Consider the following 54,306-nt stretch of genomic DNA (forward strand, 5'->3'; position numbering starts at 1 on the left):
GTGCGCTGCTTCGCAGCGAAGCGCACGCCCTGCTGGGCGCCGCCGCCGACATGGGCGGCGCCTTGCAATTGGCGCAGCTGCTAGGCTGGCTGCGCCTCACGGGCGCTGTCGCCGCCGAGAGCACCCGGCGGCGGCGCGAGTGCCGCTGCAGGCGATGCGGCAGCGGCGAAGCGCACATGCACCGCACGGCTTGCGCTGCGTGCGGGCGCATGTGCGCCTATTGCTCGGCATGCCTCACCATGGGGCGCAGCCGCGAATGCGAGCTGCTGGTGCTTGGCATGCCAACACCGCCAATAGCGGCCGGCACGACCAACCCGGCCGCATTACATAAGTGGCAGCTAAGCCCCGCGCAAGCTGCCGCCACAACAGAAGCGCTTCGGTTCATCGAAGCGCCTAACCATCCCAACCAGCCCCAGAAACAATTCCTCCTCTGGGCCGTCACCGGCGCCGGCAAGACGGAGATGATATTCCCGCTAGTCGAATCTATCTTGCAGCGCGGGGGGAGGGCGCTGATCGCCACGCCGCGGCGGGATGTCGTGATTGAGCTGGATCCTCGGATCCGGAGAGCTTTTCCGAGCGCGAGTGTCGTTACTTTGTATGGAGGAAGCGAGCAACGCTGGGAAGCGGGAGATATCACCCTTGCTACGACGCATCAGCTGATGCGGTTTTCGGAAGCTTTTGACCTCGTTATCATTGACGAACTTGATGCTTTTCCTTACCACGGCGATCCGATTCTGCATTATGCCGCCGACAATAGCCGCGCGCCGCATGCGCCCAAGCTGCTCCTGTCCGCAACGCCTCCAATCGACCTTCAGCGCAAAGCCCGGAGCGGGCAGCTGCCTCATGCAAGAGTACCGGTACGGTATCATCGGCATCCGCTGCCTGTACCGAAGCTGCTGCGAACGCCGCCCGTCGCCAAACTTCTTCAAAGCAAAAAAATACCCAAACTATTGCTGGCGGCTCTCAACCACTCCCTTAACAGAGGCGCTCAACTATTTATTTTTGTTCAGCGCATTTCGCAGGTTGAGCCAATGGCCAAACTCCTGGGCACGGTACTCAAGCAACCTGCGGTAGAAGGCACCTCATCCCAAGATCCGCTTCGGGCCGACAAAGTAAGCCGGTTCCGCAGCAGCGATATTCGGGTCCTTGTTACCACAACAATCTTGGAGCGGGGAGTAACCATACCGCGAAGCGATGTTTATATTCTTGATGTAGACGGACGGTTGTTCGACGAAGCATCGCTTGTACAGATGGCGGGGAGGGCGGGACGTTCGGGCGAAGATCCTAACGGTTTTGTTTATTTTTGCGGGAGAGAGCGCACCAGGTCCCAACTCTCCGCTGTGCGCCAAATTCGCGGGATGAACCGAATTGCCCGCGCGAGGGGATACCTGCTGCCAGAGGTGAACCACGCCCCATGGTGGGACCGATGGATGAGGCGATAAATCGATCGCCGCATGATTTTATAACCCTTCAAAAGGAGGTGCCGAGCCACATGCGACCATTCATTAAGCAACTCCTAAAGCGCTCCGGGGAGCTGCGCCACACGATACAATTTTTAAACCCTAACGCGAGAGAATGCCCTTTTTGCGGAAAAAGCTTAAAAAATTCACAGTCACTCCCACCTCAATCTTCCGAAGGGCAAGCGCAAAAAGCTTACCTTTCCTATTTACCGCCAACGTTTCCCCGTTCCGTCTGCTCCTCCTGCTTTGCCGCCATACCATGGCTCACGCCGATCCAATGTGGCAAATGCGGAAGGGGAATCCCTTGCCCGGATTGTATCCGGTGGACGGATGCCAAGTTTATGGCGAACCGAAGCGCCGTTCAATACAGCAGCGAGATGAGAGAGTGGCTCGCCCAATACAAATACCGCGGGAACGAGAAGCTAGAGCCGCTGCTTGCCCAAATGATGTTCCCTGCCTTTGCCGCCATTACTAAGGAGGCCGCCTCCCGAACCGCGTCGAATTCGCCGGCTACTACGGCTAGCATCGTTACTCCAGCATCTGTATGGGATGCCATCGCCTTCGTACCGGTTAGCGCGGAGCGGGCGGAAGAACGCGGATTTAACCAGGCGGAGCGGTTTGCGGCTATTTTGGCCAAGCAGAATCACATTCCGATATTTGATCTGTTGTTCCGGGAACGGCATACCGAGAAACAAAGTTTCAAGTCCCGCTCGGAACGAATGAAGGATACAAGGCGGTTATTTCAAGCAAAGCCGGATCTATTGTCCTTGTTACAGACACCAGCACAAGGCCGTCCCATTCGCCTTCTGCTCATTGACGATATCTACACAACGGGCAGTACAATTCAAGCCTGTTCAACCGCTCTGCACCAACAGAGCCAAGCTCCGCTCGCCATCTACGCGCTAACTTGGGCAAGATCCTAGCAATGGCTTATAAAGCCTTTACAAGATTACTAGTGCGAAAAATCCCATTTTCCGTTAAAATAACCCTAACTACTTTTTGATTGCTGGAATGGGGAATCGATGATGAATGTAGATAATTGTCCTCGGTGCGGTAAGCTTTATGCCAAAAACTTTCGAGACGTTTGTCCTGCGTGTATCCGGGAAATTGATAATGAATACGAATTATGCTCCAATTACCTGCGCAAGAATAAAGGTGCTATTATAACCGAGCTGCATGATGAGACGGGCGTTTCGATCAAGCAGATTACGAAGTTTATCAAAGAGGGCCGGATTTCGCTCCTGAACGCCCCGAATTTAATGTATCCGTGCGAAGTTTGTGGTACGCTGATTCGTGAAAACAACATCTGCGGCACATGCCGTGCCCGCCTGCTGAAAGATACGCAGCATATGAATGAAGATGACGCTCGCAACGCGGCTCTTCGCGCGCCGGAGAAGATTTCTTACAAAGGTTTGGACCAGTATAAAAACCGGTAAAATTAATCTTTTGACCCATAACTTGGCCTATTCATTTTCAAACTAGCCGAACCGATAATACTGTTACAAGGTTATCGGTTTTTTTCTATTTGCAAACTAAAGGGGTGATTATCCATGAAGATAAATGAAACGAATCGGATCGGCGCATATAACTACTACCAGAAGCAGATGGAGCAACGGGTTGACGCTGCGAATAAGAAGAAGCAGAAGGATAGCGTACAGATTTCCGCGGAGGCCAAGGAAATGCTCTCGACCAGCCAAACGAACAGTCCGGAGCGCCAGAAGCGCCTAGAAGAACTGAAGCAATCCATTTCCGCCGGTACATACAAGGTTGACGCCGGCAAACTCGCAGACAAGCTGCTCCCGTACTTGAAGGGTGATGAATAGATGAACGAGCATATCCGTCAGATATTGCTTACTTTACAAGAACTGCTGGGTGCCCACAAGGAACTGATCCAGCATGCCAACGAGAAGACGCAAGCCATTCGCGCGGAGAATGTGGAAGCGGTATCGCTTATTACGAGCCGCGAGAAGAAAAGCGTGCAGCGCATCGTGGAGCTGGAACAAACCCGTCTGCTCCAGGTCGGAAGATTTACGGTGGAGCAGGGGCTTCGCAATATGCGTTCCCTGAAAATGGAGAAGCTGATTCAGATGGTATACCATGCGGAGCAAAAGCTGGAGCTTCAGCACATGTGGCGGCAGCTGTCCGCTGCGATTAAAGAGCTTCAAGACGTAAATACGTTCAATCAGCAGCTGGTTCGGATGAATCTGGATTACCTGCAATTTACGCAGGATCTGCTGCTTGGTGCCCCGGAAGACGAGGTTACCTATCACCGCGCCGTGCAAGGCATGAATGTGCAGCGTGCTAGTCGTTACAATCTCAAGACTTAGGAAGAGAGAGGACAAATTGCGATGACATCCACATTTCATGGTCTGGAGACGGCCAAACGCAGTATTTTCACGACGCAGACGGCGCTTAACACTACCGGCCATAACATTTCGAACGCAAATACGGCCGGCTACTCCCGTCAGCGGGTTAACTTTTCGGCAGCTCGTCCGATCGAGGCTTATGGCTTTACGCATTCCACGGCAGCCGGCCAATTGGGTACGGGCGTTGAGGCTACTTCCATTACGCGCGTAAGGGACAAGTTCCTCGACAACCAGTTTTACAGCGAGTACAAATGGCTTGGAAACTATACGGTTCAGTCCGATACGCTCGATAAACTCGAGACCATCGTTAACGAACCTAGCGACACGGGTTTGCAGACCGTAATCTCGAACTTCTGGAACAGTTGGTCGGACCTAAGCAAGACGCCGGAAAGCTCCGACGGACGCGCCGTACTGGTTGAGCAGACGAAGGCTATGATGGACGCTTTTAACTATACCTCGAAGCAACTCACTGACTTAAAATCCGACTTGACGGAAAATGCGCAAATTAACCTCGATAATCTGAAGTCGATAGCGAGCACTATTGCGAACTTGAATGGACAAATTCAGCGTATCGAAGGAATCGGCGACGATGCCAATGACCTTCGTGACCAACGCGATGCTCTTGTCGACGAATTGTCCGGACTTGCCAACATCAAGGTGTCTGATTTATCTGACGGTTACACCATAACCATGGGCAATATGACGCTAGTTGCAGGTAAATCCGCAGACGGGTCAAAAGATTTGACGCTTAGCGATATGGAAACCGCGATGACAAACGGGGATTTGAATAACGGCGCCATTTACGGGACCCTTCAATCCCGCGACAAATACGTGCAAGGCTACATGGACCAATTGGATCAAATGGCTAACACGATCGCCAACGGCGATATTCAAGTGACGATTCCGAAAGGTTCCGTTCTTCCGGAAGGTACGGTATTGAACGGTGTGACCTATACAGGGGCTAATCGTACATTAACGGAAGATTTGAGCGTTACGGTGCAAGGCCTTAACGGTTTGCATCAGCTCGGCTACACGATGAATGGCGAGCAAGGCGAGCCGCTCTTCACCGATGCAAATGGCAATACGGATAACTTGACGGCTGCCAACATCCAGCTCAATCCGAAGATTGCGGCAGATCCTACTTTGCTTGCAACTTCGATGAAAGTGACCATGAACGCCGATGGTACAGAGACGGTTGTTTCGGGGAACAATTCGATGGCCGTTCTCATGTCGCAAGCACGGGATACGAAGTTCGCTTTTGATGCTTCGGACAAAAATACGATCGGCGGATTTTTCCGGGCTGTCGTCGGACAATTAGGCGTTCAATCGAAGGAATTGCAACGTTTGCAGACTAACCAGCAAGCCATCGTTGACCAAGTAGACTCCCGCCGTATGTCGGTCAGCGGTGTATCCCTCGACGAAGAAATGTCCGATCTCGTGAAATTCCAACACGCTTATAACGCGTCGGCACGTGTAATGACCGTAATCGACGAAACATTAGACCGCATCATCAACAGCATGGGCCGCGTCGGCCTGTAATCTATTAGATCAAGCCGGAGGTGCAGCCACATGGCATTGCGCGTAACGCAGACAATGATGTCTTCCCAAATGCTCAGCAACATCAATCACAACTTAAACGGTATGAACAAGCTGCAAAATCAGCTCTCCACGGGCAAAGCAATCAACAAACCTTCCGATGACCCGGTAGGTATCACTTTCGCTTTGCGCTATCGCGGCGAGATTTCATCCAATGACCAGTATACCGACAATGCCGATGCAGCTATGTCTTCCCTAGAGTACATGGATACGACAATCGGACAAGCAACCGACATCGTTCAACGGTTCCGCGAGCTGATTGTAAAAGGTGCAAACGGTACATTAGAGCAAACGAGCCTAGACGCTATTAAGACAGAAGTATCACAGCTCTATAACCAGATGGTCGAGATTGGTAATGGCCAATTCAACGGAAAGCAAATGTTTAATGGTGAACAGACAGGCGTTAAGCCATATTCCGCTATTGGTTTGGATCAAGCAATTGATCCACTCGCGGTGCCACCACAAACAAAAGCATCCAGCAACCAGACAGACAACGGAAGCATTAATTATGAATTATCTCCAGGTATGACTATGGAAGTGAACATGACTGGTAATGAAGTGTTTGGTGAACCGGTGACCGATCCCAACGATACTAGTAGTGATAATTTGTTCCAACTTATGCAGCGTGCTTACGACATGTTAGGTTCAGGTGATCAAACAGGATTAAGCGGTTTGCTCGGCCAGATTGATACACGTATGGATTCTATGCTAACTGCAAGGGCACAAATAGGTGCACGTGTTAATCGTGTGGAAATTATCCAAGGTAGACTTTCCGATGTAGATACCAATCTTCAGTCGATGCAACAAAAAGTAGAAGATGTTGACATGGCTCAGGCTATTACAAATATGACAACATTAGAAAACGTGTATCAAGCCTCTTTATCAGCAGGGGCAAAAATTATTCAGCCAAGTCTCGTAGACTTCCTCAGATAGGGTTGGTTCGATGAGCATAGGACAGATTCAAATTCATCAGCAACAAGCTTTGATTGGCATTCAAGTAAGACCGGCTGAACAACGAATTGAACAACCTCAAGCAACCATGGATATGCGCCAGATTCCTGCGACGCTTTCTATCCAGCAGCCAATGGGCGTTCTTGAAATCAATCAAGAGAGAGCATGGGATGGACTTGGACTTGCGAACAATCTTGAAGTTATGAGCCGAATCTATTCTCAGGCAAAGGAAATTGCATTACAAGGGATTTCTAGACGTATGCAGGAAGGGCGACAACTTGGTGATATTGCACATGCAAAAAGCAATCCAATACCCGAGATGGCGAAAAACTGGCGTAAAGAAGGGCCAGAACTGCCTGTAGCAGGACCTGCATCCATTGATAACGTGGATGTTAGTTACACACCGGGCCAAGTGCAAATTTCTGTAGAACAAGGCGGTGTAGATTTGCGTGTTACGCCAAACCGTCCAATTCATGAATACACGCCTGGTAAGGCAGAAATTTATATGCGCCAGTATGGCTCCGTACAGATTACACCACCAAGTATTGATACTGTTTTATAATAGAGGTTTTACAAGTTTCATAGAATTAGGTTTAATAACTATAGGCGCTTATGTATATTTGCATATACGAGGCCTGTAGTTTTCTTTTTATACTGAAGTGAAGAGGGGATTCGATTGACTACCTACCAGTTCGATAACGGAATACCTGGTTTTGAGCATCTGCGTCAATTTGTATTGTCTGAAGTTGATGGGGGAATGCCCGTAAGACTGATGCAATCCGTTGAGGATGAGAATATAACGTTTCTTATTGCCAGCCCCTTTTACTTTTATAAGGACTATGAATGGGATTTGCCGGATTCCGTCGTACAAGAGTTGAAGCTTCGGGGCGAGCAAGATGTTGAAATCTGGTCCGTCATTACATTAAATAAAGATTCAAATAAATCAACGATTAATTTGTTGGCGCCAATCGTCTTGAATACAGCGACGAATACGGGCAAGCAGCATATTATTCATGACAATGTTTATAGCTCAAGAGCGCCGCTATATCAAGCCTAAGGAGGAGCGTTATGCTCGTATTATCCCGTAAGACTGACGAATCGATTATGATTGGCGGCAATATTGAGATTATCGTGCTTGGTGTCGAGGGCGAGACGGTAAAGCTGGGTATTCGCGCTCCCAAGGATATTGAAATATTCAGGAAAGAATTGTATATGAACATTCAAGCTTCCAATCGGGATGCAGTGAGTAGTTTACTGGATCTAAATGATGTTGTTCGGTTGTTGAAACGTTGAAACAAAATCGTTCTGACCAATAAAAAAAATAGAAATTTTTGTTTTTCCTCTATAAAATTCCACGAATGCTGTCGATATAAATAATAAGCGCGGGGGAGGGGCGGCCGACCCTTTCACCGTAAGCTTCCGCAAGGATGCGGAACTAACAGACATTCAGGGAGGAAATAACAAATGCGTATTAATCACAACATTGCAGCTCTTAACACTCTGAGCTCGCTGAACAACGCTTCTAGCGCTCAATCCAAATCGATGGAAAAACTGTCTTCCGGTCTTCGTATCAACCGTGCAGGTGACGATGCAGCTGGTTTGGCAATTTCCGAAAAAATGCGCGGTCAAATCCGCGGTCTGGACATGGCTTCCAAAAACTCGCAAGACGCTATCTCGTTGATTCAAACTGCTGAGGGCGCATTGAACGAAACTCACAGCATTCTGCAACGTATGCGTGAACTTGCAGTTCAATCTTCTTCCGACACAAACACTGTTGAAGATCGCAAAAACCTGCAAGAGGAAACGAATCAATTGGTTCAAGAAATTGATCGTATTTCCACTACAACAGAGTTCAATACACAAAAACTTCTGAATGGCGGTTTCAAAGGTACGTTCCAAATCGGTGCTAACGAAAGCCAAACTTTGAATTTGTCTATTGGCAAACTTGATTCTGCTGCATTGGGACTGACTGGCACTTCCACTTTGGAATCTGGAGTTGCGGTTACTGCTAACACTCTTAAAGATGGTACTTATACTGTAAGCGGAACAAACCTTCTGGACGCAGACGGTAATACGGTTGGAACGATTGCTGCTGCTGGCGTTGTGAAAGATGCAGCTGGTAATACAGCTATTGACTTTACTAACGACGTAGCTGACAAAGCAGTTATTCAAATCAGTGGCGGTAAAGCTGAATTGAAACAACAATTGACCGCTAACGGTGCAAAATTAGCAGCTGGCAATTATGAAATTGCTGGTACTAATGTACTGAAAGATGGCCAAATTGCTGGAACATTTGCTGCTGGTAATATTACAATTAATAATCCAGATGGAACAACAACGAATGTTGCAGCTGCTGACATCGGACAGACAGCAGCCCTTGCTTCTGGTAATAAATTCACTATCAATGGTTCGGACATCTCGACTAGAGCTTCTGCGTCCGGCAGCATTACATCCATTGATAAAGCAATTAACCAAGTTTCGGCTGAACGTTCGAAGCTAGGTGCAGTTCAAAACCGCTTGGAGCACACGATCACTAACCTGAACACGTCTTCCGAGAACCTGACTGCTGCTGAATCCCGTATCCGTGACGTTGATATGGCGAAAGAAATGATGGAGCAAACGAAGAACTCGATCCTTGCACAAGCTGCTCAAGCAATGCTTGCTCAAGCTAACCAACAGCCGCAAGGCGTACTTCAACTTCTCCGTTAATCTTTATCATAACGGAATAAAAAGAGACCTTAGGCAACTAAGGTCTCTTTTTTATAGGGTTTACATGTGAGGTGCCTATAATATTCGTAATTTATTTTGCCGATATAATAGGTAACATTAATCTGGCAGGAGGAAAATTCGTATGAGTTCAAATCTTTCTATCTCAGGTTCGAATTTTCCATCGGAACGAATTCCAGCATCAGAAGCACCTAAAAACACACCAAGTAAAGAAGCGTATGCGGAATCCTCGGTACAGATGGAAGCAGTTAATCCAGGAACTCGTAATTACACCAGCTTTGCAGATGTAAAGGTGGCTGAGTTACAGGGAGAAAAGATTAGCGTTGGAGAACAGCAATTATTTAAGAATATCGAGCAAGCTGTTAAGGCAATGCGAGGCAGACCAACAGAACTGCAGTTTGATGTGCACAAACAAACTCACCTTGTCGCAGTAAAAGTGAAGGATAAAGAAACGGGGGAAGTATTAAGAGAGATCCCACCGGAGAAATCTCTGGACTTTATCGCAAAACTTTGGGAAATGGCAGGCTTAATTGTAGACGAGAAAAGGTAATAATCAGGAGGGATTAAAGTGAGTACTTTACGTGTAACCGGATTAGCATCGGGTATGGATTATGAGAGCATGATAAAGCAATTAATGGATGCCCAACGTGTGCCATTAGATAAGCTCAATCAGAAGAAACAGATTAATCAGTGGAAGCAGGACGATTATCGGGCGATTAACAACAAGATCCTGGATTTCAAAAATACTGCATTTGATATGAAGCTGCAATCCGGTTACTTGACGAAAACGACTTCTTCCTCTAATACAAATGTCGCTACTGTAACTGGTACAGCTGTTGCGATCGAAGGATCGTATACCTTGCAAGTTGATCAGTTGGCCAAAGCGGCAACATTGAAGAGCGGTACTTTATCGGGATCAACAGTTGGCAAGGATACAACTATTACCCTAAATGGCGTTAATATTGAGGTTAAGAGTTCAGATACCTACCAGAATCTTGCTGATAAGATTAACATGGAGTCTTTGAAAACGGGTGTAAAAGTAGCTTATGATTCTACTTTAAAGACGATGTTCTTCTCTACTTCTAAAACAGGTGCGGCTTCAGACATCGATCTGAGAGGTGCGGATGTAGGAACGATTCTAGGTCTGACTACTAGCACAACGGCTGCTACTACAACAGGGAGTGTGCAACTGGCAACGGATACTTCATTAACTTCCTTTGCAGGCAAAACATTCTCTATGAAAATTGGTGGTCAAGAGTACAAGGTAGACCTTTCCGCTACTTCAACTGTTGGAGATCTGGTTTCAAAGATGAATGATTCGCTTAAGAACACAGGTGTTTCTTTGTCTTTGAACTCCACTGGCAACCTGGTTATTGATAATCCGGATAAAAGTAAAACAATTGATTTCACTACAGGTTCTGACGTTGGTGTACTAGGTGCATTGGGATTGGATGCTGCTGCGCCTGTTGATGCAGCGCCTTCTATATACAAACAGGGTCAAAATGCAAAGGTGTTGTTTAATGGCGTAGCCGGTGAATATGATTCAAATACCTTCACAATCGCTGGTCTTAATATTACGGCGAAGGCTGAAGGATCCGATGTAACAAATATTGGCGTTACGCAGGACGTTGACTCTGTATTCGACAAGATTAAATCCTTCGTCGATAAGTACAATGATCTGATTAGCTCAATTAACTCGGAGTTATCTGAAGAGAAGTATCGCGATTATACTCCACTGACAGACGCTCAGAAGAAAGAAATGACGGACGATCAGATTAAACAATGGGAAGATAAAGCTAAAAGTGGCATGCTTGCTAACGATTCGGTACTAACAAGCAGCCTATATTCAATGAGACAAGCTCTATCTTCCTCAGTTAGCGGCTTGGCAACCGGACAATTAAAGAGCTTGTCCGATATCGGAATTTCGAGCTCGCTAATAAGTGGGGGTACAGTCAGCGGTAGCTACTTGGATAAAGGTAAGTTGTACATTGACGAAACAAAACTAAAACAAATGATTTCGGAGAAGCCGGATGAAGTAATGGCTTTGTTTAACGCAGATGATAAGGATAGTAAGTCTTCTGCTGGAGATGGTATTGCAACACGGCTTTATAATCAAGCAACTGATATTTTTAATCAAATTGTTGATAAAGCGGGTAAAAGTACATCCGTAAAAAATACGTATGTATTAGGCAAAGAATCGCTCGAATATGACAAGCAAATTTCAGCTCTCCAAACTCGTCTCGACGATATGGAGACACGCTATTACAATCAGTTCACTGCAATGGAGAAATACATCAGTCAAATGAACTCGCGCAGCTCAAGCTTGGCTTCGCTGCTTGGTTCCTAGGAGGCTAAACCCATGCAATACCAACCGCGCAACCCATACATGCAGACATCGGTTCAGACCGCTAACCCGGCTGCTTTGCTTATCATGCTTTATGACGGCGCGATTCGTTTCTGCCGCCAGGGCATTGAGGCAATTAATGAGCAACGGAATGCGGATGCGCATACGAGTCTCATGAAGACACAGGACATTATTAGTGAGTTCATCATTACGCTCGATCGCTCGAACCCGGTATCCGAGAGCTTGCTGCTGCTCTACGAATACTTCAAACAAAGACTGATTGAAGCCAATACCCGTAAAGAAACCGAACCGGCCGAAGAAGTGCTTGGGCACCTCCTCGACCTGAAGGCAACCTGGGTGGAAGCGGCCAAACAAGTCAATCAAATGGCGGGACAAGCTAATGGAAGCTCTTTTACAGCGACTCATTCAACTGTCGTCTAATTTGGTTGAGCGGTTGGACAACGCCGATCTGGAACAGATCGACAACTACATGCAGCAGCGAGAAGAACTGTTCCGGGAGCTGGAGCAGCTGGTCGTCCCGGCGGAGCAAATGGCCGTGCTCCGCCAGGAGGCCGACCGGTTAATTTCCATAGAGTCCGTCATCGTTGCTAGAATGGTAACTTTGCGGGACGAAGCGAAGCAACAATGGGAGAAAATCCAGCAGGGACGCCGTTCCCAGGCCCGTTATGACTCGGCATACGGCGGCGGAGATAGCCTCTTTTTTGACGCAAGAAGGTAGACTTTTAGGGCGTAAAAAAATAATGTATTCGCTTACAAGGAAATATTGACAATAGTGTGTCAGTGATGGTATATTCGACTTGTGGGCCATAACATAACTTAGACGCCTCACAGTATTTGAAGATGAAGGGACTGTTTATGTATGCAAGGTAAAGTTAAATGGTTTAACGCAGAGAAGGGTTACGGATTTATCGAGACTGAACAAGGCGGCGACGTATTCGTTCATTTCTCCGCAATCCAAGCTGAAGGCTTCAAAACACTCGAAGAAGGCCAAGCGGTTGAATTCGACATCGTAGAAGGCGCTCGCGGTCCACAAGCTGCAAACGTAGTCAAACTGTAATCATTCAGGCTGACTCATTCAGCCACATTATATGGTTCGATTGACAAGTGCCTATTCTAAGCTCCGGGAAACCGGGGCTTTTCATTTTTTATATAGGTTTCATTTATTCCCTGCAGGGTACATATTAATGAAGAAACAGATTTTATATCGATCGGCCGATTATATTATCTGAAAATTCATAATAAATAAAAAACTATTTTGAATTAGGCATCCGCATATGTTATAATAAGAATACGTAAAGGAGGAATGCCCCATGAAATACATCATTCGAGGTCATCGTTTTCAAGTGACAGAAGCTTTACGAGAGTATGCTGTGAAGAAGATTAGTCGATTGGAAAAGTATTTTGAAGCACCAACCTCCGAAACAACCGTAACCTTGTCCGTAACGAAAGGACAACACGCGGTTGAAGTAACCATCCCGCTAGTGGGCGTCATGCTCAGGGCGGAAGACAAAAGCGAGGATATGTACTCCTCCATCGATGTCGTGGTGGACAAACTGGAACGTCAGATCCGCAAGCACAAGACGAAGCTGAACCGCAAGTTCAGGCATGAGAGCGGCGTCAAGACTCTGTTCAAGGAAAGCATGAGCCAGACGGCCGTGTCCGTATTGGACGAGGAAGAGGAGCTGGAAGTCGTTCGGACGAAGCAGTTCTTGCTGAAGCCGATGGACGTGGAAGAAGCGATTTTGCAAATGAACATGGTTGGACATAATTTCTTCGTATTTTCCAATATTGATAACAAGGAAGTGAATGTTGTTTATAAACGAAGCGACGGGAAATATGGTCTAATCGAGCAAGTCTAACATACTGAAAACAGCCATTTTTACTACAATCATACATTAACGATGCCAACGAAGGCCTTTTCTCTGAACAGGGAAAAGGCCTTTTATGTGAAAGTATACATGCTTATTGCTGGAAATGAACGCGATGCGTTGCGGGCGTCTCTACAAACTGTTACAATTTAAGGCAAACAGGCGTATTAACGAAAGGGGAAGACCATGCTCGGACTAGTGAAAAAAATATTCGGTGATGCGAACGAGCGCGAGGTCAAGCGTCTCACGCGTACGGTAGAAGAAATTAACGGACTGGAGTCCAAGATCTCTCCGTTGTCGGACGAAGAGCTGCGTAATAAAACGGAAGAATTCAAGGCTCGTCTTGAGAAAGGCGAAGACATTGATTCGATCCTGCCGGAAGCATTTGCGGTTGTGCGCGAAGCGTCGAAGCGTACGCTTGGCATGCGCCATTTCGACGTACAGCTGATGGGCGGTATGGTGCTTCACGAAGGCAAGATCGCAGAGATGAGAACCGGTGAAGGTAAAACGCTCGTGGCGACCCTTCCAACGTACTTGAACGCGCTGCAAGGCAAAGGCGTTCACGTCATTACGGTCAATGATTACCTGGCATCCCGCGATAGCCAGATCATGTCCGAACTGTATAACTTCCTTGGATTGACGGTTGGCTGTAACTTGCATGGCCTGACGCATGAAGAGAAGCAAGAAGCTTATGCATGCGACATTACTTACGGAACTAATAATGAGTTCGGCTTTGACTATTTGCGCGATAACATGGTGCTCTACAAAGAGCAAATGGTTCAACGCCCGCTTTATTATGCAATCATAGACGAAGTGGACTCCATTCTGGTCGACGAAGCGCGTACACCGCTGATCATCTCTGGACAAGCACAGAAGTCGACGGAGCTGTATTTTGCCGCAGACCGTTTTGTGAGCCGCTTGAAAGAACAAGAGGACTACACGGTTGATATTAAGCTTCGCAACGTTACGCTGACGGAAGCAGGCGTTGAGAAAGCGGAGAAAGCGTTCAGCATCGAAAACTTATTCGATCACGCGAACGTAACGCTGAACCACCATGTGCAACAAGCGCTTAAAGCGCATGTCATCATGAGACGCGACGTGGATTACGTAGTTAATGAAGACGAAGTGGTTATCGTTGACGAATTCACGGGCCGTCTGATGGCTGGCCGCCGTTATAGCGACGGCTTGCATCAAGCGATCGAGGCGAAAGAGCAGTTGAAGGTTCAGAACGAGAGCATGACGCTTGCTACGATCACGTTCCAGAACTACTTCCGTATGTACCGCAAGCTGTCCGGAATGACCGGTACGGCGAAGACGGAAGAAGAAGAGTTCAAACGGATCTACGGTCTCGAAGTTATTCAAATTCCGACAAACCGTTCTTTGATCCGTAAAGATATGCAAGACGTGGTGTACAAGTCCGAGAAGGGCAAATTCAAAGCGGTTGTTGAGCAAATCGTGGAGAGCCACAGCAAGAACCAGCCGGTTCTCGTAGGCACGATCTCCATCGAGAACTCGGAGCTATTGTCCGAGATGCTGAAGAAACGCGGCGTTGCGCATAAAGTCCTGAACGCGAAGTTCCATGCGGAAGAAGCGGAAATTATCTCCCGCGCGGGTCAAGCCGGTTCGGTTACGATCGCGACGAACATGGCGGGACGCGGTACGGACATTTTGCTCGGCGAAGGTGTTGCGGATCTGGGCGGTCTGCATATTATCGGTACGGAGCGCCATGAGAGCCGCCGGATCGATAACCAGCTGCGCGGTCGTGCCGGCCGTCAAGGCGACCCGGGTTCCTCGCAGTTCTACCTCTCTCTTGAGGATGAGCTGATGCGCCGCTTTGGCGCCGAGAACATTATGGGTATGATGGACCGTCTCGGTCTGGAAGAAGATCAACCGATCGAAAGCCGCCTCATTACGCGTGCCGTTGAGTCCGCTCAGAAGCGCGTTGAGGGCAGCAACTTCGATACCCGTAAAGTCGTCCTGCAATATGACGATGTAATGAACCAACAGCGTGAGGTTATCTACAAGCAGCGCCGTGATGTACTGTTCTCCGACAACATCCGCGAGATTGTTATGGAGATGATCGTACCGGTTATCCAGCACGTGGTCGAAGCTCATACGGAAGGCGATATTCCGGAAGAGTGGGATCTGCAGGAAATTACGGAATTCATGAACTCGAACCTTCTCCCTGAAGATTCCTTGTCGAAAGACGATCTGTGGGGCAAAGAGAAGGAAGACATGATCGAGTTCATCAAGGATAAAGTCGTGGCTTACTACGATGAGCGCGAAGCTGAGCTTGGCGCCGAAACGATGCGTGAATTCGAGAAGGTTGTCGTATTGCGCGCGGTAGACAGCAAATGGATGGATCACATCGATGCGATGGACCAGCTCCGCCAAGGTATCCACCTCCGTGCATACGGCGGTACGGATCCGCTTCGCGAGTATCAGTTCGAGGGCTTCGAGATGTTCAAGGAAATGATCTACAGCATCCAAGAAGAAGTCGCAAGATACATCATGAAGGCACGAGTAGAGAGCAACTTGGAGCGTCAAGAAGTCGCACAAGGCCAAACAACGACGAACAGCCCTGCGGAAGCGGAGAAACGCCCTGCTAAACGCGAAGAGCGTACGGGACGCAACGATCTTTGCCCATGCGGCAGCGGCAAGAAGTACAAAATGTGCCACGGGATGGGCAAATAACACCCGGCAAGGCCATTTTGCATAAGGTAACATACACGGTTAACGCGCCGGTCAGCCCTTAGCGGGCGAACGGCGCGTTTTATGCGGTCTGCACGGATTTGCCGTGGCCTGGCCGCGCATACTTAATTTTGAGGTGAAGCTACGCGATGATAGAAACAAACGTGAAACAGGATTTGCGTGAAGTGGCGAAGCGGCTCCAAGAACTCAGGGGGTCTCTTTGACTTAGATCTGAAGCTGGAGCATATCGCTAACTTTGAAGAGAAAATGACTGCACCTGATTTCTGGGACGATAATAATAAGGCGCAGGGCATTATTTCGGAGCTGAATGCGATCAAATCGGTCGTTGAGCATTATGAACGGCTGAATGCGGAATGCGAAGATCTGCAGACGTTAATTGAGTTGGCGGAAGAAGAAGAAAACGATGATTCGCTGCAAGCTGAGGTGGTCGGCGGAATTGCATCCCTTAACGAGAAGGTTAGCAGCTTCGAGCTGCAGCTGCTCTTGAATCAGCCGTACGATAAGCTGAACGCCATTCTCGAGCTTCATCCGGGCGCGGGCGGTACCGAGTCGCAAGACTGGGGCCAAATGTTGTACCGGATGTACACGCGTTGGGCGGAGAAACACGGCTTCAAGGTCGAAGTACTGGATTACCAGGACGGCGATGAAGCGGGCATTAAGAGCGTAACGATCTCGGTCAAAGGCTACAATGCTTACGGTTATCTGAAAGCGGAAAAAGGCGTTCACCGTCTCGTCCGTATTTCGCCGTTTGATTCGTCCGGCCGTAGACATACGTCCTTCGTGTCTTGCGACGTTGTGCCGGAAATTACGGAAGACATTGAAGTGGAGATCCGTTCCTTGGATCTGAAGGTCGACACGTACCGCGCAAGCGGCGCCGGCGGCCAGCACGTCAACAAGACGGAATCCGCGATCCGGATTACGCATATTCCAACGGGAATTGTCGTAGCCTGCCAGCAGGAACGTTCTCAGATTCAGAACCGCGAGCGCGCGATGAACATGCTCCGTTCGAAGCTTTATGAGCGGAAGATCGAAGAGCAGCAGAAGCACCTTGCCGAGATTCGCGGCGAGCAGTCGGACATCGCATGGGGCAGCCAGATTCGTTCGTACGTATTCCATCCGTACAGCATGGTGAAAGATCACCGGACATCGGTGGAGACGGGCAACGTTGGCGCCGTTATGGACGGCGACTTGGACGCTTTTATCGACGGTTACCTGCGCAGCCAGATCCACCACGATTAATCAACATTCATATGCATAGCTTTGGGGAAGAGCTCCAACACTTATATAAGGTTGGAACTCTTCTTTTTTGTGCGTAAACGCGGCATGCATACCTACAGAACAGACAGATGAGAGGCGGCATGGTGATCCATGGACAGCATGATGAACAACAATAAGAAAAATTCGAAGCGCAGCCGGCGTCCCGTAGGCGGCAAAGCCACGTCTATGGACGTGGTATGGACCTTTGTGCAGGTGATTATCGGTTCGTTTGTTGTGGCGCTTAGCTTTAATTTATTTCTAGCACCAAATGCGATCGCTTCCGGCGGTGTATCCGGCATATCCATCCTTGTGCAAAAAACGCTCGGCATTACGCCTGCCTACACGCAGTGGGCGCTTAACATTCCGCTCTTCTTCGCAGGATTGTTCCTACTTGGCAAACGGTTCGCGCTCAAAACGTTGCTAGGCACGATCGTGCTTCCTTTGTTCGTTCTACTTACGGCAGACTGGTCGCCGCCAACCGACAATATGCTGCTCGCGGCCATCTATGGCGGTATTGGCGTTGGGATCGGGCTTGGGATCGTATTCCGCGGACGCGGTTCTACCGGAGGACTCGATCTAGCGGCGCAGATCCTTCATCGTTATACAGGCATCCCGCTTGGACTAGCGGTAGCTTGCTTTGACGGCTGCGTCATTGCCGCATCGGGGATCATCGTATCGCCGGAAGCAGCGCTGTACGCCTTGATCGGATTGTTCGTCACGAGCAAAACGATTGATATTATTCAAAGCGGCATCCCGCTCTCGAAGGTTGCTTTTATTATTAGCGATCATGCCGATCTGCTGTTGAACGCTATTCTGCATGATCTCGACCGTGGAGCAACCAAGCTTGATGCGCATGGCGGCTATACGAACGAGAAACGCCAGGTTCTAATGGTGGTCGTTGGGCAGATGGAGGTAGCGAAGCTGAAACAGCTTGTGCGGGCCGTTGATCCAGGGGCTTTTGTCATCATCAGCAACACGGCCGAGGTGGTTGGACAAGGGTTCAAATCGGAATAAATTGTACATAAATTTTACGTTGTATTAATATGAATACGTCTGTATAATAATACGAAACGACGTATATTTCCATGAGCTTTGGATTCATGTAAAATATAGATTTAGATGATATACATAGGTTGAGCCGGAGACCTGTAGTCTGCTGGTTCAACTTATTTTAAGGGAGAGACGTTCATGAGCGAGAAACTAAAGGTTGCGATCGTCGGCTCTACCGGCTATGGCGGTATTGAGCTTATTCGTTTGTTGGCTAGCCACCCATTGGTGGACATTACATCGGTTATTTCCTCCTCGAGCGCAGGAATGCCGATTGCAGACTGGTTCCCGCATCTGACGGACATTCACACGGCATTGCTTGACGATGTGGATCCGCAGGCTATTAAGGCAAAAGCTGATCTGGTCTTCACGGCAACTCCGGCTGGCGTGGCAGCAAAGCTTGCTCCGCAGCTGATTGATGTTGGCCTGAAAGTGATTGATTTGTCCGGCGACTACCGTCTGCAGGATACGGCTTTATACGAGAAGTGGTATAAAAAATCACCGGCGGATGAGCAATACCTGAAGCAAGCTGTATACGCTCTCCCTGAGATTAACGGTGACAAAGCGGAAGGCGCTTCGTTTATTTCTAACCCGGGTTGTTACGTAACGTCCGCGCTGCTTGGACTTATTCCTGCTGTGAAGGCAGGTTGGATTGATCCGGCGACGATCATTATCGATGCGAAATCCGGCGTATCCGGTGCAGGCCGCGGCGCTAGCCTTGGCACGCATTACTCCGAGCTGAACGAGAACTTCAAAGCTTATAAAGCAAATGAACACCAGCACATTCCGGAGATTGAAATGATGCTGTCGGAAGCAGCGGGACAAGAGGTTGTGACGACGTTTACGCCGCATCTCGTGCCGATGACTAGAGGCATCTTGTCGACGATGTATGCTACGGTAAAAGGCGAGCATAACACCGCTGATTTCATCGAGCTTTACAAGCAATTTTATGAAGGCCGCCAATTCGTCCGTGTACGCAAAGAAGGCGTTCTGCCGATGACGAAGGAAGTTTGGGGCTCCAACTATTGCGATCTTGGCTTTAATTATGATGCAAGAACAGGCCGCATTACGATCGTGTCGGTCATCGATAACCTGGTCAAAGGCGCATCGGGGCAAGCGATTCAGAACATGAACCTGATGATGGGCTGGGAAGAAGGCCTTGGCCTGCAGTTTGTACCGGCATATCCTTGATTTAAACAGGAATTGAAAATTCATTATATTAATTCATTTCAAAATAGAGCATTTATTCATACGAGGTAAAGGGGATACGAGGGGAAATGGGACAGGTGCAAGCTAAAGCGCTGTATTCGGTCGTATCGGACGGATCGATTACAACTCCTAAAGGATTCAAAGCCGGTGGACTCCACTGCGGCCTTAAGAAAACAACCCGCCATGATCTTGGCGCAATTGTATGCGAAGTGCCTGCTGCCGCGGCTGGCGTATATACGACAAACGTGTTCCAAGCGGCACCTATCAAGGTTACGCGCGAGAGCATTGATTCGGACGGTTTCCTGCGTGCGGTAATCGTTAACAGCGGTAATGCGAACGCGGTAACGGGCAAGCAAGGCGAAGACGATGCCTACGAGATGCGTTCGCGGTTTGCGGAGTCTATTGGCGTGTCCGCAGATCAGGTTGCGGTCGCTTCGACGGGCGTAATCGGCGAGAACCTGAAGATGGATAAAGTACGCGCGGGCATCGATGCGCTTCCGGCACAGCTTGAAGCTGGCAATGATGCGGCAGACGGCTTCTGCCAAGCGATCCTGACCACGGACCTTGTTCAAAAAATGGTATGCGTATCGGTTGAAATCGACGGCCAGACGGTACATATTGCCGGCGCGGCAAAAGGCTCCGGCATGATTCATCCCAACATGGCGACAATGCTTGGCTTTGTGACAACGGATGCGGCTATCGGTAGCGAGGCGCTTCAATCGCTGCTTCGCGAAGCGACGAACTATACGTTTAACATGATTACGGTGGATGGCGATACAAGCACCAATGACATGCTGGTTGCAATGGCAAGCGGCCTTGCTGGCAACAGCGAGCTGACGCCGCAGCATGAAGGCTGGACTGCATTCTCCGCAGGCCTCCGCCATGTATGCGAAGTGCTGGCGAAAGCGATCGCCCGTGACGGCGAAGGCGCGACGAAGCTGGTAGAAGTGCAAGTGCACGGGGCAGTAAACGACGAAGCGGCTAACGCTATTGCGAAGACGGTTATCGGCTCCTCCCTTGTGAAATCGGCGGTATTTGGCGCCGATGCGAACTGGGGCCGGATTATTGCGGCCGTGGGACGTGCGGGCCAGCCGGTTAACCCGGATACGGTAGACGTTCGAATCGGCGATATCGTGACGCTGGAAGCTTCCCGTCCGGTTGCTTTTGACGAAGACGCGGCGCTGGAATATTTGAAGGGCGATACGGTTGTGATCCGCGTCGACCTGCATATGGACAATGGCACGGCAACGGCTTGGGGCTGTGACCTGACTTACGATTATGTCCGCATTAACGCGGCATACCGTACGTAACGCTAGGGCAGAGGAGAGCGGATTAAGAATGGCACAACGTTTTGTAATGAAATGCGGCGGCAGCACGCTGGCGGCGCTTCCCGATTCCTTCTTCGGCGAGTTGCGCGAGCTGCAGCAGTCCGGTGTTCATCCGGTTATCGTCCATGGCGGCGGTCCGGCGATCTCCGAGACGCTGACGAAGCTTGGCATTGAGACAGAATTCGTAAACGGACTCCGCAAGACGAATGACGCCGTACTCGATGTGGTCGAGATGGTGCTTGCGGGCCGAATCAATAAAGAGATTGTTCGTAAAATCCAGACTAACGGCGCCAAAGCACTTGGCCTCTCCGGCGTAGACGGCTTGCTGATTCAGGCGAAGCCGGTGGCAAACAGCGCGGAGATTGGTTTTGTCGGCGATGTAACGGACGTGAATGCGGAAGTGATCGAAGGCGTTATGGCAATGGGATATATGCCGGTTATTGCGCCTATCGGAATTGATGCGAGCGGCCAACGCTACAACATCAATGCGGATACGGCCGCTGGCGCCGTTGCTTCCCATCTGGGCGTTGAACAGATGATCGTGGTAACCGACGTGCCGGGCATTATGCGCACGGTTGAAGGCGAGAAGCGGGTGCTTCCTTCCGTAACGGTAGCCGAGATCGAAGAGATGATCGCAAGCGGCGAGATTTATGGCGGCATGATCCCGAAGGTGCGCGCAGCGGTGCAGTGCATCCAAGGGCGCGTGCGCGAAGTGGTTATTGTTAGCGGCGAAACGCCGGGCGTTCTGAGCAAAGCCGTACGCGAAGGCGGCGTAGGCACAAGGATCGTACAGGAATAGAGAAAGGTGGCTAATTCGATGAGCGACACGAAACTAGCGGCAGCACCTGAGCAATCCTTGCTGCCAACGTATGCCAGATATCCGATCACGCTTGTAAAGGGCGAAGGAAGCTGGCTGTGGGACGATAAGGGGAACAAATACCTCGATTTCATGAGCGGCATTGCGGTTACCAACCTTGGTCACGCTCCGCAAAAAGTGAAAGAAGCGCTTATGAAGCAGCTCGATGAGCTGTGGCATGTGTCGAACTTGTTCCGCATTCCGAACCAAGAGGAAGCAGCACAGCTGATTACGGCAAACAGCTGCGGCGATGCCGTCTTCTTCTGCAATTCCGGCGCGGAGGCGAATGAGGCAGCGATCAAGCTGGCACGCCGCTATCAGCAGAAAGTACAGAATAACGGACGATTTGAAATTATTACGTTTGCGCAATCCTTCCACGGCCGGACGCTGGCAACTCTGACGGCTACCGGACAAGAGAAGGTGAAGGAAGGTTTTGCTCCTTTGCCGGAAGGATTCAAATACATCCCTTACAACGATATCGATGCGTTGAAGGCGGCGATCTCCGATCAAACAGCGGCCGTCATGCTCGAAATGATCCAGGCGGAAGGCGGTATTCTCCCGGCTGATCAGGCGTTTGTTCAAGATCTGGTGAAGTTGTGCGAAGAGAACGGCATTCTGCTCATCGTTGACGAGATCCAGACGGGCATGGGCCGTACGGGCAAATTGTTCGCTTATGAGCATTATGGCATCGAGCCGGATATCTTCACGCTGGCAAAAGGCCTCGGAAGCGGGTTCCCGGTTGGCGCGGCGGTAGCGAAGGAACAGCTTCGCGAAGCGTTTGGCCCGGGCAGCCACGGTTCTACCTTTGGCGGTACGCCAATTGCGACGGCAGCGGTAAAAGCTACGATCGAACAGATGGTAGGCGAGCAGCTTCCCGAGCGCGCGGCTGAGATGGGCGCTTATCTGATCGATGAGCTGAAGAACGGACTCGCTGGCAACACTTTTGTGAAGGAAGTGCGGGGCCAAGGCCTGATCGTAGGCATCGAGTGCATCGAACCGGTTGCTCCGATTCTCGCGGCAGCCCAAGAGCAAGGCTTGCTCGTGATTTCCGCGGGTCCTAACGTGATCCGTCTTCTGCCGAACCTTTTGGTGACGAAGGAAGAGATCGACCAGGCAGTGGGAACACTAAAGCAATTGTTAACTAACGCGGTTAAAGCTTAATGGCTTGAAATAAATACAACATGCTTACGAAGTAAGAATCATCACAATCAGCCTTATCAGGCTAATTGGGTGACAATTCTTTTTAGGAGGGATATCTAGATGGTAGATACAGTAAAGGAAGATTTGGCCGCTAGTCTAAAAGGCCGGGATTTTCTTATGCTTCTGGATTACACGCCGGAAGAAATCCGGTACCTGGTTGATCTTGCGATCGATTTGAAGAAGAAACAAAAAGCAGGCGAGGTTTATCAGCCGCTGAAGGGCAAAACGTTGGGCATGATTTTCGAGAAATCATCCACCCGTACGCGTGTTTCGTTTGAAGTCGGCATCTATCAGCTTGGCGGCCAAGGGCTGTTCCTGAGCGGCAACGACCTTCAGATCGGTCGCGGCGAGCCGATTCTCGATACGGCGCAAGTATTGTCCCGTTATCTCGACGGCATCATGATTCGTACTTTCGCACACCGTACGGTTGTTGAACTGGCGCGTGGCGCAACAGTGCCGGTTATTAACGGCCTTACGGATCTGTCTCATCCGTGCCAGGCTTTGGCGGATTACCAGACGATCCTCGAGCACAAAGGCCGCCTCGAAGGGCTGAAGCTCGCTTACATCGGCGACGGCAACAACGTTGTTCACTCGCTTATGATGGGCGCAGCGAAGCTGGGCGTAGATATTTCTATCGCAACGCCGGAAGGTTACGAGCCGGATCCGGATCTGGTGAAACAGTCGATCGACAATGCGAAGGAAACAGGCGCACGCATTCATCTGTGCCGCGATCCGAAGGAAGCTGTCGCTAATGCGGATGTGATTTACTCCGACGTATGGGCGAGCATGGGGCAAGAAGCGGAACAGAAGGAACGCGAGCTTGCGTTCGCGAACTATCAAGTGAACGAAGAGCTGGCGAAATACGCGAAGAAAGATTACCTGTTCATGCACTGCCTGCCTGCACACCGCGGGGAGGAAGTAAGCGAAGGCGTAATCGACGGCGCGAACTCGATTATTTTCGATCAGGCGGAGAACCGTCTGCACGCGCAAAAAGCGATTATGGCAGCAATCATGTAGTTTCAATAAATCAAAGGGGTGCGAGGAGAAATTATGGCGAAGGAAAAAATTGTACTGGCCTATTCCGGCGGTTTGGATACGTCCATTATCTTGAAATGGTTGAAAGAAACTTACGATGCGGAGATTATTGCGTTTACGGCTGACATCGGTCAAAAAGAAGAGCTCGACGGCCTCGAAGCTAAAGCTCTTGCAACAGGCGCGTCGAAAGTATACATCGACGACCTGCGCGCTGAGTTCGCGAGCGATTTTATTTTCCCAATGTTCCAATCGGCAGCGCTGTATGAAGGCCAATACCTGCTTGGCACATCGATTGCACGTCCTCTGATCGCGAAACGCATGGTTGAGATTGCCCGCGCAGAAGGCGCTACAATGATCGCGCATGGCGCTACGGGCAAAGGCAACGACCAAGTTCGTTTCGAGCTTGGCGTAGCGGCTCTTGCTCCAGACATCAAAGTTGTCGCTCCTTGGCGCGAAGAGCGCTTCCGGGAAGAGTTCCCTGGCCGCGCGGAGATGATCGCTTTCGCTGAGAAGCATGGCATTCCTGTAACAGCTTCGGCTTCCAAGCCTTATTCGACGGACCGCAACCTGCTGCACATCAGCTTTGAGTCGGGCATGCTCGAGGATCCTTGGTTTGATCCAAGCGCAGAGTCCAACGAAGAAATGTACGTGTTGAGCGTGTCCCCGGAGAGAGCTCCGGATCAAGCTGAATACGTAGAGCTTACTTTTGAAGCAGGCAACTGTATCGCAATTAACGGCGAACAGCTGAGCCCGCTGCAAGTGATGGATAAATTGAACGAACTGGGCGGCAAGCATGGCGTAGGCCGCGTGGACATGGTGGAAAATCGTTTCGTTGGCATGAAGAGCCGCGGCGTGTACGAGACACCGGGCGGTACAATCCTGTTCACGGCCCACCGCAAAATGGAATCCCTGACCATGGACCGTGAAGTGATGAACCTTCGTGACTCCCTGATCTCGAAATACGCGCAACTCGTGTATAACGGCTTCTGGTTCGCGCCAGAACGTCTTGCGCTTCAAACGCTTGTGTCCGAGTCGCAAAAGAACGTTACGGGCGTTGTTCGCCTGAAGCTGTACAAAGGCAATGTGATCGGCGCCGGCGTGAAGAGCCCGGTAAGCTTGTACAATCCGGATATCGCTACGATGGAAGCAGATCCTTCCCAAGCGTACGACCAAGGCGATGCTACGGGCTTTATCCGCCTGAACGCGCTTCGTCTGAAAGTATCGTCCGGCGTTGAACAAAGCAAGAAATAATATAACCGAATAATCATTCAGGCCGTTAAATGTCCTTACATCTAGCGGCCTTTATGGCAATTTCGGGAGGGAGTGTACGAAGTGAGCAAATTGTGGGGCGGCCGGTTCACGAAGAAGACCGACCAATTGGTAGAGGAATATACAGCATCCATCATGTTTGACAAAGAGCTTGCCGAAGAGGATATCCAAGGCAGCTTGGCGCATGTCACGATGCTTGGCAAGCAAGGCATCTTGCCAGCAGACGACGTTGAGGCGATCAAAGACGGCCTGCACCGCGTGCTGCAGCGCATCAAACGCAATGATATCGAATTCTCCATTTCCGATGAAGACATTCATATGAATATCGAAAAAACGCTGATCGACGACGTTGGCCCGGTTGGCGGCAAGCTTCATACCGGCCGCAGCCGTAACGACCAAGTGGCAACGGACATGCACTTGTACTTGCGCAAACGCGTCGTGGAATTTGTGGACATGCTCCATAAGCTGCAATCCGCGCTGATCGAGCAGGCGAAAGCGAACATCGACACGATCGTGCCGGGTTACACGCATTTGCAGCGTGCGCAGCCAATCCTGTTCGCCCACCATCTGATGGCTTACGTGTCGATGTTTGGCCGCGACCTGGAGCGTCTGCAAGACAGCTACAAGCGCATCAACATGCTGCCGCTTGGCGCCGGCGCTTTGGCGGGAACAACATTCCCGATCGACCGCCATTTTGTAGCCAGCCAGCTGAAGTTCGACCGCGTGTACGAGAACAGCCTGGATGCGGTAAGCGACCGCGACTTCATCCTCGAGTTCTTGTCCCATGCGTCCATCATCATGATGCATCTGTCGCGTCTGAGCGAAGAGCTGATCCTCTGGTCGAGCACGGAGTTCCGTTTCGTTGAGCTGGATGACGCGTTCTGCACGGGCAGCAGCATTATGCCGCAGAAGAAAAATCCGGACGTGCCGGAGCTTGTCCGCGGCAAAACCGGCCGGGTATACGGCAACCTTGTTGGCCTCCTGACCGTCCTCAAATCCTTGCCGCTTGCTTACAACAAGGATATGCAGGAAGACAAGGAAGGCATGTTTGATACGGTGAAAACGATGCAAGGCGCGCTTCAACTGTTCGCACCGATGATCGCTACGATGAAGGTGAACAAACAGCAAATGCGCCAAGCCGTGAACCAGGACTTCTCGAACGCAACGGACATCGCCGACTTCCTCGTTGGCAAAGGCCTGCCGTTCCGCCAAGCGCATGAAGTCATCGGCAAGACGGTATTGTACTGCATCGAGCAGAACAAATACCTGCTTGACCTGACGCTCGAAGAGTTCAAGCAGTTCTCGCAGCTGTTCGACGACCGCATCTACAACGTGCTTCAGCCGGAGCAGGTTGTTAATGCCCGCAACGTCTACGGCGGTACCGCAAAAGTGCAGGTGGAAGCGGCAATTGCCCGCGCCGAGCAGGTGCTCGAACAAACCGCGGCTTGGGTCACCGAATTCGCCGAGAAAAGCCGTTAAGCGAATAGCCTGATTTAGCACGAAAAAGCTACCCGTTCCCGCCACATGGCTGGGAGGGGTAGCTTTTTTTCGTTCCGGATCAGATTCCGTCCTCCACAACGCCGCCCGAGTTTTGCGAGCCGGCCGAGCCGCCGGCGCCTGCCGCAACATGGACGATGACAGGCTGCGCTCTGTACGTGTCATGCGTAATTTTTTCGCGGGAGACCTGCTTGCCGTCTTTGAACATGGTGCGGTACGTATCGACGACATAACCAACGGAGCCCTTCTGAACGGTAACGCTTTGTCCGGCGCCAAGCGTTTTATCCGTTACCTTTTGTACCGCAGGCTGCACGGTCTTGACCAGAACCGAATCAATATCGTAGCGGATGTTGTCCGGCATCGTGCCAAATAATTTTACCGTCAGCTTGCGGTTCTCTACTACTGTGCGGATAATCAGCTTTTTGCCGGTGGAGTTCCGGAAGCGGAAGTCGATTGAACCGGAAGCGAAAGTTGCATCCTGGCCTTTAGGCAGATAGGAGACCGGGAGGGAGTGGTTGCGACGCTCGACGATATCGATACCCGCCGTGCGGATAATCGCATTGTACAGCGTACTCGACACCTGACAGATCCCGCCGCCGATGCCCGGCACCAGCTTGCCGTTAGAAATAACCGGCGCTTCCTTGTAGCCGAATTCCTTTTCTGTTTTTGCTACAACATCGCCGTAAGAGAACACTTCGCCGGGTTCCAGCACCCAATCATTTAACGCTTTCGCCGTGGAGGTCACGTTGTAGGCCCGGCCCTCCGCGCTGGTTGAGAAGTCGGTCGTTAACTCCATGATTTTGCGGTCGATGCCTTCAGCCTTCAGTTTCTCCAGCGTGATGTCCGGATGAACGGTCTTCACGCCAAGCTGAACGGACAACTTCTGTTCCGGCTGACCGCCAAGTTGGTTGTCAGGCACGATGATCCATGAAGCCACCTGCTTCTCGAGCGGCTCAACGTCGATCCGGTAGGCTTCCGTATGCGGCGTATAGACCACCTTGTCGTTATTGGTTATTGTCCTTGTTGCGTTTGCAGGCTCATTTGAATCGATCCAATCCCATTGTGCGCGTACGAGTTTGTCAAAGACGGCGGGGTCATAGGTTTGCTTCAGTTCAAATGAGGTAGGGAAGTGATAGCGGAACTTCGCCCGGGTCCATGCATTTCCCGTACGGAGCTTTTTGAGCTCGGTTTTTACCCCTGCGAACTCCGCCTTGTAGCCGATCTCGGCAGCTTTCCATTCCTTGTTGCCCTCCGCTTTCGCCGCGGCGTTGCCTTCCACCGTAACGGTCCGGCTCTCCAGCATTTGCTCATATTGATCAAGCTTTGTCAGCGCATCGTCAACCGGCATTCCCCCGATATCCACGCCCCCGGCCATTACCTTCTCTGGAACCGTATCCTGCCCGGCATAATAGGACAGGGCGCCATAGCCGACAGTTCCGATCAGCAGCAGCGCAAAAATAATAATCAACCATAAGTGCAGCTTTTTCACCATTGAAAGACCACCCTTTCCTCTCAAAAATGACAGTGTTTCATGTATATGCAATGGACAGGAACGACTTGTCATTTGCTTTACATTCATCTCTTTCGCCATCAGGCGACAAGGGCGTTTTGTCGAAAAAATGCCAACAAACCGCGCCAATTCGGGCTCCAAAACCTTTATGAGAATTGTGAAAAATGAAGAAATAAGACCCAATGTGAAGGATTTGGTATATCTTTGTCGAATAACTAATTTTGATAAAAAACAGGATGTGATAATGTTGATAGAGATGCAAGACATATGGAAGACTTACACCGACGGTACTCACGCCCTGCGCGGCGTATCTGTCCGCATAGATCGCAACGAATTCGTCTACCTCGTTGGCCCTTCCGGCGCCGGCAAATCCACGTTTATGAAACTGATCTACCGTGAGGAAGTGCCGACCAAAGGCCAACTGTCCGTCAACGGTTTCAATATAGGCAAGCTAAAGCCTCGCAAAATCCCTTACGTCAGACGAAACATAGGCGTTATTTTTCAAGATTTCCGACTCCTTCCGAAGTTGACCGTGTACGAAAACGTCGCCTTCGCGATGGAAGTAATCGAAGCGCCCCGCCGTCTCATCAAGAAACGGACGATGGAAGTGCTCGATCTGGTCGGACTTAAACATAAGCATGCCAGCTTGCCGGCTCAACTGTCCGGCGGCGAGCAACAGCGCGTTGCGATCGCGCGCGCGATCGTGAACAACCCGACTGTCATCGTAGCGGACGAGCCGACCGGCAACCTGGATCCCGAGACATCCTGGGGCATTATGAATCTGCTCGAGGAGATTAACTTCCGGGGAGCAACGATCGTAATGGCTACCCACAACAAAGAGATCGTGAACACGATGCGCAAACGCGTTATCGCCATCGAGAACGGCAACATCGCCCGCGATGAAGCAAGAGGGGAGTACGGGTATGAAACTTAGTACGCTGCTCCGGCATCTTCGCGAAGGCTTCAAGAACATCATCCGGAACGGCTGGATGTCCTTTGCTTCCATCAGCTCGATCTTTTTCTCGTTATTCCTATTGGGCGTATTCGTTCTGCTAGCGCTCAACATCAACAGCATGGCTTCCAACATCGAGAGCCAGGTGCAAATCCGCGTCTACCTGCAGACGGATATCGACCAGCAGAAAGCGAATCAGCTGGAGAACAAAATCCGCAAGCTGTCCGACGTAAGCAAAGTCGAGTTTGTATCCAAGGAGAAAGGTCTTGAACTGCTCCGCAAAAACCTCGGCAAAGACGGCGACGCGCTGCTTGACGGTTACGACCAAGCGAGCAACCCGCTGCCGGATTCCTTCACCGTTGAGGTGTTTGATCCGCAGAACATTGCGGCAACGGCAAGCCAGATTACGGCGCTCAACAACGGAGACGAGACAAAGCCGATCACAAGCGTGAAATACGGACAAGGCACCGTTGAGAAAATGTTCAAGATTACGAACGCCATCCGCAACATTGGTCTTATTGTCGTTATTGGCCTTGGGGTTACGGCGATGTTCCTGATCTCGACGACGATCAAAATGACGATTCTGGCAAGACGCCGCGAGATTGGCATCATGAAGCTGGTCGGAGCGACGAATTCTTTTATCCGCTGGCCGTTTTTCGTTGAAGGTGCTTTGATCGGCATCGTGGCTTCGGGCATTACGACGGTCGTTGTTCTGATGGCTTATTCGGAGCTCGTGCGGCTTAATGAAGTAGAGCTGGGACTGCTCATGATCAAGCTCATCCCGGTTGCGGATTGCGGTTGGAAAATCGCAACGCTGCTTATTGGCCTCGGCAGCCTGCTCGGGGTGTGGGGAAGTGTAATTTCGGTACGTAAATATTTGAAAGTGTAGGTGACCCCTCAGGTGAAGAAAAAACTATTTATCGTCATAACGATGTTGACTGTATTTATGTTGCAGCCTGTTGGCGGAAATGCCGCATCTTCTATCGATAAAATCAACAAGGATCTTGCCGCGGCAAAGAAACAGATCGAGCAGGCGCAACAAAGCGCTAAAAACGCCGATCAACAGAAGGCTAATATTTCCGTTAAAAAAGAAGATGCCCAGCAAGCGATTATGAAGCTTAACGAGCAACTCGACAACGTCACGGACAACATGAATTACGTGCAAGGCCAAGTAGACTCCAAGGAAGTAGAGCTCAAGAAGGCCGGCAAAGAACTCGACAAGGCCGAAGAGCAGGTAAAGGACCGGAATGAGCTGCTCCAATCCCGCCTGAAGCTGATGTACGAGAATGGCGCCGTTTCTTATCTGGAAGTGCTCTTCAGCGCAACAAGCTTCTCCGATTTCATTGACCGGTTCGATTCGTTGCACTCCATCCTTAGCCAGGACCGCACGATTCTCGAACAGCATAAGAAAGACAAAGCGCTGGTTGAAGAGAAGAAGGCGAACGTGGAGACTGCCCTCGGCGAAGTGAAGACGATGTATACGAAGCTGCAATCGTACAAGTCGGAGCTTGACCAGAAGGAAGAGGAAAAGGAAACTTTAATCGCCCAATACAACGATCAAATCGAAGAGCTTGAAGATATTAGCGAAGAGCAAGAGCAGCTGCTGCTTGCGCTCGCCAAGAAAGTATCGGATTTGAACAAGAAGAAAAACGCGATCAAGAAGCCTTTCTCCGGCGGTAAGCTGGGAATGCCGCTTCGCAGCAACTACCGGATCAGCTCGAACTTTGGTTACCGGATTCATCCGATTACCCATGTAAGAAAGCTGCATGCGGGGATTGACTTCGCCGTACCGCAAGGAACGGACGTGTACGCTGCCGAATCCGGCGTTGTTATCGTAGCTCAAGCTTGGAGCGGCTATGGCAATACGGTTGTCATCGACCATGGTAACGGACTATGGACATTGTACGGCCATCTGCGCAATGGGGGAATCATGGTTAAAACCGGCCAAAGCGTGAAAAAAGGCGAGAAAGTTGCGGAATCCGGCAATACGGGCGATTCGACAGGACCGCATCTTCACTTCGAGGTTCGTAAGAATGAAGTAGCGGTTGATCCCGCAGGATACTTGAAATAAGGTTGAAACCGATAATGAAGGCATACGAGGGAGGCGGAAGATAGTCCGCCATTCCAACCGTATGCCTTCTCCTTATTAGGAAGAAGTTGCAAATAAATATGGACAGCTTATCATATACTAATAAGGTTCGCGAAAAACAGTGGTCAGATGATAAGGTGGTGTCGAACGTGTATTTTAAAGGAAGAACCGTCGTTGTCCTGTTGCTGATGACAATGGTAGCTTCGGTGCTTGTAACGCTCTCCATAGGCGATCAAATACCGACAAGCGGCAAGCGGGCATCCGTATCTGCGGCTGCGGCGAGCGACCGGAACGGTCTAAGCGCGAAGGAAGAATCCAAAATCAATGCGGTTCTCGGTTTAATTGAAACCAAATATTTTAAGGACATTGACCGGGACGAGCTGGTTGACGGAGCGGTTAGAGGCATGATGGAATCGCTCGATGATCCTTATTCGGTTTATATGGAGAAGGATGTGGCCAAGCAGTTCTCCGAGTCGATTGAAGGGTCGTTCTCCGGCATAGGAGCAGAAGTTACGCTTGAGAAGGGCAAAGTTGTCGTTGTTGCTCCGATCAAGGGCTCGCCGGCGGAGAAGGCCGGATTGCTCGCGAAAGATATCGTATTGTCGGTGAATGGCGATAAGCTGGACGGACTTACGCTAAACGATGCGGTTGGGAAGATTCGCGGCCCCAAAGGGACCAAAGCGAAACTTCGGATTGAGCGGTCCGGCAATACCCAGCCGATTGATCTGATTCTCGTCCGCGATGATATTGACGTGGAGACGGTATATGCCAATCTGCGCGATGATGGCGTAGGGGTTATCGAGATCCGCCAGTTCTCCCTGAATACGGCCGACCGGTTCAAGGAAGAACTGGCCAAGCTGGAGAAGCAGGGGATGAAAGGCCTTGTCATAGACGTGCGCAATGATCCGGGCGGCGTGCTGCCTGTTGTTGTGGAGATCGCCCAACAGTTTATTCCGAAAGGCGAGACGATCGTTCAGGTCGAAGACCGCGATGGTCACCGCGACAAAACAACTTCGCAAGGCGGCGGCAAAGACTATCCGATTGCGGTATTGATGAATAAAGGCAGCGCCAGCGCGTCGGAAATTCTGGCAGGGGCATTGCAGGAGCGGGCTGGAGCTACGCTAGTCGGAGAGACCTCCTACGGCAAAGGAACCGTACAGGTCAGCTATAACAAAACGCTTGGCGACGGCAGTCTGGTGAAGATGACGATCGCGAAATGGCTAACGCCGGATGGCAATTGGATTCATCAGAAGGGGATCAAGCCTAATGTTGAAGTACAGCCTCCCAAGCTGTATACGGTAGCTAGATTTTCGCTGACGGATACGTTGCGCAAAGATATGATCGGCGAGCAAATCCGCAACGCGCAAGTTATGTTGTCCGGCCTTGGTTACACGACGCAGCGCGAGGACGGGTACTACAACGCCGAGACCGAGCAGGCTGTAAGAACGTTCCAAACCGATGCGGGACTTCCGGTTACGGGCGAGCTTGATGCCAAGACGGCCGGCGCTCTTGAGCAGGCGGTCGTGAAATGGATTAAAGACAATAAGAACGATAAACAGCTGCTGGAAGCAATCAAAACGGTCAGCAGGAAATAAAGAGGAACTGTCGAATTTATAAAAGGTTGGCTCTTCTTTTCAGGAGTCAGCCTTTTATTTTGCGAATAGATGGGAGTGTAGCGATTGGATGCAGCCAATGCTTTACTAGATCAGTTTGGCACGGCGTTTGTACATTTGCTGGCGCAGCCTTTTTATTATATTGCGGTATTATTTATAATCTTGCAGTACACGAGGCAAATCAGCCTTGAAAGGCGAATGTTCGCCGTACGGTTGCATATATGGCCGCGATTAGTAGCGAAGGCGATGCTGGTAGGCTTAGTAGCCGGATTACTTGCTTCCGTTGTTGGAGCGTTTATTGGAATTAGTTTGACCGGGGACGCGGTATTGTGGCTATGGGGATCGGCTGCCGTATTGCTGGTGTTTCGGATTCGCTATTTATGTTTTGCTTACGGGGCGGGCGTTCTCGCGCTTCTGCAATGGATGATCGGGTTTACGCCGCTTGAAGACAATGGCGGCTGGATTGGAGATATGGCTAGTTCCCTTGCGGGTTTGGATATGCCGGGCATTCTGGTGCTGGTGGCGCTGCTTCATCTGGTGGAAGCTTTCCTTGTTCGCAGGCAAGGGGACAAGCTGGCTACCCCGCTGTTCGTAGAAGGCAAACGGGGCAAGCTGGTCGGCGGATACATGCTGCAGGGCTTTTGGCCGGTTCCGATGCTGCTGCTTGTACCCGCGGCGGGGAGCGCTTCCGCGGTAGATCTGCCTTGGACGCCATTGTTTGGCGGGGATTGGACGCAAGGCTGGAGCGTTGTGGCGCTGCCGATGATTATCGGCTTCAGCGAAATGACGCGGACGATGCTGCCAAGCGCGAAGGCGCGCCATGCAGCCAAAGGACTATTGTGGTACAGCTTGCTGCTGACCGGAGCGGCTTTGCTCGCTTGGTGGCTGCCGGCCTTGCTGCCGGTCGCCGCATTATGTTCGCTGCTGATGCACGAGGCGATCATCTGGCGCAGCCGCGTTGTGGAATCGGCGCAAAGTCCGCTGTACGTGAACGACCAGCGCGGCCTTCGCATTCTTGGCATTGTACCTGGCACGCCGGCAGAAGCGATGAAGCTTTCGCCCGGAGAGATCATAGCGAAAGTAAACGGAAATCGCGTATATTCGAAAGAAGATCTTCACGAATCGCTGCAGAACAATTCGGGGATGTATAAGCTGGAAGTGCTGAATCAAGAAGGCGAGATCAAGTTTGTTCAGCGGGCGAGATATGAAGGCGAACATCACCAACTCGGCGTGATTCTGTCCCCGGACGAGCGGGCGACGTACTACGCATCTTCGGAGGTGGCGACTTTGCTTGATCTGCTGCGCCGGGCAAGAACGGCCAAGCGGCGAGGCAGAGCATTTGTAGAGGAAGACGATACTACCGGAACGCTGAATGTTTAGATAAGAATAAGGGCTTTTCTTAGGCGGCTGCTTAGGGAAAGCCCTTCGATTTTATGTTTGCAACCTCCGTTATGGACGTCTATAATAAGAGGGGAACACACATTCGGATATGCTATATTCTTTGATATATTGACCATAATGATTGATGAGTAAGGGAAACGGGGTGGATGACGCAAGTGAGTGAGATTTCAGAACAATTGTTTCAATTAAAGTCCGACTACACGCCGCAAGGCGATCAGCCGAAGGCAATCAGACGGCTCGTTGAAGGCGTGGCTAACGGCGAAGCCAAGCAGACCTTGCTTGGCGCGACAGGTACGGGCAAGACATATACGATTGCCAATACGATCGCGGAGCTTAACCGGCCAACGCTCGTGATTGCCCATAACAAGACGCTCGCGGCACAGCTGTGCAGCGAGTTCAAAGAGTTTTTTCCGGACAATGCCGTAAGTTATTTTGTCAGCTATTATGATTATTTTCAGCCTGAGGCTTATATCCCGTCTACAGACACTTATATTGAGAAAGATTCCAGCATTAACGACGAGATCGACAAACTGCGCCACTCCGCGACCAGCTCGCTGTTCGAACGCAGGGACGTTATTATTGTAGCGAGTGTATCCTGTATTTACGGTCTCGGTTCGCCTTCCGAGTACGGCAGTTTGGTTCTGTCGCTTCGGGTGGGCATGGAGAAGTCCCGGGATACGATTCTTCATAAGCTGGTTGATATTCAGTACCAGCGCAATGATATTAACTTTATCCGCGGCACGTTCCGCGTGCGCGGCGATATTGTAGAGATTTTCCCGGTTGCCAATAATGAGCGGGCGATCCGGGTTGAGCTGTTTGGCGATGAGATTGAACGGATTACGGAAATCGATGTGCTTACCGGCGAGATTGTAAGCGAACGCGATCATGTTGCGATCTTCCCGGCGTCTCACTTCGTTACCCATGAAGAGACGATGAAGATTGCGCTTGGCAATATCGAGCGTGAACTAGAGGAACGTCTTGCGGAACTGCGCGAGGAAGGGAAGCTGTTGGAAGCTCAGCGCCTGGAGCAGCGTACGCGCTACGATCTCGAGATGATGGCGGAGATGGGCTTCTGCTCCGGCATTGAGAACTATTCGGGGCCGCTGACCTTCCGGGAACGCGGAGCAACGCCGTATACGCTGATGGATTATTTTCCGGATGACATGCTGATCGTCATAGACGAATCCCACGTTACCCTGCCGCAGATTAGGGCGATGTACAACGGTGACCGCGCGCGCAAGGAAATGCTCGTGAACCACGGCTTCCGTCTGCCGTCCGCGCTGGATAACCGTCCGCTCCGCTTCGAGGAATTCGAAGAGAAGGCCGGCCAGCAAATTTACGTGTCGGCAACGCCGGGACCTTATGAGCTGGAACACTGTCCAACGATGGTAGAACAAATTATCCGTCCGACAGGCCTGCTTGATCCGATTATTGACGTGCGTCCGACGAAAGGGCAAATCGATGATTTGTTAATCGAGATCCGCGACCGGATTGCCAAGGACGAACGGGTTCTTGTTACGACGCTCACGAAGAAGATGGCCGAAGATCTGACGGATTATTTCAAAGAGATTGGCATTAAAGTACGTTATTTGCACTCCGATATTAAGACGCTTGAGCGGATTGCGATTCTTCGGGATTTGCGGCTTGGTACGTTCCATGTCCTGGTGGGTATTAACCTGCTGAGGGAAGGGCTCGATTTGCCGGAAGTATCCCTAGTGGCGATCTTGGATGCGGACAAAGAAGGATTCCTTCGTTCCGAACGCTCGCTGATTCAGACCATTGGCCGGGCTGCGCGTAATAGTGAAGGCCGCGTAATCATGTACGGGGATAAAATTACCGACTCCATGGATAAGGCACTTAAGGAGACGGAGCGCCGCCGGACGATCCAAATTGCTTATAACGAAGAACATGGCGTTACGCCTCAGACAATCCGCAAGAAAGTGCATGACGATATAAAGGCAACAAAAGTAGCCGAGGAGAAGTCGGAGTATTTGACTGGCGTAGGAACCGGGAAGATGACGAAGAAGGAACGCCAGGCTTTGCTGCAAAGACTCGAGGCCGAGATGAAGGACGCGGCGAAAAACCTGCAGTTCGAGCGAGCTGCCGAGCTGCGTGACGCCTTGCTGGAACTGAAAGCGGAGATGGGTTAGAGACAAGGAATGGGAGGGACGTAAGAAGTGGCTAGCGATAAGATTGTAATCAAAGGGGCAAGAGCCCATAATTTGAAGAATATCGATGTTACGATACCCCGCGACAAATTTGTCGTGCTGACGGGACTTAGCGGCTCCGGGAAATCCTCGCTTGCTTTCGATACGATTTATGCCGAAGGCCAGCGCAGGTACGTGGAGTCGTTGTCCGCGTATGCACGGCAGTTTCTCGGGCAGATGGAGAAGCCGGATGTCGATTCCATCGACGGTTTGTCTCCGGCGATCTCGATCGACCAGAAGACCACGAGCCGCAACCCGCGTTCGACGGTTGGTACGGTAACCGAGATTTATGATTATTTGCGGTTGTTGTACGCACGGGTCGGAAGACCGCATTGCCCAGACCATGGCATTGAAATTACATCGCAGACTGTCGAGCAAATGGTTGACCGTATTATGGAATACCCGGAGCGGACAAAGATGCAAATCTTGGCTCCGCTTGTTTCCGGCCGCAAAGGCGAGCATACGAAGCTGCTTGCCGATATTCAGAAGCAAGGTTATGTTCGCGTACGCGTGAACGGCGAGCTTCGCGAGTTGAGCGAGAAGATCGAGTTAGAAAAGAACAAGAAACATAATATCGAGGTTGTTATCGACCGGATTGTCGTGAAGGCGGATATTCAAGGTCGTCTGGCGGACTCCTTGGAGACCGCGCTGAAGCTGGCCGACGGCCGCGTTATCGTAGATATTATCGACCAGGAGGAACTGCTCTTCAGCTCCAATCTGGCATGTCCGGAATGCGGATTCAGTATTGAAGAACTGGCTCCGCGCATGTTCTCTTTCAACAGCCCGTATGGCGCTTGCCCGGATTGCGACGGACTTGGCGTGAAGATGATCGTTGACCCGGATCTGCTAGTCCCGGATACAAGCAAAGCGATTAACGACGCCGCTTTTGAAGCATGGGCGGGAAGCACGTCGAATTATTATCCGCAATTCCTTAGCGCGGTTTGTCAGCATTATCATATCCCGCAGGATGTGCCGGTATCGGATCTGACTGCGGAACAAATGAAGACGCTGATGTACGGAACGGGAGGGGAGCGGGTCCGCTTCCTGTACGAGAACGACTTTGGCCATCGGAAGGAAGCGTTTGTTCCGTTTGAAGGGATTGTTCATAATCTGGAGCGCCGTTACCGCGAGACTGCCTCTGAGGGCATTCGCGAATATATTCAAGCCTATATGAGCGCGAAACCATGCGGAACTTGCAAAGGGCACCGTCTGAAGAAAGAAAGTCTGGCCGTTACGATTAACGAGAAGAACATCTCGTTTGTCACTTCGTTATCGATCGGCGAAGCGCAACGTTTCTTTGAATCGCTTGATTTGAATGAGAAAGAGCTCAAGATCGCGAATCTGATTCTGAAAGAAATCAACAGCCGTCTTGGATTCCTCGTGAACGTAGGTCTGGCTTACTTATCGATGAGCCGTGCAGCGGGAACATTGTCCGGTGGCGAGGCGCAACGGATTCGTTTGGCAACGCAGATCGGCTCCAGTCTGATGGGCGTCCTGTATATTTTGGACGAGCCGAGCATTGGCCTTCATCAGCGCGACAATGACCGTCTCATCCAGACGCTTGAGCATATGCGCAACTTAGGGAACACGCTTATTGTCGTTGAACATGACGAGGATACGATGTTGGCAGCCGATTATATTATCGATATTGGTCCAGGGGCGGGCATTCACGGCGGTATGGTAACCGCCGAAGGAACGCCGGAAGAGATTATGAAAGACGATAACTCGTTAACCGGACAATATTTGAGCGGCAAGAAGTTTATCGAAGTTCCGCTGGAACGCCGCAAGACCGGGGACAAATGGCTGGAGATTCGCGGTGCCAAGGAAAATAACCTTCGTGGCGTGAATGTGAAGATTCCGCTTGGCATCTTTACCGCCGTTACCGGCGTATCCGGTTCTGGCAAATCCACGCTTGTTAACGAGATTCTATATAAGACGCTTGCCCGCGATTTGAACAAGGCGAAAGTGCGTCCCGGCGAATATAAGGAATTGCGTGGTCTTGAACATCTGGAGAAAGTAATTGATATTGACCAGTCTCCGATTGGCCGTACTCCGCGTTCGAACCCGGCCACTTACACGGGCGTATTCGACGATGTACGCGATCTTTACTCCACGACTAACGAAGCGAAGGTCCGCGGCTACAAGAAAGGCCGGTTCAGCTTTAACGTCAAGGGCGGTCGTTGCGAAGCGTGCAGAGGCGATGGCATTATTAAGATCGAGATGCACTTCCTACCGGATGTCTACGTTCCTTGCGAGATTTGCAAAGGCAAACGTTATAACCGCGAGACGCTGGAAGTGAAGTACAAGAGCAAGAACATTGCCGAGGTACTGGAAATGACAATCGAAGATGCAACCAAGTTCTTTGAGAACATTCCTCGTATCCACCGGAAGCTGCAGACGCTGCTTGATGTAGGCCTTGGTTATATGACGTTGGGTCAGCCGGCAACTACCTTATCAGGCGGTGAAGCACAACGCGTCAAGCTGGCTTCCGAATTGTATCGGCGCAGTACCGGCAAGACGCTTTATATCCTTGATGAGCCTACAACCGGGCTTCATGTCGATGATATCGACCGCTTGCTTACCGTATTGCACCGATTGGTGGATTCCGGAGAGTCCGTCCTTGTTATCGAGCACAATCTTGACGTTATTAAGACGGCCGATTATCTGATTGACCTCGGTCCGGAAGGCGGTAACGGCGGCGGAGCAATCGTCGCTTCAGGTACGCCGGAAGCTGTCGTGAAGGTAGACGGTTCTTATACCGGCAAGTACTTGAAGCCGATTATGGAGCGTGACCGGGAACGTACGGTAAATAAGTATCGTGCAGCTGAGCCAAGCGTAGCGGCATCCGTTGTAGAATAAATTAGATGCAAAGAGACTATCCTTCATAAGTATGGGGGAGAGTCTCTTTTGCATAATGAGTTATAAATAGGGGTAGAGATGGACAAATTAACTTGCAGGATAGATGAATTTTCTCGTGCAAAATGTGGGAAAAGGTGACAAACTTGTTACGAATTCTGAATCGGACTTGCATCATTTGCCACTTGAAGATAACATAGAGGTAATATAGGCTACGTGCGAATAAAAGGGGGTCACTCGATGTTTTTGGCAGCAGAAGAAGCAGCTAAATCGACCAGTAACATCAATACATTTGACTGGTTTATGCTTGCATTTACCATTTTGATCTTGATCGGCTTTGTACGTTTGGTAACAGCCAGCCCTAAGAAAAATATCTTTGCAATCGGATTCACTACGGTATCGCTTGCCTTGTTCCTGTACATAGACTACATCATGATTGTTAAAGTTTGGATGGCATAACATACGAAAGCCTGCCGGCTCGCCCGGCAGGCTTTATTACTTAAATGCGCTGGTTCATTTTCCGAGAGGACAATGAACCAGCGCATTTTTATTTTGCTGCCGATTGACAGGAGAACGTTCATCCTTTAATATCTTATTTAATAATCATCTAATTAGATAAACGTTAAATTTGTTGAGTGGAAAGGAGTGAGAATGATAATGCAATTAGATAAGGTTGTAAATTACCATAAAGCGCTGGCAGACCCGACACGCATCCGATTGCTTATTTTACTGGCAGAAGGAGAGCTGAATGGCCAAGTATTAGCTGAGAAGCTTGGAGTAACGCCCGCTACCGTTACCCATCATGCGGCTAAACTTCGTGAAGCGAGCTTAATTAATGAGCGCCGAGACAAGAATACCATTTACTTCTCTTTGAACGATTACTTTATTAAGAACGGTTCACATGCAGCAGCAAACCTGATTTACCGGACATCCAACCAGAAGGGAGGAGAAGAACAAATGAATGAGGAACTCGATCGCATGAAGAAGTCCGTCATCAAAAACTTCTTTACCGCTAACGGTCAGCTGAAGTCGATTCCGGCACAGCTCAAGAAGAAGCTTATTGTCCTCGAGTATATGGTTTCCCAGCTCGAGAAGGGGCGTAAGTACACGGAGAAAGAATTGAACGAATTCATCAAAGGTTTCCACCAAGATTTCGCAACGATCCGCCGCGAATTTATTATGCATCAATTCATGTTCCGCGAGAGCGAAATCTACGAGCTTAACCCCCAGGAGATTTGGGCGAAGTGGGACTCGTTGTCTTAAATTACGTTGTGATGCAGGTGAACTGATCAATGAGTATCACTTTCTTTCTTGTCAGACATGCGTTAAAAGAAAAGGCCATTGGTGATGTTACGCTTACAGATGAGGGGATAAAGCAAGCGGCATCTACAGCGAAACATTTCAAGTATCTGCCTGTTACAGCGATCTATTCCAGTCCGCTTCGAAGAGCTAAAGAAACCGCTGAATGTATTGCGCACACGAATAAATTGCAAGTAGCGGTCGACGATCGTTTGCGTGAACGCGCAAATTGGGGAGATCTTCAAGGACAAACATTTGAAGAGTTTATTGCCATGTGGGAGCGTGGCACGTACGAACCAGAATATATCCCGCCTATAGGCGACACGTCAAAGCAGGCCGGAGAACGATTAGCCTTGTTAATAACGCAGTTAGCAGGAGAACATCCTTCCCAAAGTAATGTTGTATTGGTGACTCATGGCGGACTGATAACCGATTTTCTCGTACATCATTTTCCTAGCCACGAACTTAATGTTCTCCATCCTGACTTTGTTTCCGTCCAGAGCCAATTGATCCCGGAGTGTTCCGTAACCACTCTAAGCTATGATAGGGGTAGGTTCAACATAGTAGACTTTGCCTCCGTCGACCATTTGAATTAATTGTATTCAATTAAAACAGCCTGCCCGGCTTAAGCCAGGCAGGCTGTTTACGTCTACTCTAAATTAATTAGTTAAAAATATTGGAGCGTAGCAAGAGAATGATTTCTGGAGAAACGGAGTGTTCGCCTTTGACCGAGGATTTCCACCGCTATGCGGTTAATTCGAAGAAATACTCGGTCAACAGCGATCGGAAGAAACATTCTCTTGCGAAGCGCCGGATTTTTGACTAATTATACCCACCACATATCTCCAACAGGCTCTTTAATCAGAACTTGCTGCAGGTTTTGAACAGCTTTGGAGAAACCTTCTTCAACGGACATCAGGCCGTCTTCATGCTCAATGCTGACAACGTAGTCGTAACCAACAAGGCGCAGCGTGCTGATGATGTCTGCCCAAGTTTTCAGATCGTGACCGAAACCAACTGAGCGGAACTGCCAAGCGCGGTCCAGCATCAGAGTGTAGGACTGCATGTCCGTTACGCCGTGTTTGTTTACGTTGTTGTAGTCAATCGTTGTATCTTTTGCATGGAAGTGGTGGATCGCATTTTCGCGGCCCAGGATTTTGATCGCTTCAACAGGGTCAATACCTTGCCACCACATATGGGATGGGTCAAGGTTAGCGCCAATCGCGTTGCCAGCTGCTTCACGAAGGCGAAGCAGGGTAGCAGGCGTATGAACGGAGAAGCCACCATGCAGCTCGAGGCCGATTTTTACGCCGTTTTTCTCGGCAATACCGCCGATTTCAGACCAATATGGAATAACTTTTTTCTCCCATTGCCATGCGAGGATTTCTTGGAAATCGTTTGGCCATGGAGCAACCGGCCAGTTCGGATATTTAGCGTCCTCATGGTCGCCAGGGCAGCCGGAGAATGTATTAACAACCGGCACTTCCAGACGGTTAGCCAGTTCGATTGTTTTGCGGATCGTTGCGTCATCAGCGCTGGAGATCGCTTTTTGCGGGTGAAGCGGATTGGCATGGCAGCTCAGTGCGCTGATGATCAATCCACGCGATTCTACCGCATGTTTAAACGCTTTCAATTTACCTGCATCCGCAAGCAATGTATCGGGATCGCAATGCGCGTTACCCGGGTAACCGCCAGTACCGAGTTCAACGGCTTCAAGACCTTTGGCAGCGATATAGTCGAGAGCTTCTTCGAAAGGTTTTTGCGAGAAAAGTACAGCGAATACGCCTAATTTCATTTCTTATTACCTCCTAAGGTTTGGGTGATCCTATTATATCATTCTACTTCGCGGGATACCTCATTTTTGCAAAAGAAAAACCAAAATCGCATACAAACTAGGCAATTCAAATGAAAGCAGTTAAATCTAGCAGCCGAAGAGCCTGTTGAACGTGATTATATTAATGGACTCAACAAGTGCGAGGGTTTGAATATTTACAAAAAAATAATTAATAGATGAGCAATAAAGAACTTATGGCATCGTTCTATTTGAGTAGTTAAATTTTAGGTAAATAAAACCCATTTTTTTCTTGTTACCTAGTGCCTTTGCATGATACATTTAGAATGGATTTCCTATTAATGGATTCTTGTTTTTTATTGCTTCTGGGAGAGTGATAGAGTAGTGAAACGTAGTATGATTCGCGCTGGCGCCATCGTTCTTGCGGGAGGATTGCTGGTAGCCGGTTCAGCGTTTGCGGCGGGAACGGCAACAAGTCCCGGAACAATGAAGATGAGCGCGACCAAGATTAATGGAGAAGTGTATGTCAAGGCATCTTCGCTGACAAGCACGCTTGGCGGGACGGGGGCTTATGACGCATCATCAAAAACCTATACCTACACACCGGCTGCAGATGTTCCCTCCATTGTTAGCAAAGTGTCTCCATCTGTTGTAGGAATCATCGGGAAGCCGGAAGGCGGCGGCGATCAGCGATATGTACTGGCTCATGGGACAGGCGTCATTATGAAGTCGGACGGATGGATTTTGACCAACGCCCACGTGGTGAAGGACATGACGAACATTACGGTCGTGACAGCGGACGGGAAGCAGTATAGCGGAAAACGCAGCAATGTGGACGAAGTAAGCGACCTGGCACTTGTCAAAATCAACGCAACCAAGCTGCCCGCAGCAAAGTTTGCCGCATCGCCGCTGCAAGCAAAGGTCGGGGAGACGGTCATTGCGATCGGAACGCCAGTATCTTTCTCTCTTCGCAATACGGCAACTACGGGCGTGCTTAGCGGCATGAACCGCTCGGTATCTTCCTTCTATCGGTTGCTTCAAACGGATGCCGCCATTAACCCGGGGAATAGCGGCGGTCCGCTCGTGAATATGAAAGGCGAAGTGATCGGGATCAACTCCATGAAGTTTGTGGATGAAGGCATCGATAACATGGGCTTTTCCATTCCGATTGATACCGTTTCTTTCGTAACGGGACATTTCTTCAAATACGGGTATGTCAAACGTTCGTCCCTAGGTATCGGTCTGGAAGAAAGTTATGCGGCAATTGTTGGTCTGCCAACCGATGACGGCTTAACGGTCACATCCGTTAAATCTGATTCGGCTAAGAAGCTCGGCATTCAGGTGGGGGATATATTGTACTCCGTTGCCGGCCATCAGATTTCTTCTATTGTCGAGTTAAACGAGCTTTTGAAATCTTATTTACCCGGTCAGCAGATTGAAGTCACGATGATGATGGATGGCGATCTCGTTACCCGTAAGCTGACGCTAACGACGGCTTAATGATTCAATTATTAATAGGGAGAGTAGAGAGAATGAAGATGAAACGTTTTATGCTCATGCTAATTGCGGTGCTTCTAATCGGAACAATAGTACCGGCCGCAGCTTTTGCGGCAGACTCCGCGAGCAATGCCGTGGAAATCCGCCTGAAGACAGGCAGCACCAACGTAACGATTAACGGCAAACCATCTACCGTACAAGCTCCATTCGAGAAAAGCGGAACAACCATGGTGCCGCTCAGCATCATTACGAAAGCATTTGGCGCGAAGCTGAAGCTGCAGGACAATAAAATTATTACCCTCACTTATAACAACAAGACCGTTGTTGTAACGATTAACAGCAAGACTGTAAAAGTTAACGGCAAAGCGCAAACGGTTGCGGTTGCTCCGGTTGTCATCAAGGGCACTACGATGGTACCGGTACGCGTAATCGTGGAGGCTTTTGGAGCGAAGATCGGCAAAGACAAGAAAACAAACGAGATCGTCATTACGGGTACGCTGGCTCAATCGGGCAGCACCAATACGGGCGGCGGTTCAACTAACCTGGATCCCGATTATGGCAAAACGAAGTTTGGCGACAGCTACCTGGGCTGGACGATGAACTACCCGCCAGGGCTTGCGCTTGTGCAGCAAACGGATGACGGAACCTTTGCCATGTGGGGCAGCACAACGAGCGATTCCAGCGTTATCGTATCGACGGAGCATGTTGGGGACCAGCTGACGAGCAATGAGATCCGGGATAAGATGACGGTTAACTGGTTCGGCGACGATGAAGTGGTCATGGATAAACGCACGGTTACCGTTAATGGCCATAGCTTCGAGAAGATGGTAACCAGAACAACGAAACGCGGCATGATGTTTGAATACCGTGCGACGCAACAAGGCGAGACGCTGTATTACGTCATGGTGGGAGTAGCCGGAACCGAAAAGTCCGCTCTGGATCCGTACCAGTCCTTGCTGGACAGCTTTGTACCTTCCTTCAATAAAGCAGACAACACGATTAAAGACATCACCAAAGTGAAAGACGGCCTTATGTCCATCAATAACAAAGAGTTTGGTCTATCCTTGAAGCTGCCAGCAGGTTGGTACGGCGTTAAAGACAGCGCAAACCCAATCTACGTGAGCGAAGATGGATATTTCTCCTTCGGCATCTCATCGCTGAAAGACCAAGATACGGCTGAGCAATGGCTCGCTCGCGTTCAACAACAAATCCATGAGGATTTCCTGCCGAACTACATTAAGAATGAGAAAACGTCTAACGTCTCGATGAAAGACGGCAATGCTCTTGTATTATCTTATGAGTTCAGCTATGACCAAAAAGTATGGTATACCGCTAACGAAGTGTTCCTGGTTGTGGGCAACTACCGTTACGATCTGGATTTCAACTACGATTCCAAGCTTGGCGCCCAAGGCGATACGCTATTTAAATCAACAATGGCTACGGTGGACATCGATACGGCTTATGTGGAAAAGAACTACGGTCAAATCGAAGATGACTACGATAATATCGACCGTACGAACGTAATTACGAAAACAAGCAGCAAATATGGTTATTCTATCAGTCTGCCGGCCTATTGGTTAGGCGTGGATACCGACTTTAACCAAGAGATAGTAACTTATGTGAGCGATTATGGCCACATGGTTATTCAAGCGGTTGAAGATGCGAGTGCGGGAGCGGTATCCAGCGCCGTTCAGCAAGGCTTGCAGAAAGAGGGCTTTTCGGTTACCGGCAACACTTCCGTCAGCGTAGGCAACGCGGGGGCAAGCAAATTTACGGTTCACGAAACAACCGATGACGGCGTGCCGATTACGGAAGTCTTTTATTTTGTGCAAAGCAAAGGCAACACGCTTATGTTCGTATTTGGCATCAACGATGCGAATGCAACAACGGCAGCTTTGGACGGATTTGACACCATCGTTAAATCGATTAAGATCCTGTAATTCCAAACGCTTATATTAGAAAGAAGCCGCTTCTCTCAGGAGATACGGCTTCTTTTCTCTTCCTTGCAAGTAATTGGGTGGTGGCATCTGATGCCGCGGTTTGTTAAACTAGCAATAGCAGGTTTACAAATGGAGGAATGAATGTCGAATGACGATTAATATAAAGCGAGAGGATATCGAGCTGCTGGCTCCGGCCGGCGACTGGGATTGCATGCGCGCAGCGGTAGCCAATGGCGCGGATGCGATTTTTTTTGGCGTAGAGAAGTTTAATGCCCGTGCAAGAGCGAATAACTTCCGGAGCGAAGAGTTGCCGGAGATTATGGCTTTTCTTCATACCTATGGAGTGAAAGGGTTCCTGACCTTCAATATTCTCGTATTCGAAGACGAGCTTCGGGATGCGAAACAACTAATAGAAATGTGCATTAATGCCGGCGTAGATGCGGTAATCGTGCAGGACTTGGGTCTTGTGAAAATGATTCGCGAATTGTCTCCGGACTTCCCGATTCATGGCTCGACGCAAATGACGATTACATCGCCGGAAGCGGTGGAGTTCACGAAACCTTTTGGCATGGAACGTGTCGTTCTTGGCCGCGAGAATAACTTGAAGCAAATTAAGAAGATTGGCGAGCAAGCGAAGCTTCCGATGGAAGTATTCGTTCATGGCGCGCTTTGCGTATCGTACTCTGGCCAATGCTTGACTTCGGAAATGTGGGGCGGCCGTTCCGCGAACCGCGGCGAATGCGCGCAAGCATGCCGTTTGCCTTACGACTTAATGGTAGATGGCGAACATCAGCCAATGGGCGATGTTGCTTACTTATTGTCTCCAAAAGATTTGGCCGCGATCGATCTGATTCCGGAACTGATTCAAGCTGGCGTAACTTCCTTCAAAATCGAAGGGCGCCTGAAAAGTCCCGAATATGTAGCAAACGTAGTAAGCAAATACCGTCGTGCGATTGATAGCTATTTTGCAGGGGACCTGACCGGCCCTTCCAAGGAAGAAGTACGCGAGCTGCAACAAAGCTTCTCCCGCGGTTTTACGCATGGTTTCCTGACAGGAACAAACAATAAACAGCTGGTAGACGGCACTTTTCCAAAAAGCCGCGGTGTATACTTGGGCCGTGTTGAACGCATACTGCGCGATGCGGTAACGATTCGTCTGGAAGCTCCGCTGAAGCGCGGGGACGGCATCGTGTTTGACGCCGGGGATCCAACCAAGAAGGAAGAAGGCGGTCGTGTCTACGACCTTCGCCGCCATGGCCAGAAGATCGAAGGCGAAGCGCAAGAAGGAACCCTTCTCGAACTCGTTGCGGGACGGAATGACGTAGATCTCCGCAAAGTGCATGTCGGGGATAAAATTTGGAAAACAAATGACCCGGCACTCGACAAACGCCTTCGCGCGACATTCGAGACGGAGAAGCCGTATCGCGTATTCCCGTTGCAACTGAAAGTAACGGGCACCCTTGGCGAACCGCTGCGTACATGGTGGACGGACGTGCAAAAAGGCGTTACCGTTTCGGTGGAATCCGAGCTTATGCTGGAGCAAGCGAACAAACGTCCGATGGATGCGGCGCTGCTCGAAGACCAGCTTGGGCGTCTTGGCGGAACGCTGTATCAGCTTGATCAGCTGGAAGTGGAACTTGAAGGCGATCTGATCGTGCCGGTGCGCGAACTGAACCGGATGCGCCGCGAAGCGGTGGAGAAGCTGACGGGCGAACGTCCTAAGCCGCCGATTTACGTGAAGCATATGATCGATCCGCTGGGCGATGCGTCAGCGGCAGCCGACAACGACAAGGTCAAACCTGCCAAGCAGCAGGTAGCTCAGCCAAGATTGACGGCGCTTTGCCGTAACCTCGAGCAGGTTGAAGCAGCCGTTCAAATGGATGTTGAGATGATTTATTGCGATTTTGAATTTATTAAGCAGTTCCCGGCGGCAATTGAAGTCGCGCGTGCAGCAGGCAAGCCAATTGCGCTTGCTACGCCGCGCATTCACATGCCTGGAGAGAACGGCTATCATGCGAATATATTGAAGCTTCAACCGGATGCCGTGCTGATCCGCAATACAGGTGCTTTGTATTATTACCTGCGTGCGCGCGCAGAGAATCCGGGTAAGCCGTTCCCTAAGCTAATCGGCGACTTCTCGCTTAACGTAGCTAATCATAAAGCCGTTGAAGTATTTGCTGATTCGGGTCTCGATTTAATTACGCCTTCGTATGACCTTAATATTCAACAAATGGTCGATATGCTTGAGCAATCCGACACTTCCCGTCTGGAAGTCGTTATTCAGCAGCATCTTCCGATGTTCCATACGGAGCATTGCGTGTATTGCACGTTCATGAGCGAAGGCACGGACTATACGAACTGCGGACGTCCATGCGAGGATCATCGCGCGTCGCTGCAAGACCGAATCGGCATGTCTCATCCGGTACGCGTAGACGAAGGTTGCCGCAACACGGTATATAATGCAATCGAACAATCGGGCGCAGAGTATATCCGCAACTTCCTGGAGCTTGGCGTTCCTTCGTACCGCGTAGAGTTTCTGGAAGAGTCCGGAGACAAAGTCCAAGAAGTATTGGGCTTGTACCGGGACGCGCTTGATGGCCGCATTACAGGCACGAAAGTATGGAAAACGTTAAAAGCAACGAACCAGCTCGGCGTAACGCGCGGGCAGCTTGTGAAATAAGGAGAGCCGGCGCATGAGTGGAGCATGGTACAGCAACTGGAGACATGTATTCAAGTTGGATCCGGAGAAAGAAATTACGGATGAAGCATTGGATGCCATCTGCATGTCCGGAACCGATGCGATTATCGTTGGCGGCTCCAGCGGCGTAACGTTCGAAAATACGGTTGACCTCATGGCGCGCATTCGCCGCTATGAGGTAGACTGCGCGCTTGAAGTTTCAACGCTGGACGGGGCCGTACCCGGCTTTGACGGCTATTTCGTCCCGATCGTCCTGAATACGGACAATGCGGAGTGGATTATTGGCCGTCAGATCGAAGGCCTCAAGGAATACGGCACCTTTGTGCCATGGGAAGAGACCGCTTCGCAAGGTTATATTATCCTGAACAGCGAAGCTACGGCAGCCGAAGTTACCGGCGCAAATACGGAGCTGGACGAGACGTCGCTGGTTGCCTATGTTCGGATGGGGGCAAGGATAATGCGCCTTCCCGTTATCTATATCGAATACAGCGGCCGGTTTGGAGATATGGCGCTGGTCCGTGCAGCCAAAGAAGCGGCGAATGAGGCCCAGCTGTTTTATGGCGGGGGGATTCATAATGCCGAGACCGCGGCGCAAGCGGCTGAGTTTGCGGATACCATAGTCGTTGGCAATATCATATACACCGATTTGGAAGCGGCGCTTCGGACGGTTGAGGCTGTCCGCCGCTCAGCTACCGCGTAAGGATGAATGAAGAAGGCTTGCATGCAGCAAGCTGTAATATGGGTTTTTGTCTTAGACAAGCATGTCAGCAAAGAGAGCTATTCCGAGAGCGTAATAACGAGCTTTAGGAATAGCTTTTTATTTGCAAATTGACACAATAGTGGCCGTTGTCTACACTATCAGTAAGAAGCGAACAAATGCGAACAGAACTTATAAGTTAAGGAGTACAAACATGTTTAATCCGATAAATATTGATCAAGCCGTACAAAAGCTGAACCCTCCGCAGCGGGATGCCGTTCAGGCGACGGATGGACCATTGCTTATCATGGCGGGAGCGGGTTCCGGCAAAACGCGCGTATTGACTCACCGCATTGCGTACTTAATTGAGAAGAAGCGGGTTGCGCCGTGGAGCATTTTGGCCATTACCTTTACTAACAAAGCTGCCAGAGAGATGCAGGCGAGGGTAGCCGCGCTGATCGGCCCGTCGGGTCAAGATATTTGGGTTTCGACTTTCCACTCCATGTGCGTCCGTATCCTCCGCAAAGATATTAGCCGGATCGGTTTTTCGTCGAATTTCTCGATTCTCGATTCTGCCGATCAGCTGTCGGTTATCCGCAACTGCATGAAGGAACTGAATATCGATGTGAAGAAGATTGAGCCCAAGGCGGTTCAGGCTGAGATTAGCGGGGCGAAGAACGAACTGATTACGCCGGAGCGTTATGAGCAGAAGACCGGCGACTATTTTACCGATATTGTGGCGAAAGTATTTAAGATGTACCAGAAGCGTCTGAAGAGCAATAACTCGCTCGACTTTGACGATCTGATCATGACTACCATCCAGCTATTTAAGGAAATGCCGGAAGTGCTGGAGTTTTATCAGAACAAGTTCCGTTATATCCACGTGGACGAGTATCAGGATACGAACCGCGCGCAATACATGCTTTGCCGCATGTTGGCCGACAAGCATCATAACATTTGCGTTGTTGGCGATAGCGACCAGTCGATCTACCGCTGGCGCGGCGCGGACATTACGAACATTCTGAACTTCGAGGATGATTATCCGGAAGCCCGGACGATTATGCTCGAGCAGAACTACCGCTCTACTGCCAATATCTTGGAAGCGGCAAATGCCGTAATCAAGCTCAATACCGGCCGCAAGCCGAAGAAGCTTTGGACGGATCAAGGCGAAGGCGAACTGATCAGCTTGTATCAAGCGGATTCCGAACATGATGAGGGTTATTTCGTTACCGGAACGATCAGCAAAAATGTGAAAAACGGCCTCAGATATGACCAGCATGCTATTTTGTACCGGACGAACGCCCAGTCCCGCGTAATCGAGGAAATTCTGATCAAATCGGATATTCCGTATCAAATCGTTGGCGGCGTTAAGTTCTATGACCGCAAAGAGATTAAAGACTTGCTTGCGTATTTGAGACTGATCTCGAACCCGGACGATGACATTAGCTTGCAACGGATCATTAACGTTCCGAAGCGGGGGATCGGCGACACGACGGTCGCGAAGATCGCGGAAGAGGCGGTTCGCAGAGGGACTTCGATGTTTGATGTCCTCGGCAATATGCAGGGAATGGACCTGAATGGCCGTGCCATGGGCTTGCTGCACGAATTCCGCGACATGATCGACAACCTGACGCAGATGGTCGACTACTTGTCCGTAACCGAACTGACGGAAAAGGTACTCGAAATGTCGCAATACCGCATCGAATTGCAGCGCGAGAAGACGCTCGAATCGACTGCCCGTCTCGAGAACATCGACGAGTTCCTGTCCGTTACGCTTGATTTCGAGAAACGCAACGACGACAAGACGCTTGTCGCGTTCCTGACGGACCTTGCTCTCATCGCGGATATCGATTCGATGGACAAAGATGATGACGGCAAGCCGGCCGATAATAACTCCGTTGTTCTTATGACGATGCATAGCGCCAAAGGTTTGGAGTTCCCGGTCGTCTTTATTATCGGAATGGAGGAGAGTATCTTCCCTCATAGCCGAGCGCTTAACGATAATGAAGAACTGGAGGAAGAGCGCCGGCTTGCTTACGTAGGGATTACCCGTGCCGAGAAGCAGCTCTTCCTGACTTGCGCCCGCAGCCGGACGATCTTCGGCCGCATCAGCGCGAACTTGCCTTCGCGTTTCCTGCAGGAAGTGCCGGATAACGTGAAGACGATCGCTTCGCCGGGCGGAGCGATTGGCCGCTCCGGCAGCTTTGCCGGCGGCGCCAGCCGCTCCAGCTTTGGCGGCGGCAACGGCGGAGCCGGCTTTGGCGCCGGGCGCGCGCCATCCTTCGGCGCGCCTGGCGCTGGTTCCCGCACCCCGGGACCATCGGGGGCGGGAGTGCGCGTGAGCACGCCGCTTGACGCAGCAGCGAAAGCGGCGGCTAACGCCGGAACGGCCGCGGGGAATGCCGCGGACAAGAACTTCGTTGCCGGCGACAGAGTCGCGCACGGCAAATGGGGCGAAGGCGTTATCGTCTCCGTGAAAGGGACGGGGAACGACATGGAGCTGCAAATCGCTTTCCCTGCGCCGGTTGGCGTCAAACGCCTTCTGGCCGGATTTGCGCCAATAACGAAAGTATAAAGAGATGGAAGGATGGGACCCTCCCATGGATAATCAGACGGCAATGGCAACGCCTGAGCAGTTGACCCGCATGCAAGAGCTGGCGGCAGAAATCTCCGCCCATAATTATTCGTATTACACGCTCGACCGGCCTGCCATTAACGATGCGGACTACGATAAGCTTTACGACGAATTAGTGGCGCTGGAAGCGGCCACCGGCGTTGTACTGCCCGATTCCCCGACACAACGCGTTGGCGGAGAATTGCTCAAAGGTTTTGAGCCTCACCGTCACCGGGCGCGTTTGTGGAGTCTCGACAAGGCACAGGATACCGAAGACCTGCTGGCGTGGAATCAGCGGGTACTTAAAGCCATTAATGATTACAATGCCAAACATCCGGAGGACGAACCTCTTCCGCAGCCAAGTTATGTCATCGAGCTGAAGTTCGACGGATTGACGCTTAATCTGACCTACGAGAACGGCCAGCTTATTCAAGCTTCCACGCGCGGCAACGGGACGGTAGGCGAGGGGATTCTGGCACAAGTAAAGACGATTCGTTCCGTGCCGCTTGCCATTCCGTTCAAGGACGGAATTATCGAGGTGCAAGGCGAAGGCATTATGAACTTGTCTGTTCTGGAACGTTACAATCAGACTGCGGCAGAACCGCTTAAGAACGCCCGCAATGCGGCGGCTGGCGCGCTTCGCAACCTGAATCCGAGAGTAACGGCCGAAAGAAAGCTGAACGCATTCTTCTATAATGTAGGGCATGCAGAGGGCATCTCATTTACGAATCACCGTGAGATGCAGCAGTTCCTGAAGGATAACCTGTTCAAGGTCAATCCTTATGCCGCATACTTCGATACCATCGAAGAAGTGCAGGAAGAGCTGCTTGGAATTGCCGAGAAGCGCCAAGGGTTCGACTTCCTGATTGACGGTGCCGTAGTGAAACTAACGGATATGCGCACGCGCGAGGCGCTTGGATATACCGACAAATTCCCTCGTTGGGCAGTTGCCTTCAAGTTCGAAGCGGAAGAAACGGCAACCGTGCTGGAGTCCGTCTCTTGGGAGGTAGGCCGTACCGGTAAAATCACGCCGGTAGCGCGGGTAGAGGCTGTCGAACTGGCAGGCGTTACGGTGCAGAACTGCACGCTTAACAATATCGGAGACATTGAGCGGAAGAACCTGAAGTATGCCTTGGGCACGCTTGTGTCGATCCGCCGGTCCAACGATGTTATTCCCGAGATTCTTGGCAAGATTGATGAAGAACCGGGGCAAGAGATCGTGTACCCAACCGTTTGTCCGGCATGCGGCACGGAGCTCGAGCAACGCGGCGCCCATTTGTTCTGCAACAATAAGCTAGGCTGCCGTCCTCAAATTATCGGACGCATTACCCATTTTGCATCCCGCGATGCCATGGATGTTGAAGCGTTTAGCGTTATGACCGCGGAACAGCTGTACGCGGACTGTGATGTTCATGATCCGGCTGACCTGTATGCGCTTGGTTATGATGATCTGATTAAGCTCGACCGCTTCGGCGACAAAAAAGCCCGCAAGCTTCTGGATGCCATCGAGAAGTCAAAAGACCGCGACTTGGCGGCTTTCCTCTTTGCTCTAGGCATTCCGAATACGGGCAAGGCAACTACCAAGATGCTTGCCGACCATTACGGCAGCCTGGACGCTGTCATGTCCGCTACGGCTGAAGAGCTGGTGGGCCTGCAGGATGTTGGCGCTATTGTAGCGGACAGCATAGTGAACTACTTTGCCGATCCGATAATCGCAGCAAGTATTATCCGTATGCGTGAGCTTGGGGTAAAAGCTGAAGCTGAGCAGCCGGCCGTCGTCCGCCAGGATAGCATCTTCAGCGGGAAGACCGTTGTATTAACGGGAACGCTGTCGAAACTGTCGAGGGACGAAGCAGCGAAGAAGCTGGAAGCCTTCGGAGCCAAAGTGACCGGCAGCGTGTCGAAAAAGACGGATTTCGTAATTGCCGGCGAAAGCGCGGGAAGCAAGTTGACCAAAGCACGTGATCTTGGCATTACCGTTATAGAAGACGAAGATGAATTATTGCGTCTATTAGGGGAAGTATAAGTAGGCCCAAGCACCGCTGACTCTATTAAAGAGTTGGCGGTGCTTTTTTATGGTCAATGATTAATGTCATTTATTACAAGTTGTATTTCATTTTTAGACATGGTATATTACTTCTTGTCGCTTCGGAAGACACGACATCAACAAGCGAAACACATGGAACGAAATAAATAAATGTGAAACAAGCTGTTGACAAGAAATGAAGAAGCTGATATCATAACATCTTGTCACGACAAAATGTGACAAACAAGTTCTTTGAAAACTGAACAAATGAATCACGTCGATTCAAACAAGTTTTAAATAGCTAGTTAAGTAATGAGCAAGTCAAACACTTTAATGGAGAGTTTGATCCTGGCTCAGGACGAACGCTGGCGG

General features: G+C 50.5%; 46 protein-coding genes. 44 read left to right on the top strand and 2 right to left on the bottom strand.

Annotated features, from left to right (window positions below):
* The 27 genes from QQK89_RS26095 to argH form a co-directional block, all read left to right on the top strand.
* On the top strand, positions 1–1,442 hold a 1,442-nt coding region (locus QQK89_RS26095), incomplete at its 5' end, for a DEAD/DEAH box helicase (RefSeq protein WP_284241683.1).
* Between the two features lie 359 nt (positions 1,443–1,801).
* Complete coding sequence (locus QQK89_RS26100; protein WP_284241685.1) at positions 1,802–2,383, top strand: ComF family protein; 582 nt, start codon at positions 1,802–1,804, stop codon at positions 2,381–2,383.
* 102 nt (positions 2,384–2,485) lie between these two features.
* Positions 2,486–2,896 (top strand): TIGR03826 family flagellar region protein, encoded by a 411-nt coding sequence (locus QQK89_RS26105; protein WP_284241730.1) that lies wholly within the window; start codon positions 2,486–2,488, stop codon positions 2,894–2,896.
* A 114-nt stretch (positions 2,897–3,010) separates the two neighbouring features.
* Complete coding sequence (gene flgM, locus QQK89_RS26110) at positions 3,011–3,283, top strand: flagellar biosynthesis anti-sigma factor FlgM (protein ID WP_284241687.1); 273 nt, start codon at positions 3,011–3,013, stop codon at positions 3,281–3,283.
* Positions 3,284–3,787 carry a flagellar protein FlgN gene (locus tag QQK89_RS26115; RefSeq protein ID WP_284241688.1) on the top strand — a complete coding sequence of 168 codons (504 nt, stop codon included), beginning with the start codon at positions 3,284–3,286 and terminating at the stop codon, positions 3,785–3,787.
* Positions 3,788–3,808: 21 nt separating this feature from the next.
* Entirely contained in the window at positions 3,809–5,365 is a 1,557-nt protein-coding gene (gene flgK, locus QQK89_RS26120; protein WP_284241689.1) for a flagellar hook-associated protein FlgK, read from the top strand.
* 30 nt (positions 5,366–5,395) lie between these two features.
* Positions 5,396–6,355 (top strand): flagellar hook-associated protein FlgL, encoded by a 960-nt coding sequence (flgL, locus tag QQK89_RS26125; RefSeq protein WP_284241690.1) that lies wholly within the window; start codon positions 5,396–5,398, stop codon positions 6,353–6,355.
* A gap of 10 nt (positions 6,356–6,365) precedes the next feature.
* Positions 6,366–6,935 (top strand): DUF6470 family protein, encoded by a 570-nt coding sequence (locus tag QQK89_RS26130; protein ID WP_284241691.1) that lies wholly within the window; start codon positions 6,366–6,368, stop codon positions 6,933–6,935.
* A 114-nt stretch (positions 6,936–7,049) separates the two neighbouring features.
* Positions 7,050–7,430, top strand: a complete 381-nt coding sequence (gene fliW / locus QQK89_RS26135) for a flagellar assembly protein FliW (protein WP_284241692.1) — start codon at positions 7,050–7,052, stop codon at positions 7,428–7,430.
* 11 nt (positions 7,431–7,441) lie between these two features.
* Positions 7,442–7,666, top strand: a complete 225-nt coding sequence (gene csrA / locus QQK89_RS26140; protein ID WP_284241693.1) for a carbon storage regulator CsrA — start codon at positions 7,442–7,444, stop codon at positions 7,664–7,666.
* Between the two features lie 171 nt (positions 7,667–7,837).
* Positions 7,838–9,082, top strand: a complete 1,245-nt coding sequence (locus tag QQK89_RS26145) for a flagellin (protein WP_284241694.1) — start codon at positions 7,838–7,840, stop codon at positions 9,080–9,082.
* A 142-nt stretch (positions 9,083–9,224) separates the two neighbouring features.
* A complete protein-coding gene (locus QQK89_RS26150) occupies positions 9,225–9,650 on the top strand; it encodes a flagellar protein FlaG (protein WP_284241696.1) in 426 nt (141 codons plus the stop codon).
* A gap of 18 nt (positions 9,651–9,668) precedes the next feature.
* The gene (gene fliD, locus QQK89_RS26155; RefSeq protein WP_284241697.1) at positions 9,669–11,447 is read left to right on the top strand and encodes a flagellar filament capping protein FliD; all 1,779 of its coding nucleotides are present in this window, start codon (positions 9,669–9,671) and stop codon (positions 11,445–11,447) included.
* Between the two features lie 12 nt (positions 11,448–11,459).
* Positions 11,460–11,885 (top strand): flagellar export chaperone FliS, encoded by a 426-nt coding sequence (gene fliS / locus QQK89_RS26160; protein WP_284241698.1) that lies wholly within the window; start codon positions 11,460–11,462, stop codon positions 11,883–11,885.
* Complete coding sequence (locus QQK89_RS26165; protein WP_284241699.1) at positions 11,845–12,183, top strand: hypothetical protein; 339 nt, start codon at positions 11,845–11,847, stop codon at positions 12,181–12,183. The genes fliS and QQK89_RS26165 overlap by 41 nt, the downstream gene beginning before the upstream one ends.
* A 141-nt stretch (positions 12,184–12,324) precedes the next feature.
* A complete protein-coding gene (locus QQK89_RS26170; protein WP_015847290.1) occupies positions 12,325–12,522 on the top strand; it encodes a cold-shock protein in 198 nt (65 codons plus the stop codon).
* Positions 12,523–12,775: 253 nt separating this feature from the next.
* Positions 12,776–13,324, top strand: a complete 549-nt coding sequence (gene hpf / locus QQK89_RS26175; protein ID WP_284241701.1) for a ribosome hibernation-promoting factor, HPF/YfiA family — start codon at positions 12,776–12,778, stop codon at positions 13,322–13,324.
* A 195-nt stretch (positions 13,325–13,519) separates the two neighbouring features.
* Positions 13,520–16,027, top strand: a complete 2,508-nt coding sequence (secA, locus tag QQK89_RS26180) for a preprotein translocase subunit SecA (protein WP_284241702.1) — start codon at positions 13,520–13,522, stop codon at positions 16,025–16,027.
* Between the two features lie 146 nt (positions 16,028–16,173).
* A protein-coding gene (gene prfB / locus QQK89_RS26185) for a peptide chain release factor 2 (protein ID WP_284241703.1) occupies positions 16,174–17,284 on the top strand; the annotation gives its coding sequence in 2 pieces (ribosomal slippage) (positions 16,174–16,245 and positions 16,247–17,284; 1,110 coding nt in all).
* Positions 17,285–17,413: 129 nt separating this feature from the next.
* Positions 17,414–18,316, top strand: a complete 903-nt coding sequence (locus tag QQK89_RS26190) for a YitT family protein (RefSeq protein ID WP_434481776.1) — start codon at positions 17,414–17,416, stop codon at positions 18,314–18,316.
* A gap of 174 nt (positions 18,317–18,490) precedes the next feature.
* The gene (gene argC / locus QQK89_RS26195) at positions 18,491–19,540 is read left to right on the top strand and encodes an N-acetyl-gamma-glutamyl-phosphate reductase (protein WP_284241704.1); all 1,050 of its coding nucleotides are present in this window, start codon (positions 18,491–18,493) and stop codon (positions 19,538–19,540) included.
* Between the two features lie 86 nt (positions 19,541–19,626).
* The gene (argJ, locus tag QQK89_RS26200) at positions 19,627–20,868 is read left to right on the top strand and encodes a bifunctional ornithine acetyltransferase/N-acetylglutamate synthase (protein ID WP_284241706.1); all 1,242 of its coding nucleotides are present in this window, start codon (positions 19,627–19,629) and stop codon (positions 20,866–20,868) included.
* A 28-nt stretch (positions 20,869–20,896) separates the two neighbouring features.
* Positions 20,897–21,685 (top strand): acetylglutamate kinase, encoded by a 789-nt coding sequence (gene argB / locus QQK89_RS26205; protein WP_284241707.1) that lies wholly within the window; start codon positions 20,897–20,899, stop codon positions 21,683–21,685.
* An 18-nt stretch (positions 21,686–21,703) separates the two neighbouring features.
* On the top strand, positions 21,704–22,903 hold the full coding sequence (locus QQK89_RS26210) for an acetylornithine transaminase (RefSeq protein WP_284241708.1): 1,200 nt from the start codon (positions 21,704–21,706) through the stop codon (positions 22,901–22,903).
* Between the two features lie 99 nt (positions 22,904–23,002).
* Positions 23,003–23,959, top strand: a complete 957-nt coding sequence (gene argF / locus QQK89_RS26215) for an ornithine carbamoyltransferase (RefSeq protein ID WP_284241709.1) — start codon at positions 23,003–23,005, stop codon at positions 23,957–23,959.
* Between the two features lie 33 nt (positions 23,960–23,992).
* Positions 23,993–25,228: an argininosuccinate synthase gene (locus tag QQK89_RS26220; protein ID WP_284241710.1), complete on the top strand. Its 1,236-nt coding sequence runs from the start codon at positions 23,993–23,995 to the stop codon at positions 25,226–25,228.
* A gap of 81 nt (positions 25,229–25,309) precedes the next feature.
* The gene (argH, locus tag QQK89_RS26225) at positions 25,310–26,725 is read left to right on the top strand and encodes an argininosuccinate lyase (protein WP_284241711.1); all 1,416 of its coding nucleotides are present in this window, start codon (positions 25,310–25,312) and stop codon (positions 26,723–26,725) included.
* Between the two features lie 79 nt (positions 26,726–26,804).
* On the opposite strand, the gene QQK89_RS26230 is transcribed toward argH, so the two are convergent.
* Positions 26,805–28,235, bottom strand: a complete 1,431-nt coding sequence (locus QQK89_RS26230; RefSeq protein ID WP_284241712.1) for a VanW family protein — start codon at positions 28,233–28,235, stop codon at positions 26,805–26,807.
* Between the two features lie 265 nt (positions 28,236–28,500).
* On the opposite strand from QQK89_RS26230, the gene ftsE reads away from it, so the two are divergent.
* The 11 genes from ftsE to QQK89_RS26285 all read left to right on the top strand — a co-directional run bounded on the left by ftsE (position 28,501) and on the right by QQK89_RS26285 (position 41,496).
* On the top strand, positions 28,501–29,187 hold the full coding sequence (gene ftsE / locus QQK89_RS26235; protein ID WP_284241733.1) for a cell division ATP-binding protein FtsE: 687 nt from the start codon (positions 28,501–28,503) through the stop codon (positions 29,185–29,187).
* On the top strand, positions 29,177–30,094 hold the full coding sequence (gene ftsX / locus QQK89_RS26240; RefSeq protein WP_284241713.1) for a permease-like cell division protein FtsX: 918 nt from the start codon (positions 29,177–29,179) through the stop codon (positions 30,092–30,094). Before ftsE ends, ftsX begins: the two co-directional genes overlap by 11 nt.
* Before the next feature lie 12 nt (positions 30,095–30,106).
* A complete protein-coding gene (locus QQK89_RS26245) occupies positions 30,107–31,276 on the top strand; it encodes a murein hydrolase activator EnvC family protein (RefSeq protein WP_284241714.1) in 1,170 nt (389 codons plus the stop codon).
* A gap of 167 nt (positions 31,277–31,443) precedes the next feature.
* Complete coding sequence (locus QQK89_RS26250) at positions 31,444–32,889, top strand: S41 family peptidase (RefSeq protein ID WP_284241715.1); 1,446 nt, start codon at positions 31,444–31,446, stop codon at positions 32,887–32,889.
* Positions 32,890–32,973: 84 nt separating this feature from the next.
* Positions 32,974–34,287 carry a PDZ domain-containing protein gene (locus QQK89_RS26255; protein WP_284241716.1) on the top strand — a complete coding sequence of 438 codons (1,314 nt, stop codon included), beginning with the start codon at positions 32,974–32,976 and terminating at the stop codon, positions 34,285–34,287.
* Between the two features lie 167 nt (positions 34,288–34,454).
* Positions 34,455–36,458, top strand: coding sequence for an excinuclease ABC subunit UvrB (uvrB, locus tag QQK89_RS26260; RefSeq protein WP_284241717.1), 2,004 nt, complete (start codon positions 34,455–34,457; stop codon positions 36,456–36,458).
* A 27-nt stretch (positions 36,459–36,485) separates the two neighbouring features.
* Positions 36,486–39,374 carry an excinuclease ABC subunit UvrA gene (uvrA, locus tag QQK89_RS26265; protein ID WP_284241718.1) on the top strand — a complete coding sequence of 963 codons (2,889 nt, stop codon included), beginning with the start codon at positions 36,486–36,488 and terminating at the stop codon, positions 39,372–39,374.
* 237 nt (positions 39,375–39,611) lie between these two features.
* Complete coding sequence (locus tag QQK89_RS26270) at positions 39,612–39,830, top strand: hypothetical protein (protein WP_284241719.1); 219 nt, start codon at positions 39,612–39,614, stop codon at positions 39,828–39,830.
* A gap of 198 nt (positions 39,831–40,028) precedes the next feature.
* Positions 40,029–40,634 (top strand): metalloregulator ArsR/SmtB family transcription factor, encoded by a 606-nt coding sequence (locus tag QQK89_RS26275; protein WP_284241720.1) that lies wholly within the window; start codon positions 40,029–40,031, stop codon positions 40,632–40,634.
* 29 nt (positions 40,635–40,663) lie between these two features.
* A complete protein-coding gene (locus QQK89_RS26280; RefSeq protein WP_284241721.1) occupies positions 40,664–41,266 on the top strand; it encodes a histidine phosphatase family protein in 603 nt (200 codons plus the stop codon).
* A gap of 98 nt (positions 41,267–41,364) precedes the next feature.
* Positions 41,365–41,496, top strand: a complete 132-nt coding sequence (locus QQK89_RS26285; RefSeq protein ID WP_284241722.1) for a hypothetical protein — start codon at positions 41,365–41,367, stop codon at positions 41,494–41,496.
* Here QQK89_RS26285 and QQK89_RS26290 read toward each other — a convergent pair whose 3' ends face one another.
* On the bottom strand, positions 41,497–42,465 hold the full coding sequence (locus QQK89_RS26290; protein WP_284241723.1) for a sugar phosphate isomerase/epimerase family protein: 969 nt from the start codon (positions 42,463–42,465) through the stop codon (positions 41,497–41,499).
* Between the two features lie 381 nt (positions 42,466–42,846).
* Here QQK89_RS26290 and QQK89_RS26295 point away from each other — a divergent pair, with 381 nt between their 5' ends.
* The 6 genes from QQK89_RS26295 to ligA all read left to right on the top strand — a co-directional run bounded on the left by QQK89_RS26295 (position 42,847) and on the right by ligA (position 53,934).
* On the top strand, positions 42,847–43,962 hold the full coding sequence (locus tag QQK89_RS26295) for a S1C family serine protease (RefSeq protein ID WP_284241724.1): 1,116 nt from the start codon (positions 42,847–42,849) through the stop codon (positions 43,960–43,962).
* Positions 43,963–43,994: 32 nt separating this feature from the next.
* The gene (locus QQK89_RS26300; protein ID WP_284241725.1) at positions 43,995–45,899 is read left to right on the top strand and encodes a copper amine oxidase N-terminal domain-containing protein; all 1,905 of its coding nucleotides are present in this window, start codon (positions 43,995–43,997) and stop codon (positions 45,897–45,899) included.
* 148 nt (positions 45,900–46,047) lie between these two features.
* A complete protein-coding gene (locus tag QQK89_RS26305; protein WP_284241726.1) occupies positions 46,048–48,579 on the top strand; it encodes a U32 family peptidase in 2,532 nt (843 codons plus the stop codon).
* Between the two features lie 13 nt (positions 48,580–48,592).
* On the top strand, positions 48,593–49,297 hold the full coding sequence (locus QQK89_RS26310) for a heptaprenylglyceryl phosphate synthase (protein ID WP_284241727.1): 705 nt from the start codon (positions 48,593–48,595) through the stop codon (positions 49,295–49,297).
* Between the two features lie 211 nt (positions 49,298–49,508).
* Positions 49,509–51,869: a DNA helicase PcrA gene (gene pcrA / locus QQK89_RS26315; RefSeq protein ID WP_284241728.1), complete on the top strand. Its 2,361-nt coding sequence runs from the start codon at positions 49,509–49,511 to the stop codon at positions 51,867–51,869.
* A gap of 25 nt (positions 51,870–51,894) precedes the next feature.
* Entirely contained in the window at positions 51,895–53,934 is a 2,040-nt protein-coding gene (gene ligA, locus QQK89_RS26320; protein ID WP_284241729.1) for an NAD-dependent DNA ligase LigA, read from the top strand.
* Positions 53,935–54,306 lie beyond the last annotated feature (372 nt).

Origin of the sequence: Paenibacillus glycanilyticus (assembly GCF_030161375.1) — a bacterium.
Taxonomy (GTDB): domain Bacteria; phylum Bacillota; class Bacilli; order Paenibacillales; family Paenibacillaceae; genus Pristimantibacillus; species Pristimantibacillus glycanilyticus_B.

Bases quoted from the DNA above. Each gene is read 5' to 3' on its own strand.
- QQK89_RS26100 (WP_284241685.1), top strand. From the start codon at position 1,802: ATGGCGAACCGAAGCGCCGTTCAATACAGCAGCGAGATGAGAGAGTGG.
- QQK89_RS26105 (WP_284241730.1), top strand. From the start codon at position 2,486: ATGAATGTAGATAATTGTCCTCGGTGCGGTAAGCTTTATGCCAAAAAC.
- flgM (WP_284241687.1), top strand. From the start codon at position 3,011: ATGAAGATAAATGAAACGAATCGGATCGGCGCATATAACTACTACCAG.
- QQK89_RS26115 (WP_284241688.1), top strand. From the start codon at position 3,284: ATGAACGAGCATATCCGTCAGATATTGCTTACTTTACAAGAACTGCTG.
- flgK (WP_284241689.1), top strand. From the start codon at position 3,809: ATGACATCCACATTTCATGGTCTGGAGACGGCCAAACGCAGTATTTTC.
- flgL (WP_284241690.1), top strand. From the start codon at position 5,396: ATGGCATTGCGCGTAACGCAGACAATGATGTCTTCCCAAATGCTCAGC.
- QQK89_RS26130 (WP_284241691.1), top strand. From the start codon at position 6,366: ATGAGCATAGGACAGATTCAAATTCATCAGCAACAAGCTTTGATTGGC.
- csrA (WP_284241693.1), top strand. From the start codon at position 7,442: ATGCTCGTATTATCCCGTAAGACTGACGAATCGATTATGATTGGCGGC.
- QQK89_RS26145 (WP_284241694.1), top strand. From the start codon at position 7,838: ATGCGTATTAATCACAACATTGCAGCTCTTAACACTCTGAGCTCGCTG.
- QQK89_RS26150 (WP_284241696.1), top strand. From the start codon at position 9,225: ATGAGTTCAAATCTTTCTATCTCAGGTTCGAATTTTCCATCGGAACGA.
- fliS (WP_284241698.1), top strand. From the start codon at position 11,460: ATGCAATACCAACCGCGCAACCCATACATGCAGACATCGGTTCAGACC.
- QQK89_RS26165 (WP_284241699.1), top strand. From the start codon at position 11,845: ATGGAAGCTCTTTTACAGCGACTCATTCAACTGTCGTCTAATTTGGTT.
- QQK89_RS26170 (WP_015847290.1), top strand. From the start codon at position 12,325: ATGCAAGGTAAAGTTAAATGGTTTAACGCAGAGAAGGGTTACGGATTT.
- hpf (WP_284241701.1), top strand. From the start codon at position 12,776: ATGAAATACATCATTCGAGGTCATCGTTTTCAAGTGACAGAAGCTTTA.
- secA (WP_284241702.1), top strand. From the start codon at position 13,520: ATGCTCGGACTAGTGAAAAAAATATTCGGTGATGCGAACGAGCGCGAG.
- QQK89_RS26190 (WP_434481776.1), top strand. From the start codon at position 17,414: ATGGACAGCATGATGAACAACAATAAGAAAAATTCGAAGCGCAGCCGG.
- argC (WP_284241704.1), top strand. From the start codon at position 18,491: ATGAGCGAGAAACTAAAGGTTGCGATCGTCGGCTCTACCGGCTATGGC.
- argJ (WP_284241706.1), top strand. From the start codon at position 19,627: ATGGGACAGGTGCAAGCTAAAGCGCTGTATTCGGTCGTATCGGACGGA.
- argB (WP_284241707.1), top strand. From the start codon at position 20,897: ATGGCACAACGTTTTGTAATGAAATGCGGCGGCAGCACGCTGGCGGCG.
- QQK89_RS26210 (WP_284241708.1), top strand. From the start codon at position 21,704: ATGAGCGACACGAAACTAGCGGCAGCACCTGAGCAATCCTTGCTGCCA.
- argF (WP_284241709.1), top strand. From the start codon at position 23,003: ATGGTAGATACAGTAAAGGAAGATTTGGCCGCTAGTCTAAAAGGCCGG.
- QQK89_RS26220 (WP_284241710.1), top strand. From the start codon at position 23,993: ATGGCGAAGGAAAAAATTGTACTGGCCTATTCCGGCGGTTTGGATACG.
- QQK89_RS26230 (WP_284241712.1), bottom strand. From the start codon at position 28,235: ATGGTGAAAAAGCTGCACTTATGGTTGATTATTATTTTTGCGCTGCTG.
- ftsX (WP_284241713.1), top strand. From the start codon at position 29,177: ATGAAACTTAGTACGCTGCTCCGGCATCTTCGCGAAGGCTTCAAGAAC.
- uvrB (WP_284241717.1), top strand. From the start codon at position 34,455: ATGACGCAAGTGAGTGAGATTTCAGAACAATTGTTTCAATTAAAGTCC.
- QQK89_RS26270 (WP_284241719.1), top strand. From the start codon at position 39,612: ATGTTTTTGGCAGCAGAAGAAGCAGCTAAATCGACCAGTAACATCAAT.
- QQK89_RS26275 (WP_284241720.1), top strand. From the start codon at position 40,029: ATGCAATTAGATAAGGTTGTAAATTACCATAAAGCGCTGGCAGACCCG.
- QQK89_RS26280 (WP_284241721.1), top strand. From the start codon at position 40,664: ATGAGTATCACTTTCTTTCTTGTCAGACATGCGTTAAAAGAAAAGGCC.
- QQK89_RS26285 (WP_284241722.1), top strand. From the start codon at position 41,365: ATGATTTCTGGAGAAACGGAGTGTTCGCCTTTGACCGAGGATTTCCAC.
- QQK89_RS26290 (WP_284241723.1), bottom strand. From the start codon at position 42,465: ATGAAATTAGGCGTATTCGCTGTACTTTTCTCGCAAAAACCTTTCGAA.
- QQK89_RS26300 (WP_284241725.1), top strand. From the start codon at position 43,995: ATGAAGATGAAACGTTTTATGCTCATGCTAATTGCGGTGCTTCTAATC.
- QQK89_RS26305 (WP_284241726.1), top strand. From the start codon at position 46,048: ATGACGATTAATATAAAGCGAGAGGATATCGAGCTGCTGGCTCCGGCC.
- QQK89_RS26310 (WP_284241727.1), top strand. From the start codon at position 48,593: ATGAGTGGAGCATGGTACAGCAACTGGAGACATGTATTCAAGTTGGAT.
- pcrA (WP_284241728.1), top strand. From the start codon at position 49,509: ATGTTTAATCCGATAAATATTGATCAAGCCGTACAAAAGCTGAACCCT.
- ligA (WP_284241729.1), top strand. From the start codon at position 51,895: ATGGATAATCAGACGGCAATGGCAACGCCTGAGCAGTTGACCCGCATG.